At 36.5% G+C, this 57,671-nt stretch carries 51 protein-coding genes and 1 riboswitch (2 of these 52 running past the window's edge); of the genes, 33 read left to right on the top strand and 18 right to left on the bottom strand.

All coding sequences use genetic code 11. The features are described from left to right. The 11 genes from FW780_RS20365 to serS form a co-directional block, all read left to right on the top strand. Nucleotides 1-1,537, top strand: the 3' portion of a protein-coding gene (locus FW780_RS20365; protein ID WP_149835444.1) for a peptidylprolyl isomerase. It extends 617 nt beyond the left edge of the window; the window shows 1,537 of its 2,154 coding nt (coding positions 618-2,154); the start codon falls outside the window, past its left edge; its stop codon occupies nucleotides 1,535-1,537. A 129-nt stretch (nucleotides 1,538-1,666) separates the two neighbouring features. Continuing rightward, entirely contained in the window at nucleotides 1,667-2,617 is a 951-nt protein-coding gene (locus FW780_RS20370) for an MlaD family protein (RefSeq protein ID WP_149835445.1), read from the top strand. A gap of 8 nt (nucleotides 2,618-2,625) precedes the next feature. Next, nucleotides 2,626-3,963: a (Fe-S)-binding protein gene (locus FW780_RS20375; protein WP_149835446.1), complete on the top strand. Its 1,338-nt coding sequence runs from the start codon at nucleotides 2,626-2,628 to the stop codon at nucleotides 3,961-3,963. Between the two features lie 88 nt (nucleotides 3,964-4,051). Then, nucleotides 4,052-4,837, top strand: coding sequence for a (Fe-S)-binding protein (locus FW780_RS20380; protein ID WP_047381714.1), 786 nt, complete (start codon nucleotides 4,052-4,054; stop codon nucleotides 4,835-4,837). A 19-nt stretch (nucleotides 4,838-4,856) separates the two neighbouring features. Beyond that, a complete protein-coding gene (locus FW780_RS20385) occupies nucleotides 4,857-5,993 on the top strand; it encodes a hypothetical protein (protein WP_149835447.1) in 1,137 nt (378 codons plus the stop codon). A gap of 110 nt (nucleotides 5,994-6,103) precedes the next feature. Then, complete coding sequence (locus FW780_RS20390) at nucleotides 6,104-6,592, top strand: hypothetical protein (RefSeq protein ID WP_149835448.1); 489 nt, start codon at nucleotides 6,104-6,106, stop codon at nucleotides 6,590-6,592. Nucleotides 6,593-6,691: 99 nt separating this feature from the next. Beyond that, nucleotides 6,692-7,831 (top strand): glycosyltransferase, encoded by a 1,140-nt coding sequence (locus tag FW780_RS20395; RefSeq protein WP_149835449.1) that lies wholly within the window; start codon nucleotides 6,692-6,694, stop codon nucleotides 7,829-7,831. 5 nt (nucleotides 7,832-7,836) lie between these two features. Beyond that, a complete protein-coding gene (locus FW780_RS20400) occupies nucleotides 7,837-9,090 on the top strand; it encodes an oligosaccharide flippase family protein (protein ID WP_149835450.1) in 1,254 nt (417 codons plus the stop codon). A 66-nt stretch (nucleotides 9,091-9,156) separates the two neighbouring features. After that, the gene (asnB, locus tag FW780_RS20405) at nucleotides 9,157-11,055 is read left to right on the top strand and encodes an asparagine synthase (glutamine-hydrolyzing) (RefSeq protein ID WP_149835451.1); all 1,899 of its coding nucleotides are present in this window, start codon (nucleotides 9,157-9,159) and stop codon (nucleotides 11,053-11,055) included. 38 nt (nucleotides 11,056-11,093) lie between these two features. After that, on the top strand, nucleotides 11,094-11,612 hold the full coding sequence (locus FW780_RS20410) for a hypothetical protein (RefSeq protein WP_149835452.1): 519 nt from the start codon (nucleotides 11,094-11,096) through the stop codon (nucleotides 11,610-11,612). A 66-nt stretch (nucleotides 11,613-11,678) separates the two neighbouring features. Beyond that, nucleotides 11,679-12,947 carry a serine--tRNA ligase gene (gene serS / locus FW780_RS20415; protein WP_149835453.1) on the top strand — a complete coding sequence of 423 codons (1,269 nt, stop codon included), beginning with the start codon at nucleotides 11,679-11,681 and terminating at the stop codon, nucleotides 12,945-12,947. Nucleotides 12,948-13,003: 56 nt separating this feature from the next. Here serS and FW780_RS20420 read toward each other — a convergent pair whose 3' ends face one another. The 9 genes from FW780_RS20420 to FW780_RS20460 form a co-directional block, all read right to left on the bottom strand. Continuing rightward, nucleotides 13,004-13,741 carry a hypothetical protein gene (locus tag FW780_RS20420; protein ID WP_149835454.1) on the bottom strand — a complete coding sequence of 246 codons (738 nt, stop codon included), beginning with the start codon at nucleotides 13,739-13,741 and terminating at the stop codon, nucleotides 13,004-13,006. A gap of 18 nt (nucleotides 13,742-13,759) precedes the next feature. Further along, a complete protein-coding gene (locus FW780_RS20425) occupies nucleotides 13,760-14,485 on the bottom strand; it encodes a sulfite exporter TauE/SafE family protein (protein ID WP_149835455.1) in 726 nt (241 codons plus the stop codon). Next, nucleotides 14,476-14,928, bottom strand: a complete 453-nt coding sequence (locus tag FW780_RS20430) for a FixH family protein (RefSeq protein ID WP_149835456.1) — start codon at nucleotides 14,926-14,928, stop codon at nucleotides 14,476-14,478. The genes FW780_RS20425 and FW780_RS20430 overlap by 10 nt, the downstream gene beginning before the upstream one ends. A 10-nt stretch (nucleotides 14,929-14,938) precedes the next feature. Then, entirely contained in the window at nucleotides 14,939-16,393 is a 1,455-nt protein-coding gene (gene ccoG / locus FW780_RS20435) for a cytochrome c oxidase accessory protein CcoG (protein ID WP_149835457.1), read from the bottom strand. A 94-nt stretch (nucleotides 16,394-16,487) separates the two neighbouring features. Next, complete coding sequence (locus tag FW780_RS20440) at nucleotides 16,488-17,369, bottom strand: cbb3-type cytochrome c oxidase N-terminal domain-containing protein (protein ID WP_149835458.1); 882 nt, start codon at nucleotides 17,367-17,369, stop codon at nucleotides 16,488-16,490. 10 nt (nucleotides 17,370-17,379) lie between these two features. Then, the gene (locus FW780_RS20445) at nucleotides 17,380-17,580 is read right to left on the bottom strand and encodes a cbb3-type cytochrome oxidase subunit 3 (RefSeq protein WP_002983870.1); all 201 of its coding nucleotides are present in this window, start codon (nucleotides 17,578-17,580) and stop codon (nucleotides 17,380-17,382) included. A gap of 22 nt (nucleotides 17,581-17,602) precedes the next feature. Beyond that, complete coding sequence (ccoN, locus tag FW780_RS20450; RefSeq protein ID WP_149835459.1) at nucleotides 17,603-19,864, bottom strand: cytochrome-c oxidase, cbb3-type subunit I; 2,262 nt, start codon at nucleotides 19,862-19,864, stop codon at nucleotides 17,603-17,605. Nucleotides 19,865-19,885: 21 nt separating this feature from the next. Then, nucleotides 19,886-20,098, bottom strand: a complete 213-nt coding sequence (ccoS, locus tag FW780_RS20455; RefSeq protein WP_034692599.1) for a cbb3-type cytochrome oxidase assembly protein CcoS — start codon at nucleotides 20,096-20,098, stop codon at nucleotides 19,886-19,888. Between the two features lie 109 nt (nucleotides 20,099-20,207). After that, nucleotides 20,208-22,586, bottom strand: coding sequence for a heavy metal translocating P-type ATPase (locus FW780_RS20460; protein ID WP_149835460.1), 2,379 nt, complete (start codon nucleotides 22,584-22,586; stop codon nucleotides 20,208-20,210). Between the two features lie 88 nt (nucleotides 22,587-22,674). On the opposite strand from FW780_RS20460, the gene FW780_RS20465 reads away from it, so the two are divergent. The 12 genes from FW780_RS20465 to FW780_RS20520 all read left to right on the top strand — a co-directional run bounded on the left by FW780_RS20465 (nucleotide 22,675) and on the right by FW780_RS20520 (nucleotide 32,204). Continuing rightward, entirely contained in the window at nucleotides 22,675-23,388 is a 714-nt protein-coding gene (locus FW780_RS20465) for a Crp/Fnr family transcriptional regulator (RefSeq protein WP_034692595.1), read from the top strand. A 61-nt stretch (nucleotides 23,389-23,449) separates the two neighbouring features. Then, on the top strand, nucleotides 23,450-24,265 hold the full coding sequence (gene panB, locus FW780_RS20470) for a 3-methyl-2-oxobutanoate hydroxymethyltransferase (RefSeq protein WP_034692593.1): 816 nt from the start codon (nucleotides 23,450-23,452) through the stop codon (nucleotides 24,263-24,265). A 3-nt stretch (nucleotides 24,266-24,268) separates the two neighbouring features. Continuing rightward, nucleotides 24,269-24,583, top strand: a complete 315-nt coding sequence (locus FW780_RS20475) for a hypothetical protein (protein ID WP_047424697.1) — start codon at nucleotides 24,269-24,271, stop codon at nucleotides 24,581-24,583. A gap of 11 nt (nucleotides 24,584-24,594) precedes the next feature. Beyond that, nucleotides 24,595-25,272: an RluA family pseudouridine synthase gene (locus tag FW780_RS20480; protein ID WP_114821650.1), complete on the top strand. Its 678-nt coding sequence runs from the start codon at nucleotides 24,595-24,597 to the stop codon at nucleotides 25,270-25,272. A gap of 120 nt (nucleotides 25,273-25,392) precedes the next feature. Next, nucleotides 25,393-25,489: riboswitch (TPP riboswitch) on the top strand. Between the two features lie 57 nt (nucleotides 25,490-25,546). Continuing rightward, a complete protein-coding gene (gene thiS / locus FW780_RS20485) occupies nucleotides 25,547-25,753 on the top strand; it encodes a sulfur carrier protein ThiS (RefSeq protein ID WP_149835461.1) in 207 nt (68 codons plus the stop codon). Between the two features lie 24 nt (nucleotides 25,754-25,777). Then, entirely contained in the window at nucleotides 25,778-27,589 is a 1,812-nt protein-coding gene (gene thiC / locus FW780_RS20490; protein WP_149835462.1) for a phosphomethylpyrimidine synthase ThiC, read from the top strand. Continuing rightward, nucleotides 27,586-28,173: a thiamine phosphate synthase gene (locus FW780_RS20495; protein WP_149835463.1), complete on the top strand. Its 588-nt coding sequence runs from the start codon at nucleotides 27,586-27,588 to the stop codon at nucleotides 28,171-28,173. The genes thiC and FW780_RS20495 overlap by 4 nt, the downstream gene beginning before the upstream one ends. Next, complete coding sequence (locus FW780_RS20500; RefSeq protein WP_149835464.1) at nucleotides 28,149-28,889, top strand: hydroxymethylpyrimidine/phosphomethylpyrimidine kinase; 741 nt, start codon at nucleotides 28,149-28,151, stop codon at nucleotides 28,887-28,889. Before FW780_RS20495 ends, FW780_RS20500 begins: the two co-directional genes overlap by 25 nt. Before the next feature lies 1 nt (nucleotide 28,890). Beyond that, nucleotides 28,891-29,505: a thiamine phosphate synthase gene (locus tag FW780_RS20505; RefSeq protein ID WP_149835465.1), complete on the top strand. Its 615-nt coding sequence runs from the start codon at nucleotides 28,891-28,893 to the stop codon at nucleotides 29,503-29,505. After that, nucleotides 29,502-30,278 carry a thiazole synthase gene (locus tag FW780_RS20510; RefSeq protein ID WP_149835466.1) on the top strand — a complete coding sequence of 259 codons (777 nt, stop codon included), beginning with the start codon at nucleotides 29,502-29,504 and terminating at the stop codon, nucleotides 30,276-30,278. The genes FW780_RS20505 and FW780_RS20510 overlap by 4 nt, the downstream gene beginning before the upstream one ends. Before the next feature lie 9 nt (nucleotides 30,279-30,287). Further along, nucleotides 30,288-31,406, top strand: a complete 1,119-nt coding sequence (gene thiH / locus FW780_RS20515; RefSeq protein ID WP_149835467.1) for a 2-iminoacetate synthase ThiH — start codon at nucleotides 30,288-30,290, stop codon at nucleotides 31,404-31,406. A 90-nt stretch (nucleotides 31,407-31,496) separates the two neighbouring features. Continuing rightward, complete coding sequence (locus FW780_RS20520; protein ID WP_167510769.1) at nucleotides 31,497-32,204, top strand: HesA/MoeB/ThiF family protein; 708 nt, start codon at nucleotides 31,497-31,499, stop codon at nucleotides 32,202-32,204. A 105-nt stretch (nucleotides 32,205-32,309) separates the two neighbouring features. Here the strand turns inward: FW780_RS20520 and FW780_RS20525 are convergent, their stop codons facing one another. Together FW780_RS20525 and FW780_RS20530 are read right to left on the bottom strand one after the other, a co-directional pair. Further along, nucleotides 32,310-34,535: an outer membrane beta-barrel family protein gene (locus FW780_RS20525; protein WP_149835469.1), complete on the bottom strand. Its 2,226-nt coding sequence runs from the start codon at nucleotides 34,533-34,535 to the stop codon at nucleotides 32,310-32,312. Between the two features lie 207 nt (nucleotides 34,536-34,742). After that, the gene (locus FW780_RS20530) at nucleotides 34,743-36,866 is read right to left on the bottom strand and encodes an outer membrane beta-barrel family protein (RefSeq protein WP_149835470.1); all 2,124 of its coding nucleotides are present in this window, start codon (nucleotides 36,864-36,866) and stop codon (nucleotides 34,743-34,745) included. A gap of 191 nt (nucleotides 36,867-37,057) precedes the next feature. Between FW780_RS20530 and FW780_RS20535 the strand changes: the two genes are divergently transcribed. Together FW780_RS20535 and FW780_RS20540 are read left to right on the top strand one after the other, a co-directional pair. Then, nucleotides 37,058-38,077 carry a sensor histidine kinase gene (locus FW780_RS20535; RefSeq protein ID WP_149835471.1) on the top strand — a complete coding sequence of 340 codons (1,020 nt, stop codon included), beginning with the start codon at nucleotides 37,058-37,060 and terminating at the stop codon, nucleotides 38,075-38,077. After that, a complete protein-coding gene (locus FW780_RS20540) occupies nucleotides 38,070-38,747 on the top strand; it encodes a LytR/AlgR family response regulator transcription factor (RefSeq protein WP_149835472.1) in 678 nt (225 codons plus the stop codon). Before FW780_RS20535 ends, FW780_RS20540 begins: the two co-directional genes overlap by 8 nt. Nucleotides 38,748-38,801: 54 nt before the next feature. Here the strand turns inward: FW780_RS20540 and FW780_RS20545 are convergent, their stop codons facing one another. Continuing rightward, the gene (locus FW780_RS20545; protein WP_149835547.1) at nucleotides 38,802-41,069 is read right to left on the bottom strand and encodes an aconitate hydratase; all 2,268 of its coding nucleotides are present in this window, start codon (nucleotides 41,067-41,069) and stop codon (nucleotides 38,802-38,804) included. Between the two features lie 317 nt (nucleotides 41,070-41,386). Then, complete coding sequence (locus tag FW780_RS20550) at nucleotides 41,387-44,170, bottom strand: bifunctional aconitate hydratase 2/2-methylisocitrate dehydratase (protein ID WP_149835473.1); 2,784 nt, start codon at nucleotides 44,168-44,170, stop codon at nucleotides 41,387-41,389. A 352-nt stretch (nucleotides 44,171-44,522) separates the two neighbouring features. Between FW780_RS20550 and FW780_RS20555 the strand changes: the two genes are divergently transcribed. The 8 genes from FW780_RS20555 to FW780_RS20590 all read left to right on the top strand — a co-directional run bounded on the left by FW780_RS20555 (nucleotide 44,523) and on the right by FW780_RS20590 (nucleotide 53,960). Continuing rightward, complete coding sequence (locus tag FW780_RS20555) at nucleotides 44,523-45,227, top strand: WG repeat-containing protein (protein ID WP_241676957.1); 705 nt, start codon at nucleotides 44,523-44,525, stop codon at nucleotides 45,225-45,227. Nucleotides 45,228-45,526: 299 nt separating this feature from the next. Next, entirely contained in the window at nucleotides 45,527-47,644 is a 2,118-nt protein-coding gene (locus FW780_RS20560; protein WP_149835475.1) for a TonB-dependent receptor, read from the top strand. A 203-nt stretch (nucleotides 47,645-47,847) separates the two neighbouring features. Continuing rightward, nucleotides 47,848-48,600, top strand: coding sequence for a hypothetical protein (locus FW780_RS20565; protein WP_149835476.1), 753 nt, complete (start codon nucleotides 47,848-47,850; stop codon nucleotides 48,598-48,600). Continuing rightward, a complete protein-coding gene (locus tag FW780_RS20570; protein ID WP_047381641.1) occupies nucleotides 48,588-49,130 on the top strand; it encodes an acyl-CoA thioesterase in 543 nt (180 codons plus the stop codon). The genes FW780_RS20565 and FW780_RS20570 overlap by 13 nt, the downstream gene beginning before the upstream one ends. Before the next feature lie 181 nt (nucleotides 49,131-49,311). Further along, nucleotides 49,312-50,241, top strand: a complete 930-nt coding sequence (locus tag FW780_RS20575; protein ID WP_149835477.1) for a 2-hydroxyacid dehydrogenase — start codon at nucleotides 49,312-49,314, stop codon at nucleotides 50,239-50,241. A gap of 168 nt (nucleotides 50,242-50,409) precedes the next feature. Then, the gene (locus tag FW780_RS20580) at nucleotides 50,410-51,672 is read left to right on the top strand and encodes a serine hydrolase domain-containing protein (RefSeq protein ID WP_149835478.1); all 1,263 of its coding nucleotides are present in this window, start codon (nucleotides 50,410-50,412) and stop codon (nucleotides 51,670-51,672) included. Nucleotides 51,673-51,697: 25 nt separating this feature from the next. Next, the gene (locus tag FW780_RS20585; protein ID WP_149835479.1) at nucleotides 51,698-53,497 is read left to right on the top strand and encodes an Ig-like domain-containing protein; all 1,800 of its coding nucleotides are present in this window, start codon (nucleotides 51,698-51,700) and stop codon (nucleotides 53,495-53,497) included. A 4-nt stretch (nucleotides 53,498-53,501) separates the two neighbouring features. Continuing rightward, the gene (locus FW780_RS20590) at nucleotides 53,502-53,960 is read left to right on the top strand and encodes a heme-binding domain-containing protein (protein ID WP_149835480.1); all 459 of its coding nucleotides are present in this window, start codon (nucleotides 53,502-53,504) and stop codon (nucleotides 53,958-53,960) included. Nucleotides 53,961-54,065: 105 nt separating this feature from the next. Here the strand turns inward: FW780_RS20590 and FW780_RS20595 are convergent, their stop codons facing one another. The 5 genes from FW780_RS20595 to FW780_RS20615 all read right to left on the bottom strand — a co-directional run. Next, nucleotides 54,066-54,578, bottom strand: a complete 513-nt coding sequence (locus FW780_RS20595) for an NUDIX hydrolase (protein ID WP_149835481.1) — start codon at nucleotides 54,576-54,578, stop codon at nucleotides 54,066-54,068. Continuing rightward, nucleotides 54,575-55,489 (bottom strand): site-specific tyrosine recombinase XerD, encoded by a 915-nt coding sequence (xerD, locus tag FW780_RS20600; RefSeq protein WP_142718876.1) that lies wholly within the window; start codon nucleotides 55,487-55,489, stop codon nucleotides 54,575-54,577. The genes FW780_RS20595 and xerD overlap by 4 nt, the downstream gene beginning before the upstream one ends. Nucleotides 55,490-55,495: 6 nt before the next feature. After that, nucleotides 55,496-55,918, bottom strand: a complete 423-nt coding sequence (locus FW780_RS20605) for a deoxycytidylate deaminase (protein WP_034692520.1) — start codon at nucleotides 55,916-55,918, stop codon at nucleotides 55,496-55,498. Nucleotides 55,919-55,970: 52 nt separating this feature from the next. Then, nucleotides 55,971-56,738, bottom strand: coding sequence for an enoyl-CoA hydratase/isomerase family protein (locus FW780_RS20610; RefSeq protein ID WP_149835482.1), 768 nt, complete (start codon nucleotides 56,736-56,738; stop codon nucleotides 55,971-55,973). 105 nt (nucleotides 56,739-56,843) lie between these two features. Next, nucleotides 56,844-57,671, bottom strand: partial view of a catalase gene (locus FW780_RS20615; protein WP_149835483.1) — the 3' portion only. The gene runs 660 nt beyond the window's last position; the window shows 828 of its 1,488 coding nt (coding positions 661-1,488); the start codon falls outside the window, past its right edge; the stop codon is at nucleotides 56,844-56,846.

Genomic DNA, 57,671 nt, shown 5'->3' on the forward strand with positions numbered 1-57,671 from the left:
GTATCTTCAGAAAACAAAGATCAATGTTACCACACAGGATCTTGCAGACTACATCAAGCAGCACCCTGTAATGTTCAAAGCTGAACCAAGCAGAAATATCGGTGTCGTATATTTCCCATCAAAACCTAGTGCAGCAGACGATGCAGCAGCCTTGAAAGAAATTACAAAATTATATTCAGGAGGTACAGATGCAAGCGGAGGTACTGAAAACTTCCAGAATACGAAAAACGATTCTATGTTTGTAATGGCAAATTCTGATGCGCCATTCAACCCTCAGTATATGAGTCCTGCTCAATTGCCTCCAACGATCAAAGATCAGATTACTGCAGCTGCAGTAGGCCAGACTTTTGGTCCTTATAAAGAACAAGACGTTTATGTAGTTTCTAAACTTGTAGGTAAAAGAGCTTCAGATTCTACTTTATCAAGACATATCCTTATTGCATTCAAAGGAAGTCCTGCGGGTGAAGGAGTAACAAGAACTAAAGAACAGGCTAAGAAATTAGCAGACTCTATCGGTGCTATCGTAAAAGCAACTCCAGCTAAATTTACAGAATTCCTTAAGCTTTCCAGCGATCCGAATTCTGCAGCTCAGGGAGGTAGCTTAGGATGGACAACTCCGGAAACACCTTTTGTTCCTGAATTCCTTGCTTACCTTGCAAGCAATCCTAAAGGAGCTACAGGAGTAGTGGAAACACAATTCGGTTACCATATCATCAATATTGAAGATAAAAAATCAGGATCAATGGGGTATAAAGTTGCTAACCTTGTGAAAGCAATTAAACCTTCAGATGCTACTGAGGCTGAATCAGACAAAAAATCAAGAAAATTCATTCAGCAGGTTCAAGGAAAATCTTTCAACGATTTCGTGAATATTGCTAAAAAAGGAAATTACCAGTTCTCTAATCCAAAAGCAGCAAAAAGATTTGAAGGTCAGATTCAGGGCTTAGGTACTGAAAAAGATGCAGAAATCCTTACATGGGCTTTCGATAAGAAAAGATCTAAAGGAGATACTGAACTATTTACTGTAGATGGAACGGGTGATAAAATTGTAGTGTATCTAAACGGAAAACAAGATGCAGGTCTTGCTGATCCGGAATCTGTAAGAGAGCAAATCGAAGTTATTGTTAAAAATAAATTAGCTGCAAAACAAATTTCTGATAAGATTACAGCAGCAAAAGCTTCCAGCTTAGATCAGGTTGCTAAATTATTTGCAGCTCCAAAACAGTCTGCTCAGGTAAATCTATTGAACCCTTCAGTTGCTGGTGCTATGGAACCAAAAGTTGCCGGTGCAGCATTCGGTGTTGCAAAAGGTAAGCTTTCCAATCCAGTTGAAGGAGGAACAGGAGTTTATGTTTTGATCAAAAAATCAGAAACAATCAACAAACAGCCTGGAGATCTTAAGCAGTTCACAGAGTCTCTTACTCAGAGAAGTTCCGGAATGTTCGGGCAGGCTTGGATGAAGAGTCTTCAGGATAATGCAGATATTGAAGATTTTAGAATTGAAATCTGGGGTAAACTTGGAAATCAGCAACAATAAGAAATTCATTTCAATGATATAAAAAGCGACAATTTTTTTTGTCGCTTTTTTTTGTATTTAACGCAGAACAATATTGGAAAAGATTTATTTAAAATGTGTTATATTTGCTTATTAGAAAAAAATTAGCAAGTGAAGTTCAGTAAAGAATTAAAAGCTGGTGTGATCACACTTCTGGCTATTGTAGGCTTTGTGGTGTTGTTTCAGTTTATGAAAGGGAAAAGCCTTTTTACTACAGACAATATATTTTACGCAAAATATGATAATGTAGAAGGTCTGGCGCAGTCTGCGGCGGTTTCTATTAACGGTTTGAAAGTAGGGCAGGTGGACAAAATTATTCCTCTGACCTCAAAAGACGGTAAAATTAATTTTGTTGTAAAAATTACAGTTGATAACAAATTTGAATTTTCAAAAAATTCATCATTAGAAATCTTTGAACCAGGATTAATGTCCGGCAAAGAAATGAGAGTAAACCTTGTGTACGGAGGTCCGACTGCAAAAGACGGCGATACCCTGAAAGGTGCTTTCAAACTTGGGATGATGGGAAGTCTTTCTTCACAGGTAGGTCCAGTAAAAGATCAGCTGCAGGTAGTTCTACACAGAGTAGACTCTCTAATGGCCAATGCCAACCTTCTTGTTGATGCACAAAACAGAGCTGAAATAAAAGCTTTACTATCCAATCTTAACAAAACCGTAGGTGCATTGCAGGCTACAGCAGGAAGTGTAAACAACCTGGTAGGCCACAATGATCCTAAACTGCAGAAAGTACTGGACGATGCAAGCCTTACGATGCAGAGTGGAAAAGTGACGCTGGATAAATACGGAAATCTGGCTCAGAGCATTGATACTAAACAATTGAATGCAACGATCGCCAATTTGGATGCTACTGTAGGAAAACTGAATCAGGTGATTGGCGGGATAGACAAAGGTGAAGGAAGTTTAGGTAAACTTATGAAAGATGATCAGTTGTACAATAATCTGAATTCAGCTTCTTCCAATCTGAATACATTAATCGAAGATATGAAAGCGAACCCGAAAAGATATATCAACTTCTCGGTTTTCGGTAAAAATAATAAAGACTAATACACCTTATGCAGTACATCGATAACATTATTTTCCTGATTTTATTAGTGGCCGGATTTGGTTTGTTTGCCAAAAGCCTTCAAAAGATTTATAGAAATATCAGGTTGGGTCATGAAATCAATAGAAACGACAGAAAAGGAGAACGTTGGGAAACTATGGCTCGTGTAGCAATGGGACAGAGTAAAATGACGGCACGCCCTGTTGCAGGAGTTTTACACCTCTTTGTTTATGTAGGTTTTGTGATTATTAATATTGAATTAATAGAAATCGTTGTTGATGGAATATTTGGAACACATCGTTTCTTATCAAGCATTTTAGGACATACATTTTATAATTTCTTCACTGCAACATTAGAAGTTTTAGCACTTTTGGTAGTGATAGGGGTTGTCATTTTCTTTATTCGTAGAAATTTTTACGGAGTGAAAAGATTGACAATGAAAGAACTTTTCGGATGGCCGAAAAATGATGCAAACTGGATTTTGATCATTGAATTCGCTTTGATGATGGCTTTCTTTATGATGAATGCTTCAGATTTTATTTTACAGGCGAGAGGTGTTTTTCCTGAACATGGAAGCTTTCCGATTAGTGAAATGACATTTGTCCCGTTTCTTGAAATATTCAATTTTGATAGCGGATTTTTGATGTTCACAGAAAAAGGAGCATGGTGGTTCCATTTTGTAGGAATTCTTTTCTTCATGAACTATCTTTATTACTCAAAACACCTCCATATTATCCTTGCATTTCCAAGTACATGGTATGCAAATCTTGATAAAAAAGGAAAATTCAATAATCTTGATTCTGTAACAAAGGAGATCAAATTAATGATGGACCCTAATGCAGATCCTTATGCTGCACCGGCTGAAGGTGCTGAAGCTGATGTCCCTTCTAAATTTGGTGCTGAAGATATCTTTGACCTGAATCAGGTACAGCTGCTTAATGCTTATTCATGTACAGAATGTGGACGCTGTACTTCCGTTTGTCCGGCTAATATTACCGGTAAAAAACTTTCTCCGAGACTGATCCTGATGAAGACAAGAGACAGACTTGAAGAGGTAGGAAGAAACATTGATAAAAATGGAAAATTTGTTGATGACGGTAAAAAACTGCTGAACGATTATATCACAAAAGAAGAACTTTGGGCTTGTACAACATGTAACGCATGTACAGATGCTTGTCCGGTATTGCTTGATCCACTTTCCATTATTTTTGAAATGAGAAGATTCCTGGTGATGGAACAGTCTGCTGCTCCACAGGAACTGAATCTGATGATGACCAATGTGGAAAACAATGCAGCCCCTTGGCAGTATAATCAGGCAGACCGTCTGAACTGGGCATCGGAAAACTAGATAATTAATCAATTTGAAAATTTGAAATTGATACCATTCTACATCATTTCAAATTTCCAAATTCTCACATTTTCAAATTGAAAAAGAAATGGATTTCAATATAAAAACAATGGCAGAATATGCTGCCGAAGGAAAAGCCCCGGAAGTTTTATTTTGGGTTGGATGTGCGGGAAGCTTTGATGACCGTGCTAAAAAAATTACAAAAGCATTTTGCAAAATATTAAATAAAATAGGAGTAGAATTTGCCGTTTTGGGACAGGAAGAAAGCTGTACCGGAGACCCTGCAAAAAGAGCAGGAAACGAATTCGTTTTCCAGATGATGGCCCTTACGAATATTGAAGTGCTGAATGCTTACGAAGTAAAGAAAATTGTAACGGCCTGCCCACACTGTTTCAATACTTTGAAAAATGAATATCCAAGCTTAGGCGGACACTTTGATGTAGTACACCATACTCAGTTCCTTAAAACCTTAATGGAAGAAGGAAGACTGAAAATAGAAGGAGGAGCATTCAAAGGGAAAAAAATCACTTTCCATGATCCTTGTTATCTGGGACGTGCCAATGACGAATATGAAGCTCCAAGAATGCTGCTTGAGAAACTGGATGCAGAGCTTGTAGAAATGAAGCGTTGCAAGACCAACGGACTTTGTTGTGGAGCAGGAGGCGCACAGATGTTTAAAGAGCCTGAAAAAGGAAAAAAAGACATCAATATTGAAAGAACAGAAGAAGCTTTATCTTTTGAACCAAAGGTAATTGCTACGGGATGCCCTTTCTGTAATACCATGATGACGGATGGTGTAAAACACTTTAACAAAAATACTGAAGTTGCCGTAAAAGATATCGTTGAACTTCTTGCTGAAGCAGAAGATTTATAATTGTAATCTTATACAGGTTATGAAGGTAGAATGGAGACTCTCCTTTTTGTTTATCATTTCGATACTTGCTGTACTTACATTCTGGAATTACCAAAACAGAGTATATGACTGGGATATGCCGGGTTATTTGGGGTGTATGTACACGTCTGAGTTCCCCAATTCCCCAGATAAAGTTAGAATCATCACTTATGATGAAATAAAAAAAGAAGCTCCTGCAGAACATTATACAGACATCATCGGAATAAAGCAGTGGGATATTCCAAGGCAGTATTTCGTGAAAAATACACAATCTTTTACAGAACAATTACCCTATTTTCAAATCAAAGTAGGGTATATTCTTGTAATAACTCTTTTTTATAAGCTGGGACTTTCCTCTCCAATGGCCGTTCTGTTTACCAGTCTTATTTCTTACTTTTTTTCGGGATTATTATTATTTTATATTTTAAAACTCCTCTTTCCGAAGAAATACTGGCTTGCAATAGGGCTCACGGTTGCTGCTATGCTTTTGCCGCCAATGACGTATATGTCCAGAGTTTCCACACCGGATATGTTCATCTTTCAGTTTATTCTCATCTTTATCATTGGGTTAATTAAAAAATGGAGCAAATGGGGGATGTTTGTGCTTCTGTTTGCAATCACTTTTATACGCCCGGATTATATTACATTTACCCTGACGTATATTATTGCTGTTTTCTTCTTTTATTATTTTAGAGAAAAGAAGATTGATGTGTCCCTTATTGCGCAGGGTACAGTACTTTTAGTGATGTATCTGGCAATCATTAAATTTTACCATTATCCCGGCTGGAAAGATGTTTTTTACGATACTTTTATAGACAGAAGACCTATTATTTCCACGCATCCCATCGAAGTAAGCTTAAAAGATTATCTGAGTATTATTTATATCAAGATCATTTATTTTAAAAAAGTGACTTTCTCTGTAGCCATTATGATCGCAGTAATTTTTTGGCGTTCCAAAGATGCATGGGTAAGAATGATTTCAGTACTTTTCCTTGTGAATGTGTATATCAAATTCTTTTTCTTTCCGCAGTCAGCAGCATTGAGGTTTTTCTTTCCGTTTATTTTTCCGCTTTTCATTATGATGCTCTACGTACTGAGTAAAAAATACAATGATCTCAAACTCGAGAAAATTGCGTAATTTTGTCTTTAAATTGATAAGGATTTGAAATCACAATTACAATAATATTCTGTTCAGTAATTAGAACTGAAAGTGATTACACAGTTCCTTGAAAAATAAATACTTACATTATGAAAATCGAAGAATCTAATATTGTAGAAACCAACGACTACAGAGTCATTATATATCCGGCTTCAAGACCTTTTGAAACTAAAGAAGCAAAGGCGATTACCGAAAAGCTATTTGATTTCCTTGCTACATGGGCCGCTCATGGAAAACCACTGTCTTCTTCATTTAAAATTGAAAAGAATCAGTTTATTGTGGTGTGTGTAGATGAAGAAAAAGAAATGGCTTCGGGGTGCAGCATTGATGCTTTAGGAAAGGTAATGAGAGAAATTGATGAAGAATATCAATTGGGGCTTTTCGACAGAATGAAAGCTAGTTTTGTAGAAAATGGTGAAGTGAAGACTTTAAAACTGATTGACTTTAAAACAAAATTGAGAAACGGAGAACTTTCAGAAGATATCCAGGTTTTTGACTTCTCAAAAAACACCTACCTTGACTTTTTGAGCCACTTCCTTCTTCCTTTGGAAAAAAGCTGGGCGGCTTCTGTAAAATAAGCGCTATTAAGCTAGTACAGCTGAATAATCATAAAGTGAGAACCTGTTTCTCACTTTTTTGTTTTATAATGTATATTTGCATAGATTCGAGTAAGACTAATGCCCAAAGTACTTTTTTTAACGACATCCCACAGCTATAATGATGACCGTATTTTTTATCATCAGGCAAAGGCTCTTAGAGATAATGGGTATGAAGTAAAAATATGCAGTTTATATGCAAAGTATAAAGGCGTTATAGAAGGGATTGAAATAGAATCCTATGCCGTTCTGGAAGAAAGCATAGAAAAGAAAATGGAAACGTTTCGTAAGGTTTGTGACAATTTTCAGCCCGATACCATTATCTGTTCTGAACCTCTTGCTGTAGTGGCTTCAAAGAAATTTGTAAAAGAGCATAATGCAGGCTGTATCTATGATATTACAGAATGGTATCCTTCTATGTCAATGCTTGACGGGTATAAGTTTCCGGCTAAAATCTTTCAGGCCGTTAAGTTTTCTCTTATTCAGTGGTATGCCGGATTTTTAAGTACTCATCTCATTTTTGGTGAAACTACCAAAAAGTTTCCTTTAGCGTATTTTTTTTGCTTTAAAAAGCAGATGATTCTTCCTTACTATCCGGATCCTGTTTATATCCATAAAAATATAAAAAAGCCTGATCCTGATCCTGATACTATTACTCTTTGCTATACAGGTCAGATTTCTAAAGATAAAGGAATTGAAAATTTCTTTAATGCAATAGATAAGCTTCAACAAAAACTGCCCGAACTTCATATAAAGATTCTGATTATCGGGTCAACGGTACAGAAAAGTGATGAATTCTATTTTTCAACATTACTGAAGAAATATTCTTTTAATACTATTGAACTCAGGAAACCTACTACTTTTGAGAGGTTTACAGAAGCATTTGCAGAGGCAGATATATGTTTTGACCTTAGGGAAATCAATTTTGAAAATAATCATTCATTGCCGATAAAATTGTTTTACTTTATGGGAGTAGGAAAACCGGTTATCTATTCAAATTTGAAGGGAATCCGAAAACATATGGGCACACTTTCATTTGGCAGTCTGGTAGATCCGCAGAATGCTGAAGCCATTGCCGAAATTATTCTCAATTATATAAGAAACCCGAAGCTGTATCATTTACATGCTCTCAATGCACGGAAAGAATTTGAAGAAAAATATAATTGGGGAACGATAAAAAAATCTTTTATTGATTTTGTGAAAAGATCTATTGATAAATAATTGCTATGCAGCTTACTATTATTAAAACTTTTGTCTCACGTTTTCTTATTCTGATCCTGAGTTTCGGACTGGTGATCTATTCTACGAACATGTGGGGAAGCGAAGGAAAAGGAACCATATCTATTGTGGTGGCCAATGCTGCAGCAGTAAGTTTTTTCAGCAGTATCTTTTCAGGAAGCAGTGCTTCTTATTTTGCCTCAAGGTTTAAAATAGAAAAAGTCTTATTGTATGCCTATTTATGGTCTCTTATAACCGGACTTTTAATTCCCTTTCTATTCAGTTTGGCTTCTATTCAGAGTGAGTATCTTTTGTATCTTATCGGGATCTCTGTTTTTTCTTCACTGTTATCCACAAATATCAGTTTGTTTATTGGAACACAGGATATTAGAAAGTTTAATATTTATACTGTTTTACAACAGCTTATACATATTATCTTTATCGGAATATTGGTATATCTGTTCGGGAAAAAAGATGTTTCAGTATACTTTCTTGCCCAGATAGGGTGCCTTGCACTTCTTTTTCTCACAAGCTTTTTTCAGATCATAAAAAAATGCAATATTTCTGAAATATCATTTTGTAAGGAGGTGGGCAGAAATATGTTTGAATACGGCTGGAAAACTCAGTTGAGTGCTTTTGTCCAGTTTCTGAACTACAGACTTTCGTTTTATTTTCTTGAATATTTTGAAGGTATTGCAAGTGTAGGAATATTCTCCATCGGAGTTACTTTTTCCGAAGCTATATGGACGATTACCCGTAGTATTGCCGTGGTTTTATATTCAGATGTAGTGAACAGTAAAAGCAGGGAAGAATCTGTAGAGAAAACCAAGGATTCTTTAAAACTCACTTTTATTTTGATGATAGGTTTTGTACTGGGAATCATTATTATACCCGCTCAGGTTTACGAGATGATCTTCGGAAAAGAGTTCAGGGACACCAAAGAAATAATGCTTCTTTTATCTCCGGGAATTTTTGCTATTGCAGTAAGTGATATGGTAGGACATTACTTTTCAGGAATGAGAGATTTAAAGATTCTCAATATAAAATCTATTGTAGGACTGGTGGTTACGGTGGTATTTTCTTTCATTGCCATACCAAAATGGGGAATTTTAGGTGCTTGTATTGCCACTACATCATCCTATTTTGTTTCATCTTTCCTTTTATTCAGAAAATTTTACGCTTCTACTCCCTTTAGTTTGAAAGACTATATGGTCTCAAAAGAAGAATTACAGCTTTTAAAAGATAAATTTTTGAAGAAATAATTTATTCTCTTCACATACAGAAAACAAAGTCATTTTCCTATTTTTACAAATCTATTAAGTCATATTATGTGCGGAATCAGCGGTTATTATTCATTTCATAAAAGTATTTCCTCTACAAATATTCTGGAAATGAATCAGGTAATCAAACATCGCGGGCCGGATGATGAAGGATTCTGGCTGTATGATAACGAACACGGAATTTCTTTTTCAGGAAATGATTCTACCCCGAAAATTAAAGAACAGTTTCCGGTTTTACAGGAAAGAAGCTCTGATATTGCCTTGGGCTTCCGCAGACTATCCATTGTCGATCTTTCCGAAAAAGGGCATCAGCCTATGCTTTCAGAGAATGAACAGATTATTATTACTTTTAACGGGGAGATTTATAATTTTAAAAAATTAAGACAAGAGCTTGAGTCTTTAGGCCATTCTTTCCGAAGCAATTCCGATACTGAAGTTATCCTCAAGGGGTATCAGGAGTGGAGAAATTCAATCTTTGCTAAGCTGGACGGAATGTTTGCAATCTGTATTGTGGATCTTACCAGTAAAAAACTTACACTTGCAAGAGATAGAGTAGGGATGAAACCGCTCTTTTACTACCAAAGTGAAGAGGCATTGGTTTGGGCATCAGAAATAAAAGCGCTGTTGAAAAATGAATTTGTAAAGCCTGAAATCAACTGGAATGGTGTTTATACCAATTTTCTTTTTCAAACAACATTGGCTCCGCAAACCTGCTTTCAGGATATTTTATCGCTGGAACCAGCTTCTTTTATGACCATTGATTTATTGAATCAAAAAATGACCAAAGAAAAATTCTGGACACTGCCTTCACCGTCTGAGAAAAATGTTTCTGAAGAAGAAGCTGTAAGGAAAATCGATCAATTACTTTCTGAAAGTATATCCGAACAATTATATGCAGATGTTCCTGTAGCAGTGATGATGAGTGGTGGAATAGATTCTACGTTAATTGCTTCAAAATCAAAATCTTTCAACCCAAATATCAATACATACACGATATCTTATCCTTTTTCTGATGAAGAAGTAAAAAATGCATCTCTGGCTGCCAGACATTTTGGGGTTTCGCATGAAATAAAAGAAGTGAGTGATGATGAAGCGCTGGAACAGCTTAAAGAAAATATTCAGCATTTTGAAGAACCTTACAGCAGTTTTGAAGTACTGATTAATGCTGCAAAATATGCACATGATAAAGACTTTAAAGTGGTCTTAAGCGGAAATGGTGCCGATGAACTTTTTGCCGGTTATTCCCATACGCTGAAGCTAAACAGATGGCTGCTGATGAAGAATTTTAATTTTGTAAAACCTTTTATTTTCACAAAAGATAAATTTTCACAACGGGTAAAAAACTATTTCTCTCAGGATAATATGTTTGATTTTTTCAGACAAAGCCAGATCAGTATGATGCCTTTGGAAGTTAAAAATCTTTTACATCCTTCCGTTTTTAAAAATATTAATACTGATTTGTCCGGTTACCATGCCTCTGAATCAAAAAGCTATTCCGGATATTTTGAATATGACATGAAATATTCCCTGTCTTCCCATCATGTCTTCCGGGATGATCTGAGTGCGATGAAATATAGTGTAGAATTTCGCTATCCATACCTTAGCAACAGCCTGATCAATTATGTAGCTTCATTGCCTGAACATATTAGATTTAATGGAGTTCAGAATAAACCATTACTGCGTAAAACCGCTGAAAAACATCTTCCTGAATCAGTTTTGAATATGCCTAAGAAAGGATTTTCTTTTCCGGTTCATTACTTCATTAAAAATGAAAAAAGAATAAGAGATTTCATTGTTGAAAATCTTAATAGTTTAAAAAAGAGAAATTTCTTCAATGCTGCAGTCATTGATGAGTGGTGGAATCATCTGGAACATGAGTATGACTGGGTGAAAATATGGCAGCTGGTTACTTTTGAGCTGTGGTATCAGAAATATTTTGAAAAATAAAGAAGCAGCCTAAAGATTAATATTTTACCTTTGTATTTATGATGAAATATTTTTGGGGCATACTTGTTGTGGTTTTTGCATTGGTAAGTTGTAAAAGTGATGATGATTCTTTGCAGAGAATAGATCAGGTACTTAATGTCTATATGAAAAACAGTGCTGGTCAGGACCTTCTGAACAGTAAAAAAAACGGATCTTATACCGGCTTTTCCGTAAACGATATTTTTGGAACTAAAGATATTGCTCCGGTAAGTATTTCATTGAGAATGACAACAGATTCTCTGTTTTATATGGAATATCTGGCAGGGGCAAAAAGAAGAAGACTGGATTCTATTAGCCCAGATCAACCAGGTACAGGAACTTCTTACCATTCCAAAATGCAGATTACATATACAAAGAGTACTAATGCAAGTGATAATGTAATTGATACTTTAGAAATTCAATATCGTAACACACCAACGGTATTTCAGGTTTCAAAAGTTTTGTATAACAAAGTTCAGGTATTTTCAAAAGATGCTGATGCACCAACTTCGATAAATACCGTTACGATCACAAAATAATTTTTAAATTTGTACAATTGTTAGCTTATTATGAGCTAAACATCTAATATTTAACATCTAAATAAAATGTTACAAGTCAATTTTTTGCGCGACAATAAAGAACGCGTTTTAGAAGGTCTTAAGAAAAGACAATTCAAAAATCTTGAGTTGGTAGACGAGGCTATCGCTGCCGACGACGAAAGAAAAAGAATCCAGTTTGAACTAGATTCCCAACTATCCGAAATCAACAAAATTTCGAAAGAAATCGGGCTTTTGATGAAAGAGGGGAGAAAAGAAGAAGCGGAATCTGCAAAATCTAAAACAGCACAATACAAAGAGTCGAGTTCAGAATTGAAATCCCAGTTAGAAGTTAAGGAAGAAGATTTACTGAATATTCTGTACCAGCTTCCAAACATTCCAAATGAATTGGTAAAAAGCGGAGCTTCTGCTGATGATAATGAAATGATTTTCCAGTCTCATCCGGTAGAAGGTCTTGGTGAAGGAGCTATTCCTCACTGGGAACTGGCTAAGAAATATAACCTTATTGATTTTGAATTAGGGGTTAAAATTGCTGGAGCAGGTTTTCCGGTTTATTTAGGAAAAGGAGCAAGATTACAGAGAGCTTTGGTTCAGTATTTCTTAGATAAAAACGTAGAAAAAGGATATACAGAAGTAAATCCTCCTCACGTTGTGAATGAAGCATCCGGATTTGGAACCGGGCAGCTGCCTGACAAAGAAGGACAGATGTATTATATCAACGAAGATAAATTATATTTGATTCCTACAGCTGAAGTTCCTGTAACGAATCTTTACCGTGATGTATTGCTTGACGAGAAAGATCTTCCAATCAAAAATACGGCATTTTCTCAGTGCTATAGAAGAGAAGCGGGTAGCTATGGCGCTCACGTAAGAGGATTGAACCGTCTTCACCAATTTGAAAAAGTAGAAATCGTAAGAATTGAAAAACCTGAAAATTCTTATGCTGTTTTAGAAGAAATGGTAGAGCATATCAAAGAAATTCTTACAGATCTTGAACTTCCATTCAGAGTACTAAGACTTTGTGGTGGTGATACTGGTTTTGCGTCTGCTATGACATATGACTTTGAGGTATGGAGTGCAGCACAGGAAATGTGGCTTGAAGTAAGCTCCGTTTCTAATTTTGAGACATTCCAGGCGAACAGATTGAAATGCCGTTACAAAGGAGATGGCAAATCTCAATTGGTTCACACCCTGAACGGATCTGCAATGGCGCTACCAAGAATTATGGCAGCATTGCTTGAAAACAACCAGACAGAGGAAGGTATCAAGCTTCCTAAGAAAATCGCAGAATATGCCAGGTTTGATGTAATCAACTAAATTAATCAATTAATTTAGCATACAATAAAAACCCACCGGATCTCGGTGGGTTTGTTTTATTCTGTAACGATGATGATCTTTTTATCCGCGTTTTTGAGTTTTATATCCTTATCATAAATGGCTTTCAGATCATATTCTATTCTTATTGAGTGATCATCAATCTGTTTCAGCCAGTCATGTTTCCCGGAAATTGATTTAATAGGACTTTCAAATTTTATCGTAGTTCCTATGTTTTTGAAAAACATGATCATCATGCCGCCTATCTTTTCAGCTTCTTCCTTTGAACTTTTTGTCCTGATGGCTTCTTCAATACTTTTAAGATTAAAATTATCTGTATTGATCGTTAAGGCTTTTCCATCCCAATTATTGTAAATGTTCTGATCAAAAGGCAGCTTTTCAGTTTTTGTGAAATTTTTCAGCGCCTGATAATCTTCCGGGGCAAAATGCTCCATTTTAAAAGAAAACCCTGCCAGTTTTTGATCTTCTTTGGTTGACTTCATGAAGATCTTTTTCATAATTCTGATGGAATCCGGATTTTCCGTTTTTAGTTTTCCTTCCTGTTTGGCAAGATCGTACATACTTGTCCAGCTAGTTGGCAGTCTATCCATCTCTCCGAATTCTTTCTGCTTCAGTGAGTCTGGTGTCATGGCCATCATTTCTGTCATAAACTCTTTCGTATCAATATCAGTTATGGTAGTAGAAGCAGCATCTTTATGATAAATAATTTCAGAATTTACACTACAGGATTGTAATATAAAAAGGCTTATCAGAAATATGACAAAGGATTTCTTCATGGTTTATTTAAATACTAATTAATGGCAGTTAACAGCCCCGTTGGGATCTTTGATGATTGTCATTGCTTCTGCTTTTGGAGAAACATAAGGAATTCCCAGCTCAAGACCTCTTAGAATGAATAATCCTCCTAGAATAATCATAATGACTGGAACGGCTTTCAAAACCTTTACCCTGAATGCCTGATTCATGAGATTTCCGGCCAAAACAATGGCAAACATGAATGGAAGGGTTCCCAATCCAAATAAAGCCATATATAAAGCTCCCTGCCATATTCCTCCGCCGGCAAGACTTGCCGTAAGAGCCATGTAAACCATTCCGCAAGGTAAAAAGCCATTAAGAAGTCCTGTGGAAAATCTTGATCGGTAATCTGCTTTCTGAAGAAGTTTTCCTAGATTCATTTTTACACTATACAGAAATTTGGACAGGAAGGGAATTTTTGATGCAAAATCTTTTCCGCCAAAGGAAAATACAGCCATGATAATCAGCAGGATTCCTGCAGTGATCGTCAAATATTTCTGGAAGCCTGCCATTTCAAATCCTTGCCCAATAATCCCAAGAAGCGCACCTAAAAACGAATAGGTAAAAACTCTTCCGAATTGATAGGTAAGGTTCTGAAGATAGAAATTGGCTGCCTGTTTTTTGGTTAATCCCATCGACAAGGCAATAGGACCGCACATTCCGATACAATGAAAACCGGAAGCAAAGCCTAAAGCAATAGCCGATACAATAAGTCCTACTTCCATATCACATCATAATCCATTCTGTAGTCTGTTTTATCAGTTGTCCAACTCAGTCTTAGCGTATAATTACCCATTTTCAATACCTGTGAAGGTATGATGAAAGACTGGCTGGCATCAAGCTGTACAGATTTTTTGATATCTAAATTCTGGTCGTCGGTTCTGTTTAAAACAAATTTTACCGTAGTATTTGAGTTGTTATAATCTTTTGGAAAAGTAATTTTAATTCCTTTAGGATCCTGGCTGTAAACAGGTTTTACCGGTAATTCATCTGCTTTTTTCTTTGCATCAATGACATCCTGATATTTCAACTCCTCTTCATAATAATTATCCGTTACCATTTCAGAGTTTTTCTGTCCGTTTGGAAAGAGAAATAACATAGATAATATAAAAACTATGAATGCAAGTAATGCAATTACAACACCGTGTCCCCAACTAAAGTTCTTCATTTTTTTCTAATTAAAATTGCAGTTTGAATGGCCCTTCAAAATAAGTCTGATATGAATCAATCAGTTTTCCTTTCATATCGTAAACGCCAATAGTAATATTCTGTTTAGAAAGTTTCATTTCTTCTTCAGGAAAGCTGATATTAATAGTCCCTTTAGAGATTTTATCTCGGTCTACTTGTATCTTGCTTGATGCACTGTAAGTGATTTCACCATGTGCCGGAGCAATTACTTTGATAGTAACGATTTTTTTGTCATTGGTCTTATTAAGGAAAGTATAATTATAAGTATTGGTAATTTTACCTTCTTTTACAAAGAATGTACTTCCTGCAGGTTTAATGAATTTAGCCTCCATTTCACCACGGCTGTACAGTAGATATCCTAAGAATCCTACAAGAAGGAATAAGAATATGCTAAATCCTTTCATTCTTCCTGTAAACTTAAATTGAGTTTCTTTTTCAATTTCGTTTTCAGATGCATAGCGGATCAAACCTTTTGGAAGTCCTACTTTTTCCATTACTTCATCACAGGCATCTATACAGGCCGTACAGTTGATACATTCCAACTGTTGTCCGTCTCTGATATCAATTCCTGTAGGGCATACTACCACACACTGATGGCAGTCTATACAATCTCCTTTGCCAGCAGCTTTACGGTCTTCACCTTTTCTCCATTTTGATCTGTTTTCCCCTCTTTTGAAATCATAGAAAACGTTGATCGTATCTTTATCAATCAGTACCCCCTGAAGTCTTCCGTATGGGCATACTAATGTACAAACCTGCTCTCTGAACCATGCAAATACAAAGTAGAATGCAGCAGTAAGAAGAATCATTACGATAAAATTGGTAGGATGTGTAAATGGTCCTTCACCAATGATCTTAAATACCTCTTCATAGCCTACGATGTACATAAACATAAAGTGGGTGATCACCAATGAAATAATGATATAAACAGTCCATTTTAAGCTTCTTTTCCAGATCTTTTCACTGTTCCACTCCTGTCTGTCCAGCTTCATCTGCTTGTTTCTGTCACCTTCAATCAGATATTCTATTTTACGGAAGATAGATTCCATAAAAATTGTCTGAGGGCAAATCCACCCGCAGAAAATTCTTCCGAACGCAATCGTAAAAACAATAATGAAGATTAAAGATGCAATAGCACCTAAAGTGAGGATAAAAAAGTCTTGTGGATAGAAAGGCTGTCCAAAGATGAAAAATTCTCTGTCTATGACATTGAACAATAATAATGGATTGCCATTGATTTTGATGAATGGTAATGAGAAATAAATAATTAATAATAAATAGCTTACAATGTTTCTATAGTTGGTATATTTCCCTTTAGGCTTTCTTGGGAATACCCATCTTCTTTTTCCGGATTGCTCCATTGTCCCTATAGAATCTCTGTAAGTCTCAGGGTCCAGAACCTGTCCCTGTCCGCCGCGTACTTCTATTTCTTCTATGTCTGACATATGTAATAGGTTTTTAAAAAAGAAAAAACATAATTCGTTACTATTTTAATCTAATAACAAATTATGTTTTTTCATATGTTTCTAATTTTTTAAATTATTCTTTTTCCCAATGTGCTTCAGTTCCTTGAGGAGCTGCTCCTCCTTGAGCCTGAGTCACTGGTGGTTGCTCTTGATTGATGTGATATACATACGCTGCAATCTTCTCAATTTCTGCACCTGAAACTTCTCCGTTTTTACCGAACGCTCTCATCGCAGGGTTAGTAGGAGAACCATTCCAGTCCATATGGAATACGTTTTTGAATAACGTTTTCTCAGGCTGGTTGATCCAGTAGTTATCAGTAAGGTTTGGTCCGATACCTCCACTACCGTCTTCTTTGTGACAAGATGCACAGTTTGTTTTGAATAATTCTTTACCTTCTGCAATGTTATCAGCTGAATACTTAGCTGTTTCAATTGTTACAGGAGGTTGAGATTTTTGATATTCTTCAATACTCGCTAACTGCTCTTTATATTCTTTTTCATATTCGCTTAACGGGTGAGCGAAGTCTGTGAAAGAGTATGCAGCAATATATACAATACAAAAAGCGGTCCCAAAGTAGAATAAACCTACCCACCATTTTGGTAATTGGTTATCCAGCTCCATGATTCCATCGAAACCATGGTCAATAAGGATATCTTTTTCTTCAGAAGCAGATTGCTTTTTGAAAGCACTTTGATATAATCTTTTGAAAAAAGGTACTTTCTTTTCAGCTAAATAAGCTGCCTTCTCCTCCGGAGATAATTTCTTGAATTTGTTGTTCTCGATAAGGTCTCCAATAGCTCCATGAATATAAGCAAGGATACCAGCGATTACAACAGTTCCCCAGAAGTAAGGTGAAGAAAGGAACGCGTAGCTCTGTACAAATAAATAATAAAAAACTATTAAAAGTCCGATTATTATTAAGATGTTTATAACAACAGGTGTTCTTTGTTTCATAAAAAATAGTTTAATTTTTTAAATTAAAATCGTCATCTTCATCATCCCCAAGAGGTGCCTCTTCTTCTTCTTTGTAATATTTTTTAGGTCTGCTAAAAACATAGATTACCAAAGCGATGAAGAACAGCATAAAGAAAATCAGAGCCAGTGTCTGGTAGAAACCAGCATTTTCTGTATTGGATAATATATCTTTAAAGTTCTGAGGAATCATAGTATGAGCCTTTTAATGTTTTTTAGTTATTACTTGCTGTTTTGATTTCAGTTGTTTTGATATCTGTTCCTAATCTTTGAAGATAAGAAATAAGAGCTACAATTTCTTTTTTCTCTAATTCTCCCTGAGGTCTCTTAGCATAAGCCTGCTTAAGGTCATTTGCTTCAGAGAAGATATCTTTTACAATTTTTGCTGATTGGTTGTTTGCCCATTTATCTGCAGAGTCGATTTCAGCCTTAGTATAAGGTACATCGAATACATTCTTCATCAGCTTCATCTTATCTACCATCTTAGTTCTGTCTAAGTCAGTAGCAATTAACCAAGGGTAACGAGGCATGATAGAACCTGCAGAAGTAGATCTTGGGTTATACATGTGTTTGTAGTGCCAAGAACTTGGGTTTTTACCACCTTCTCTATGTAAATCCGGTCCAGTTCTCTTAGAACCCCATAGGAATGGTCTGTCGTATACGAATTCTCCAGCTTTGGAGTATTGTCCGTTTTTACCATTGAATCTTGTGATCTCATCTCTGAACGGTCTTACCATCTGAGAGTGACAAGCGTTACATCCTTCACGGATATAAATATCTCTACCTTCAAGTTCAAGCGGTGAATAAGGTTTTACCGCTGAAATCGTAGGTACACTTTTCTTAAGAGATAGTGTAGGGATGATTTCAATTGAACTACCAATAGATATAGTAATGAAAGATAAAATACCTAATAATACCGGAGTTCTTTCCAACCAAAGGTGAGTACCTTCTCCTTCTTTTCTGTTCTTACTGATGTTTGCTAATGCAGGAGCTTCAGCAGGAACTTCTTTCTGGAATGATCCTTTTCTTACCGTAGCAATTACGTTTACGATCATTAGGATAGAACCTGAGATATAGAATAAACCTCCTACGAATCTCATTTTGAAGTAAGGGATAATTGCAGTTACAGTATCCAACCAGTTTTTCCATAATAATGTTCCGTCCGGGTTGAATTGCTTCCACATTAATCCTTGTGTAAATCCTGAAATATACATTGGTACTGCATAGAAAATGATTCCTAAAGTACCTAACCAGAAGTGCCAGTTAGCTAATTTTACAGACCAAAGTTTTGTTCTCCACATAATTGGTACCAAATAATAGATAACCCCGAATGCCATGAAACCATTCCATCCAAGAGCCCCTAAGTGTACGTGACCGATAACCCAGTCTGTAAAGTGACCAATTTTGTTGATGTTTTTAGTTGCCAAAAGCGGTCCTTCAAACGTTGCCATACCATAACAAGTAACGGCTACTACAAAGAACTTAAGGATAGGATTTTCTCTTACTTTATCCCAAGCTCCTCTTAATGTAAGAAGACCATTTAACATTCCTCCCCAAGATGGTGCAATAAGCATGATAGAGAACCCTGTTCCTACCGCCTGAGCCCAAGCTGGAAGAGCTGTATACTGAAGGTGGTGAGGACCAGCCCAGATATATACGAAAATTAATGACCAGAAGTGAATAATAGACAGTTTATAAGAGAATACCGGTCTGTCTGCAGCCTTCGGAAGGAAGTAATACATTAAACCTAGAACCGGAGTCGTCAATACGAATGCAACCGCATTGTGTCCATACCACCACTGTACAATAGCATCTTTTACCCCTGCGTATGCTGAATAAGATTTCCAGCCTGTGAAAGATAAAGGTACTTCAAGGTTGTTGAAGATGTGAAGCATTGCTACCGCAATCCACGTACCAATGTAGAACCAAATCGCTACATAAAGGTGTCTCACTCTTCTCTTTGAAATAGTCAGGAACATATTGATACCAAAAATGATCCATGAGAATGCGATCAATATGTCGATCGGCCACTCGTGTTCAGCATATTCCTTAGAGGTATTGATCCCCATAAAGAATGTAACGAACGTAGCAACGATCATAAACTGCCAAGTCCAGAAATGTAACCAAGACAAAGTGTCACTGTACATTCTTGTTTTTAATAATCTCTGTAATGAGTAATAAATACCCGTGTAAACAATGTTACAAACGAATGCAAAGATTACGGTGTTGGTGTGCAGCATTCTGATTCTACCAAAACCAAATGCACCATGAGTGTTTATTAAACCTTGAATATTTCCTGATGCCAAACTTTTGATGGTTGTGTCATCCGTCCCGAAAAAGAATTCAGGTAATTCAGGGTAGAAAAGCATTAATGCCGCCGTAAGCCCGAACGTAAACCCTATAAGACCGAAAACTAAGGTCGCATAAAGGAACGCACGGACAATACTATTGTCATAACTAAACTTCTGTGTTTCCATATCAACTATTCACTATTTTTCTCAATTTTTATTATTTTCTCCTATTTCTTTCTCGTCCTTATTTTTGTCGCCAGTTTCATCATTTTCTTTGACTTTTTCATCATCAAAAAGGATTCTGACAGCCGGAGATTCATCATCTTCAAACTGTCCTTTTCGGGCATACACTATAAATACGACCAAGAAAATCGCAGCTAAAGAAACACTGCAGAGGATCATTAAATATAGAATATCCATTGGACAACAAAATTAACCTATTTTCGGGGTTCAAATTTAGTGAAAAATAATGACTTTCATCACGAAATACTGATTTCAGCTAATTTAAAATCAGTCTAAATAAGGGCTTTTAAGCCTGTTTTTTGAAATATTTACGGCCTAAAATCCAGGTTGAAAGTGTAGTAAAGGTAACCACTGTGATTGAACTGATTGGCATGATGATTGCAGCGAAGAGCGGATGCATATGCCCTGTAACAGCGTAACTTAAACCAACAATATTGTAGAGAAAACTGATTATAAATGTCATTTTCACAATAGTGATGGAACCTTTGCAAACGTTCAGATAATTGTCCAGTGTAACCACTTTATCGCCATTCATAATTACATCGGAGGAAGGTGTAAAACTGTTTGTATCATCAGCAATTGCAATTCCGACGTTGCTTTGTTTTAAAGCTCCTGCATCATTAAGGCCATCTCCAAGCATTGCAACTTTCATATGCTGATCCTGAAGGTTTTTAATATAATTCAGCTTATCTTCTGGATTCTGGTTAAAGGCCATTCCTTTGTAATTTGGAATAAGTTCTTTCAGCTGGCTTTCTTCTGAGGAATTGTCTCCACTCAGGATAAATATTTTGTAGCTGGTTAATTTTGTGAAAAGTTCTCTCAGCTTTGGACGGTATTCATTTTTAAAGATGAATTTACCTAAATATGCTCCATTTTTACTGATATAAACTGCTGTTTCCAGGTTTTTAGGTTCCTGATCATTATAACGGGCAGACCCAATTTTATAAAGATTTCCTCTCACTCTTGCTTCATATCCTTTTCCTGAAATTTCAACAAAATTTTCTACAGGGAAATAATCATCATTTACTTCCATGAATTCATATAATGATTTTGAAAGCGGGTGGTTGGAGTTCTTTAATAATGTTTTAATATTCAGGGAATCAAATTCGCTGATCTCTGGACCTTCGTACTTGATATTTGATTTTTTTCTGTGGGTAATAGTTCCTGTTTTGTCAAAAACAATCGTATCTAATTTAGCGATTTTTTCAATCGTTAAGGTGTCTTTTACATAGAATTTATTTCGGCCTAAAATCCTCATAATGTGTCCGAAAGTGAATGGTGCCGACAACGCAAGAGCGCAAGGACATGCAATGATCAGAATGGCTGAAATAACCTGGAACATCTTATTTAAATCAATAAAATACCAATAAGTTCCTGATACTAAAGCGATACCTAAAATAATGAACGTGAAATACTTACTAACGTTGTTTGTTAATGTGTCAAGTCCCGTTTCGTGTTTTTTAAATGCCTCTTTATTCCAAAGCTGAGTTAAATAACTTTGATCTACATTTTTAATCACTTCAAGCTCTAAAGAAGATCCAACCTGTTTTCCTCCGGCAAAAATTTTGTCACCTGGCTGTTTACTGATACTTTCACTTTCACCTGTAATAAAACTGTTGTCAATATTTCCTTCTCCATTGATCAAAATTCCGTCAACGGGGATAATTTCCTGATTTCTAACGAGAATTCTATCGCCTACTTTTATTTCAGAAAGTAAAATGTTGTCCTGTTTTCCCTCGAAATCAACTTTTGTTACAGCAATCGGATAGAAAGATTTATAATCTCTGTCGTAGGAAAGAGCATTGTAGGTCCTTTTCTGGAAAATTTTTCCGAGAAGCATGAAGAATAAAAGCCCACAAAGGGTGTCGAAATATCCTGGACCATAATCTGTTACCACTTCATAAATGCTTCTTCCGTATAGAACAAAAATCCCTAAGACAATTGGAACATCAATGTTGACGATCTTATTTTTTAAACCGTACCATGCAGATTTATAATAGTCTGAAGCGGAGTAGAATACAACGGGTGTCGCAAGAAGGAATATCAAAGTCCTGAACAATCCTTTATAATGTTCCATCCAATAATCTTCCCCTCCAATATATTCAGGAAAGGCGAGGAACATTCCGTTACCGAAAGCAAAGGCTGCAATGGCAAATTTTACTAATAAAGATTTGTCGAGATGATCTTCATTTTTATCAGCAGTTTCAAGGCTGATAACTGGTTTATACCCCAGATTGGTTAAAAATTTAGCGAGTTCGCTTAATTTCAGGTCGTTATGATTGAATGAGATCTGTAAGGTCTTTCTTGTAAAGTTTACCTGCGAATATTTGATATGGGTATTTAAAGTATGAAGACTTTCCAATAGCCAGATACATGAAGAGCAGTGAATTACCGGGATTTTGAATGTCACGAGACTTGTGTTTCCTTCAGAAAAATCTGTGATTTTTTCAAAAATTTCCGGTGTATCCAGGTAGTCAAATTGAGTAGAATTTTCATCATTCGGACGAATTCCCGCTCCTTTATTAAGCTCATAGAAATTGCTTAAATTATTTAAATTTAGAATTTCGTAAACAGACTTACATCCATTACAACAGAAAGTCTTTTCATCAAATAAAATTCTCTCTTTTTCTATCCCTTGACCACAATGAAAACAGTTCTCGCTCACCCCATAAAATATTGAACTACAAAATTATAACAAATTTTTTTGTTTATCGCGTTAAAAAGTTCTATTTTTGTGATAAATATCATATAAAATGCCGCAGGAACAACAGATAGCAATTGAAGAGAGGTTCGCCAGAGTTTTTAATGATAAATCATTTAAAGAAAGACTTTCTAGCGCAGATTTTGAAAAATACATTAATGGCAAAAAGAAACTGAGTTTTCAGAAACATGATACCATTTTCGAGGATGGCGAAACTCCAAAAGGAGTTTTTGTTCTGGAAAAAGGGGCTGCCAAACTTTCAAAATCAGGAGCGTTCGGGAAAGATCAAATTTTAAGATTTATCAAAGAAGGGGATATCATCGGCTATCGTTCTTTGCTTTGCGGGGAAAATTTCCAGGCCAAAGCAGAAGCAATGACAGATATTGAATGTGTTTTCCTACCCGCAGATATTTTCATGTATCTTCTGGAAGTAGATCCTCAACTGTCTTTCGTAATGCTTCAGAAAATTTCTTACGAATTAGGAGAATCTTCAAATACCATTACTTTCCTTGCCCAGAAAACGGTAAGAGAAAGACTGGCAGAAATACTGCTGCTTTTGGAACAGAAGCTGGGAGTAGATCCTGAAGGTTTTATCAAGATCTCATTAACAAGAGAAGAAATTGCCAATATCATTGGTACAGCTACAGAAAGTGCCATCCGTCTGATCTCAGAATTTAAACAGGATAGTCTGATTGAAGTAGACGGAAGAAATATCAAGATATTAAATCACGACAAACTCATGAAACTCGGTCACGTAGTTTTATAAATCATACAAAAACTTAAGTCGGCTCAAGGCCGACTTTTTAACTTTTAAAAATAGATAAATTATGTCTGTTCACTCTGAAATTAAAAAAGTTACGACTGAAACCTTGCGTAAAATGAAATTCGACAAGGAAAAAATAACAATGCTTACAGCTTATGATTTTACCACGGCAAAGATGGTAGATGCAGGCGGAGTAGATGCTATTTTGATTGGAGACTCTGCAGCGAATGTAATGGCTGGTTTTGAAACTACATTACCTATTACGCTGGATCAAATGATCTATCATGCTCAAAGTGTGGTAAGAGGAACCGACAGAGCTTTGGTGGTAGCAGATTTACCTTTCGGAACTTATCAGAGTAATCCTGAAAAAGCATTGGAGTCTGCGGTAAGAATGATGAAGGAAGGTGGAGCGCATGCTGTAAAAATTGAAGGCGGAAAAGAAATTTCCAAATCTATCAAGAAAATCATCAATGCCGGAATTCCGGTAATGGGACATTTGGGATTAACGCCACAGTCCATCTATAAATTCGGAACGTATAAAGTAAGAGCGAAAGAAGAGGCAGAAGCTGAAAAACTGATTGCTGATGCACAGCTTTTGGAAGAATTAGGCTGCTTCTCAATTGTGTTGGAAAAAATTCCTGCAGAATTGGCTAAAAAAGTTACAGAAAGCATTTCTATTCCTACTATCGGAATCGGAGCCGGAGCAGATTGTGACGGACAGGTTTTGGTATATCATGATATGGTAGGAATGAACAAAGGTTTTAGTCCAAAATTCTTAAGAAGGTATCTTGACCTTTATACAGAAATTACAGGAGCAGTGGCTCAATATGTAAAAGATGTTAAGAGTGTAGAGTTTCCAAACGAAAACGAAAGCTATTAACCCATGCAGAATCAACAATCTATTCAGGGAATATTGTCTATCGCAGCACTGATTTGTCTTGCTGTGGGATGGTTCAATTTATTTTCCCCGGAAATCAATCATTTACTTTCAAGAAAAGTCTTTTATGTTCTGATAGGGGCAAGCTTCTTTATTCAGGCTCCATTACTTACCAATAAAAACTTTGTGTACGCTATGTATGCTGCCGCTGCCATCTGCGTATTGGGAGCATTCATTCCGGAAGGTTCAAAACTATCTGCGGTAAAAACAGTAGGACTTCTGGCGGGAATTATCCTGTCTTTATCCAATAGAAGAAGATAGACTGAAGAAATATGAAGGAGCAGATTATATATGAAGACAACCATCTTCTGGTGATTAATAAAAAGGTGGGTCAGCTTGTACAGGGTGACAAAACCGGAGATGAATCACTATTAGAATCTATCAAGAATTTTATAAAAATAAGAGATGCTAAGCCGGGAAATGTTTTTCTCGGCTTGGTTCATCGTATAGACCGCCCTACATCAGGACTGGTAATCTATGCAAAAACGTCCAAAGCACTTTCTCGTCTGACACAAATGGTAAAAAACCGTGAAGTGAAAAAGACCTATTGGGCAGTTGTGGGCAAGGAAATGATTCCACAGTCTCAAAGATTGGTTCATTATTTAAAGAAAAACGAAAAGAATAATAAAGCCATTGTTTTTCCGAAAGCGACCGAAGGGGCAAAAGAAGCGATTCTGACTTATCATGTTATCAAAACATTAGATAATTATCTTCTTCTTGAAATTGATCTTGAAACCGGGAGACATCATCAGATAAGAGCGCAATTATCCAAAACAGGAGTTCCGATCAAAGGAGACCTGAAATATGGCGCACCTCGTTCCAATCCTGATGGAGGCATCAATCTTCATGCAAGAAAACTGGAGTTTATCCATCCGGTAACCAAAGAAAACATTGAAATCATAGCTCCCGTTCCGCAGAATGATGCAATCTGGAGAGCTTGTGAAGAATGATCAGGTAAAAGAATTAGAGCAGTCAAAGAAAAATATAAAAGTCCATTTCAATTTTGAGATGGACTTTTTCTTTAAAGCTATTTCAGATTTTGCCCATTCTAAAAAAATGTCTAACTTCGTCCCAAACTTTAGGGGTGTCTGTTACCAACAGACTGAGACTTTACCCTTTGAACCTGATCTGGATCATACCAGCGTAGGGAAAAGTAGATGACTTTTGCTGTACATTCTATTGTACAATAATGGCCATTCCTAAAGTATATTTAAAATATTAGGAATGGAACTTATAATCAACCACACCCGAAAAACATTTGATATACTTCCTGAAAATCTGGAAGCATTACTGGCTATGGAATTACCCGGAAAGAAAAAGGGAATTGCTGTAGCCCTCAACAACCGTATTATTCTGCTGTCAGCCTGGGCGGAAACCATCCTTAACAATAACGATTCAGTTTTAATCATTACTGCCACTCAGGGCGGTTAATTCTCATATTTAATACCAATACTTATGGCTCACTCCATTACATGTTCGCCATTTCCGAACTCAAAGAAAATTTATATTGAAGGAACAGTACACCCTATCAATGTAGCAATGCGTGAAATACAGCTTAGCCCCACCAAACTCACCAATGGAGGCTTTGAACATAATGCTCCGGTAACAATCTACGACACTTCGGGACCATATACCGATGAAAATGCGGTTATTGACATTCAGAAAGGACTTCCAAGAATCAGAGAACAATGGATTCTGGATAGAAATGATGTGAATATCCTGGACGGAATCACCTCTGAATACGGAAAAGCCCGTTTAGCAGACCCACGTCTTGATGAACTAAGGTTTTCTTACGATCATAAGCCTAAAGTTGCACAAGAAGGAAAAGAACTTACCCAGCTTTACTATGCAAAACAGGGAATGATCACTCCAGAAATGGAATATGTGGCGATCAGGGAAAATCAAAGAATAGAACAACTGGAATCAGTATCCAAAGAAATGGCTTTTCAGCATCCCGGACACAGTTTTGGAGCAAATACTCCCAAAAGCAAGATCACTCCGGAATTTGTAAGAGATGAAATTGCTGCCGGAAGAGCTATCATTCCTAATAATATCAACCATCCTGAAAGCGAACCGATGATTATCGGAAGGAATTTCCTTGTGAAAATCAATGCCAATATCGGGAACAGTGCTGTATCATCCAGTATTGAAGAAGAAGTAGAAAAAGCAGTATGGGCTTGCCGATGGGGAGCGGATACTATCATGGATCTTTCAACCGGGAAAAATATTCACGAAACAAGAGAATGGATTATCAGAAATAGTCCGGTGCCTATTGGTACTGTTCCCATTTATCAGGCATTGGAAAAAGTAAAAGGAGTTCCGGAAGATCTTACATGGGAAATTTTCAGAGATACCCTGATTGAACAGGCAGAACAAGGGGTTTCCTATTTCACGATCCACGCAGGTGTTTTGTTAAGATATATTCATTTAACGGCCAACCGAGTAACCGGAATTGTATCCAGAGGAGGGTCCATTATGGCAAAATGGTGTTTATTCCATCATAAAGAAAGTTTCTTATACACTCATTTTGAGGAGATCTGTGAGATCATGAAGAAGTATGACGTTGCTTTCTCTCTTGGAGATGGTCTTCGTCCCGGATCCATTGCAGATGCTAATGATGCGGCTCAGTTTGCAGAACTGGAAACTTTAGGTGAACTGACAAAAATTGCTTGGAAGCACAATGTACAGGTAATGATTGAAGGACCTGGACACGTTCCGATGCACATGATCAAAGAAAACATGGAAAAGCAGCTTGAAGAATGCCATGAAGCTCCATTTTATACCTTAGGCCCTTTGACTACAGATATTGCGCCGGGTTATGATCACATCACTTCCGGAATTGGGGCAGCAATGATAGGGTGGTTCGGATGTGCGATGCTTTGCTATGTAACTCCGAAAGAACATTTAGGACTTCCGAATAAAGAAGATGTAAAAGTTGGGGTAATTACCTATAAACTGGCAGCTCATGCGGCAGATTTAGCAAAAGGTCATCCGGGAGCGCAATACAGAGATAATGCATTGAGTAAAGCAAGATTTGAATTCAGATGGGAAGACCAGTTCAATCTTTCGTTAGATCCTGAGACAGCGAGAGCTTATCATGATGAAACATTACCGGCAGAAGGAGCAAAAATTGCTCATTTCTGTTCTATGTGCGGACCAAAATTCTGCTCAATGAAAATTACTCAGGAAATTCGTGAATCTGCAGAAAAAGGAATGTTTGATAAATCTCAGGAATTTATTGAAAAAGGAAAAGAAATTTATATATGATCCTCGTTATCACTCCTGAATTGATTGTTCCAAAGGAAACAGAAATCATTAATCAGATGTTTCAGGAAGGACTTGATTTGCTTCATATCCGAAAACCATGGGTCAGCAGGAATGAAATGATTGAGTGGATTAGCCAAATTGATGAAGTTTTTCATTCACAGCTGGTATTGCATACTCATTACGATCTTGGAAACGAATATCACATTTCAAGGTTTCATTTCAGAGAAATTGATCGGGAGGAAGGAAAATATAAATCTTTTTTAAAAGAAAATATAATTTCAACTTCAGTACATGATATCACAACCTACAATACTTTGAACAAAGAATGGGAATATGCTTTCATAAGCCCGTTCTTTCCAAGTATCTCCAAAAAAGGGTATGGAATAGATTCTACCATTAAAGAAGAAATAAACCATCGGAATAATCCGGATGTAAAACTAATTGCTCTTGGAGGAATTGATGAGGATAATATTCATGAAGTTTTTGAATCAGATGTTGATGGAGCCGCTTTATTAGGTGCCATTTGGGAAAGTGAAGAACCTTTAAAAGTATTCAAAAAATGCAGGAACGTCCTTATGTCATAAGTATTGCGGGCTTTGATCCGAGTGGTGGAGCAGGCTTGTTATCAGATAGTAAAACCTTTGAACATTTGAAAGTGATGGGACTGGGAGTCTGTACAGCATTGACATTGCAAACAGCTTCCCAATGTCTTAGTCTTGAATGGCGTCCTTTGGATGAAGTAATTGAAGCGATTCAGGTGTTGATGGAAAATTATCCCGTTTCAGCAGTGAAAATTGGAATTGTGAAGGATGCAGAATTTCTGGGTGAAATTATAAAAACGGTAAAGATGAGCAACCCTGAAGTAAAAATAGTTTGGGATCCTGTTTTGAAAAGCACTTCCGAATTCATTTTTTTTGATCTTGAAACCCTTTCTCAGTTAAAAACGGCTGTTAATAAACTTAGTTTAATAACTCCCAATTACAATGAGTACAATGTTTTAAAGGAACATCTTCTTTTGCCGGACACCAATAAATGCTCATTGCTGATCAAAGGAGGACATAGAGAAGATCATTTAGGAACGGATGTTTTAGTTGAAAATGAAACAGAAACTCTTTTACAGTCAAGTCGCTATCATGAAGAATATTTTCCTAAACATGGTTCGGGCTGTGTTTTATCATCAGCCATTACAGCAGAATTGGCAAGAGGTGAAAACATGGAAACAGCTTGCCGAAACGGGAAATTATACATTGAAAAATTTTTAAAAAGCAATCCCTCTTTGTTGGGAACGCATTCATCATAACATGGAAAAATTACAATACATATCACAGGGAAATACAATACAGGAACAGGAACTTCATATCCGGAAAGCCCTTGATAACGGAATCAAATGGGTGCAAGTAAGATGGAAAAATGCCCCTGAAAATGAATTAATCAATCTCTGTGAAATATCAAAACAGCTTTGTTCAGAATATCAGGCGGTGTGTATCATCAATGATCATGTACATCTGGTAAAAGAAATAGATGCCGATGGAGTTCATTTAGGATTAAATGACAGCTCTATTGAAAAAGCAAGATTGATTTTAGGCGAAAATAAAATTATTGGCGGAACAGCGAATACGCTCTCAGATGTAATTCAAAGAATCGAAGAATCTTGTGATTATATCGGTTTGGGCCCTTTAAGGTTTACCACAACCAAAGAAAAATTAAGCCCTGTTCTTGGATTTGAAGGGTATCAGGAAATCGTAAATGGATTAAGAGATCAATCAATTGACATTCCCAAAATATTTGCAATCGGGAGTGTTACTCTTGAAGATCTTTTGCCATTACAGACGATTGGACTTTACGGTGTTGCCGTATCTGGGTTGATTACTAAACAGCCATCCGTTATAAATGAATTTAAAAAAGTAATGATATGAACAATCAGAAATTAGAAATAGCAGGAAGAACCTTTGAATCAAGACTGTTTCTAGGAACAGGAAAGTTCGGAAGTCTGAAAGATATGGTACAGTCTGTCATCACATCAGAAACGGATATGGTGACTATGGCATTAAAAAGAATTGATGCCCAATCCGGTGAAGACGATCTGCTTGACTCCTTAAGAGAAACCAATGTTCATCTTCTGCCTAATACTTCCGGAGCCAGAACCGCCAAAGAAGCTGTATTGGCAGCACAATTGGCCAGAGAAGCACTGGAAACCAACTGGGTGAAGCTGGAAATTCATCCCGATCCGAAATATTTGTTGCCAGATCCTATTGAAACTTTATATGCCACTGAAGAACTTGCCAAACTGGGATTTGTTGTGATGCCTTACATTCATGCCGATCCTGTTCTGTGCAAACGTCTTGAAGATGCCGGTACAGCAGTCGTAATGCCGCTAGGGGCTCCCATCGGGACAAATAAAGGATTAAGAACCCAGGACTTTCTGGAAATAATCATCAGTCAGAGTAACGTTCCTGTAGTGGTAGATGCCGGAATCGGAGCGCCATCAGATGCTGCAAAGGCCATGGAAATGGGAGCAGATGCCGTTTTGGTTAACACCGCTATTGCTGTTGCAAGAAATCCGCTTAATATGGCTGTAGCTTTCAAAGAAGGAGTTATTGCCGGAAGAAGAGCTTTTGAATCAGGATTGGGAGCAATTGCGAATCACGCTGAGGCTTCAAGTCCGCTTACTTCATTTTTATTTGAATAAATCAGGATTATGAAAAGCTTTAAAGATGTTTTTGAAAACTACCAATGGGAGGAGGTAAAGAATAAGCTTGAAAAAGTAACACTGGCTGATGTAAGATCCAGCCTTCAGAAAAAGAATAAAACCCTTGATGATTTCCTGAATCTTCTGTCGCCAGCTGCTGCTCAGGAGCTGGAACTAATGGCAAGAATGACGCAGGCACTTACCCAAAAAAGATTTGGAAAAACCATTCAGCTTTACGCTCCGCTTTATCTCAGTAATGAATGTCAGAATATCTGTACCTATTGCGGATTCAGTCTTGATAATAATCTGAAAAGAAAAACACTTTCCGATGTAGAACTGATGATAGAAGCATCAGTACTGAAATCAATGGGTGTGAACCATGTATTGCTGGTAAGCGGTGAAGCCAATAAAATAGTAGGTGTTTCTTACTTTCAGAATGCGGTTCGTAAGTTAAAACCTCATTTTTCCAATATTTCAATTGAAGTTCAACCTTTAATGGAAGAGGAGTACAGATTGCTTCATGAAGAAGGAGTACACTCTGTGTTGGTATATCAGGAAACCTATCATCAGGATGTTTACAGAGAATATCATCCGAAAGGTAAAAAATCGAATTTTCATTTTCGTTTGGAGACTCCGGATAGAATAGGAAGAGCAGGAATTCATAAAATCGGACTGGGAGTTCTTCTTGGACTTGAAGATTGGAGAATCGACAGCTTTTTCAACGCGTTACACATAGATTATCTTCAGAAACAATACTGGAAAAGTAAGTTTTCGGTTTCCTTTCCGAGGCTAAGACCGGCTGAAGGAATTATTGATCCAAATTTTATTATGGAAGATAAAGACCTGCTTCAACTCATTTGTGCCTACAGAATCTGGAATGAAGATCTTGAAATTTCCATTTCTACCAGAGAAAATGAAGTCTTTAGAAATAATATAGTGTCATTGGGAGCTACAGCCATGAGTGCTGGTTCAAAGACAAATCCGGGTGGCTATGCCGTAGATAAAGAATCTCTGGAACAGTTTGAAACCAGTGACGAACGAAGTATGGATGACATCAGACTCATGATTAAAAAAGCAGGCTACGATCCTGTCATGAAAGATTGGGATTCTGTTTATAGTGGAATTTAAAATTTTTAAACCACTAAAAAATTTGAAGAGGCGAAGTTCAACTTAACTTTCCTTACCAACTTAAAGAATCTTAATGGTTCAAATATAATTATGAAAGAAGATCATTTTTCACGGTACAGCCGGCAGATATTTATCGAAGAAATTGGCTTGGAAGGGCAAAAGAAAATAATGGCTTCAAAAGTTCTTGTGATAGGTGCAGGAGGTTTGGGAAGTCCTATTATACAATATCTTGCTGCTGCAGGGGTAGGAACTTTGGGAATTGCAGATTTTGATGAGGTTGAACTTCATAACCTTAACCGGCAGATTATCCATACTGAAAGCAGTGTAGGATTATCCAAAGTGAAGAGTGCTGAAACATTTGTAGAAAACCTTAATCATCAGGTTACATTTACAGGACTCGAAGAAAAAATAAATGAAAATAATGCTGAAGAGATCATTTCTCAGTACGATATTATCGTTGATGGTTCAGACAACTTTTCAACAAGATATCTGGTGAATGATACCTGTGTAAAACTGAAAAAGACTTTGGTTTATGGCAGTATTTTAGGATTTTCAGGACAGGTTGTAGTATTTAATTATAACGGAAGTAAAAACCTCAGGGATATTTTTCCTGAACCACCTTTTGATGAAGATATGTCAGATTGTGACAGTCTTGGTGTATTAGGTGCTTTGCCTGGAATAATAGGCAGTATGATGGCTCTTCAGACCTTAAAAATCATTACAGATCTTCCAGTAAATTTAAATCAACTGACATTGGTAGATACGCTGGATTGGCGATTTCAAACGATAGATTTTTGATTTAAATACAAATCTCACGAATATTTTCACCGATAACACCACTTCAATATCAATAGAAAGAGGCAGTAAAAATGATTACTGCCTCTTTTATTTTATCTTAAAGAATTATTGTGCCTGCTGCATTACGCCTCCGTTATCTTCTTTTTTAGTGCTGTTTAGGATATTTGGATCTTCCTTAGCCAGCTTATTTCTGGTAGGAATCTTATAATTGATTGAGAATCCAAAGTTCCTTGTATCATATTTACTGCTGATCATTACCGGAGTTCCTGATGGAGGATTAGAACGTACCTGCATCATCTGTCCGTTGAAAATATCATTTGCAAAAACAGATAGCGTCAGACGGTTGTTCATAAATTTCTTCGTCAATGTAATATCAAGCGAGTTGTTGAACGGTTTCTCTGCCGTGAAGTAGAAATATCCTGCTTTTGGAGTCAGATAACTGTAATTGGCTGTCAGTTTGATGTCTTTAGGCAAAATAATCTGCGTCATGATATTGAAAATCCAGAAACCTTTATTGTTAAGATTGTCGATTTCATGTTTCTGATATCCTGCATATAAGTACATGAAATTAATTTTATCCGGATTAAAATTAAACTTCATAATTTCGCTCAAAGGTTTGCTAAAAACCATGAAAGGAACTGGTAGCCCAACATTAAAGTTGTGAATTCTCATATTTGAAATATTCACTTGTTCGTTGAAGAGTTTTCTTCCGTCTTTTCTGATAATCTGTGCTACCTGATTGCTTGCCGAACTTACGCTGTATCCGATAAACGCATAATCAAAAGCAGAAATTTTTATTTCATAATTATCAAAAATAGTAGGTTGTAGATTCGGGTTACCATTTACCTCTGTACTTGGTCCGGAGAACGTTACGTTATTCGGGTTCAGGGCAGAAATACTTGGCAGACTGATTTTTCTGTTGTAGTTTGCGGCAATATAAACCTGATTCATCATGTTATACTGTACGCTTGCATTGGGGAAAAACTTAAATTTATTGAAAGGAATCAAGTTAGCCTCTACAAGCTTTGCATCTTTATCAAAATATCTTGTTATCCCTGAAATATCATAGTTTTCAGCACGGGAACCCAATGTAAAATCAAACTTTTTCAACTTAGCTTGAAACTCCAGATAAGTAGAAGCCGTCTGTCTCTGATATTCAAGATTAGTCAAACCAAAACTTTCGGTATCATAATCCTGTTTTTCATATAACCCTCCAAAGCTTACCTTTCCGCCATCAAGAAGTTTGATAGGTTGAGCATAATCTACTTTAAAGTTGGCAATATTCATCACAGATTTATTATTCAGAATATCTTTTAAACCATTCGTAGGACTGTCAATTGGATGATTTGCAGGGGTTACAAATGTGCCGTCCTGAAAAAAGTTGTCCTGAGAGAACTTACTGTCAGACCTTGTGTAACCAAACTGGAAATCAAGTTTTTGAGACTTGTCAGCAAAGCGTTTTTGGTACGTAACAACAGCTTCCTGTCTCAAACTATTGGTGTGGGCTACATCCGAAGAAGTATAAAAAGCCTCTCTTAAATCTTTAGGATTATTCTCAAAAGGCAAATCCCCATGACCATTACTTAAAGTGTAATTATCATTATTATTGTGATAAATATCGTAGTTTAATAATAACCTGTCCTGTCCTAAATCAAAAGTCAATCCGGATTTTGCAAAATATCCACGCCCGTATCTGTCCGTATGACTTGTTAAAAGCTCGTCCTGCTGACCGTTCAGCATACTTTCACGGTAATTCTGACCCACATTCAGCTGCCATCCGAAATATTTATTTCTGGCATTTAAATTAACGGAGTTGGTTGTTCTGCTTCTATACTTGTCGTAATTTGTGAAAGAATAATTCCCTGAATAAGTAGCGGTTAAATATTTATTAGCGTTTTTGTTAGTAATGATATTCATGATTGCTCCTCCTGAAGTAGCCGGAAATTCAGCACCGGGCTGAGTGATCACTTCAATTCTTTCTACAGAATTGGCCGGCATCCCTTCCAGAAAGGAGTTTAATTCATTAGAAGTAATGTTTAAAGGTCTTCCGTTAAGATATACCTCCAGCATTTTTCCCTGATACATCATTCCTGCAATATCCGTAGATACAAGTCCCGGAAGTTTTTTTATTCCTTCAAGAACGTTTCCGTTATTCAGCTGAGGTTGCTCAGAAAAGTCAAAAATAGTACGGTCTGCCTTTTGTTCAACTGCTTTTTTAGTTTTGGTGATAACTACTCCTTCAATTTGCTTTTCCTGAGGTTTATTATTTTTTTCCTGAGAAAAAACAAAAACAGAGCTTAATAAGGATAAAGCGAAAATCGTTTTTTTCATAATGTTTTTTACTGATATCCGGTTAGACGTTAAAAAATAAATTTTGTTACAGATATCACAATAATTTTATTTACTTCAATAAAGAAAATTCAATAAATAATATTCTTCTGAGTAAGGGGCTGTATGGCATTTCCTGTAATTGTAAAAATCTGTCTTTCTTATTAATTTTTGTGTCATCGGGATTGGAATAATCAGAATGAAAATTGTTTATTGCGCGCGGTTTTTTTCTTCAAAATTCACAGCTCTGTTATTCGATTTTACTTTTTGGTTTCCAAAATTATACGTAATACTGAGTGTCATTCTTCTGGCATCCCAATAGTTATTGAATGACTGCGTATTATCCGTAAAATACATATCAGCCTTAAGTCCTGACTGCCTGAAAATATCACTCACCGAAAGATTGATTTGCAGTGCTTTTTCGGCAAAGCTCATCTTCACTCCTGCATCCAGACTTGCTCTGTTTTTCACAGAAAAATATCCGTCGCGGGAAGGCAGGTTGTTCCAGTAGTTGACAAATAACATCAATGTTTTAGCCTTATTCAGCTGGAACGTATTGTTGAGAGAATAATAGAATGACTGTCCGTTTTTAGGAACCAGATTAAACCGTGTAATCTGAGTTTCATTATAACTGAATGAAGTTGAAATAGTACTTTCCCATATTTTGAAGAAAGTATCTGTGTAATTCAAATTGATCCCGTAAATATCCTGATTGTAATAATTTTCAAATGTGCTTGTAAGGTCAATTCCGTTCAGAAAGGAGATTTGGTCAAAATTATTTGTTGTTCTCTGGTAATAAAAATTGCCGGAAAATTTATTTTTAAAGATATAATTAAGTTCAATATTGTGATTGAAAGAGGGCTGAAGACTGGGATTTCCTGAATAATAGGTATTAGGATTAGAATACCATCGGAACGGGTCTAAAGCCCGGAAATAGGGACGGTTGATTCTTCGGGAATAATTAATGCTGAACTGATTATCCTGATTGGCTTTATAAGATAGATAAGCTGTAGGGAAAAACTTTCCGTAATTATTCTCGGATTTTGACTGTGTAGTAGGGGAGAAACCGCTGGTTTGTGAATATTCATAACGTAATCCTGCTTTTACAGACCATTTTTCACCCAGATCTTTACTGGCACTGATATAAGCAGCATAATTCTTTTCATTATAATCAAAAAGATTGCTCTTTGCAGGATCTATGATATAATTTCCATTATTAAGATTAAAATATCCAATATCAGAGTTATTAGAAAACTGACTGTATTTTGCTCCGGTTTCCAACTGAATTTTTTTGAAATTTAAAGTTAAATCTGCCTGCCCTGAATAGATTTTATAGTCTACACCAGAAAGATTTCTTACCGTTTGCATTGAATTGTCAGTAATATTTCTCGTAGTAAAATTAACCTCTGTATCAGGAAGGTTTCCATAGTAATTAGCACCCAGACTTAGCTTATGTTCTCCAAATTTCTGATCAAAATATAGATTAAGCATTTGGGTTGTAAAAGCAGAACGGTGCTTTGAATCTGTATCCGTTTGCAAAGTAGAAGTATTGTTGGTAAAATAATTTTGCGTTGCGTGAATATCCATATTAGAATGTCCCTTAGAAATATCATATACCAATCCGATACTGGAATTTTTAGTGAGAGAATAATCAAAATTAGCATTCAGACCAAGTCCGTCACTCATATCCTTTCTCTCATTCCTGCTTATAGAAGAATTCTCACCTATTATCTTATAATTTTCTACTGATCTTTTATCTCCGTCATAACCCTGGATTTTTACCGAAGCTTTCATCTTTTCATTCTGGTAATTTATTCCTGTTACCGTGCTGAATGCGGCATATGTTTTTTGAGTATAATTTGTATTCAGATAACCGCTCCATCCGAGATTCTGATTCTTTTTAAGAACAATATTGATAATCCCACTATTTCCCTGAGCTTCATATTTGGCAGGCGGAGTGGTGATTACTTCAATTTTCAGTATATTTTCAGAGCGAAGGTTTCTCAGATAATTGATCAGTTCAGCTCCGGAAAGATTGAGCATCCGGTCATTAACCATCACAGAAACTCCATTTTTTCCGACAATGGAAAGAAGACCTTTATTTTCATCTACCTGTAATAAAGGGGTTCCCGCCAAGACTTCAGTTCCTGAACTTCCCTGTGAAAGCATAGAATTCTGAACATTATAAACAAGACGATCCACTTTACGCTCTACCAGAACTTTTTTGCCGTTCACCGTAACTGCTTCAATTTTGTTGACATTGACGGTATCTTTAGTTTGTGCTGTCGCAAAAGAATAAACCAAAGTCGCTATAAATAAAATATGTTTTTTCATAAGATGTAAATGACAGACTAAATGATGATTGTGTTAAGATTTCTCAGACAAAAGTATTGGAAGAGCTTTTGAAAGGAAAGAGCGTTTAGATGAAGGGCATCATTATGCATATCAAAAAAGTTTCATCGGAAAAAAACAGGTTTTTATCGAATGTGTTGATGAATTATCCCGATAGAGATTTATATTTGATTATGAATAAAAAGCAAATTATCTGGCTTCAAATTATTTATTGGGGATTCAATTTTTTTGGAACCGTCATTACACCTAATTTTTTTATACCAGAGGCTAACCGTCCTGAATTGCATATTCTGAGAATTACCTATTTTATTGTAAAAATTACCACATTCTATATTTCTTATCTGGTTATATTTCCAAAGGTTTTTAAACTTGAAAAACTGTATTCGGCGGTCTTCGTTTTCATTCTGACACTTGTATGTTTTGCCAGCATGAGGTACGCTTTGGAAGAAATGATTCTGCCTTCTACTCTCGGATTCCGGAATTACGATGAAAAAACCGGACTTCTTTACTATTTTTTCGATAATATATACAACAGTTCTCTGACTACTTTTATCGCGGGTATTCTCTGGATACTGGAGAAATATGGCGTTGCTGAAAATGATAAAAAACAACTTCTGATAGAAAAGAAACAGGCGGAACTTCAGGCATTGAAAACCCAGATTAATCCTCATTTTATTTTTAATTCATTAAATAATATCTATTCCCTCGTATATCAGAAATCAGATAAAGCGCTACCTGCGATTGAAGAACTTGGACAATTGCTGCGATACAGCACAAAAGACCTTGAAAAAGACTCAATTTCGTTGGATAAAGAAATTGGATATATTGACAGTCTTATTGCTTTGGAGAAACTTAGAATCAGAAATCCTGAATTATTGCTTATAAAAAAAGATATTCAGTATCCTCATCTTAAAATTTCACCAATGCTGCTGGTTCCTTTTGTTGAGAATGCATTCAAACATGGAGATTTTCGTGATAAAGGTTTTGAAATGAGAATCTCAGATCATGGTAAGGTGCTGCATTTTTATCTTTTAAATTTTAAAGCACCGAAAATGAAAGATACCGTGTCAGGAATAGGAATTCAGAATGTAAAAAAAAGACTGGAAATTCTTTATCCTAAACATCAGCTTGAGATCAAAGATTCAGAAACGGAATTTATTGTAGATTTAAAAATTGATTTACGGGATGAATAAGATAAAATGTATTATCGTTGATGACGAACCGCTTGCTATCTCTCTTCTGGAACATTATGTAGAGAAAATTCCTTTTCTTGAACTGGTTTTCTCTACAGAAAATCCCATTCTGGCTTTAGAATATCTGCAAAAAAATGATTCAGACCTTATCTTTCTGGATATTCAGATGCCGGAGCTTACGGGAATCAATTTTATGAAGATTATAGGTGCCAATCAAAAATATATTTTAACAACAGCTTATTCGGAATATGCATTGGAAGGTTATGAACACAATATTGTGGATTATCTTCTGAAGCCAATTTCCTTTGAAAGGTTTCAAAAGAGTGTATTAAAAGCTCAGGAACGTTTTTCTTTCCTACAGGAAGAAAATACCCATTTCTTTGTGAAATCCTCGGGACAAAGGCATCGTATTGCCTTTAATGAAATCCTGTATATTGAAAGTATTAAAGATTATGTCAATATCCGGACGGAAAATGATGAGTTTATCGTTTTGGATACTCTTAAATCTATGGAAAATCAGCTTTCTGAAAAATTTGTAAGGGTTCATAAATCTTTCATTGTCAATTTGGATAAGATTAAAAGTATCGGTGCAAAAAAAATTGTTCTTCCTGAATCTGAAATTCCTGTCGGAGAAAGCTATAGAACAAATCTTCTGGATAGACTGAAATAAAAAAGACGACTTCTATTGAAGCCGCCTTTATAGTAATTAATCTAACAATTAATTTTATTTTTCCTGTTGTTTGATCAGGTTTAGAGCAGAACCAGCCTTAAACCAATCAATTTGCTGATCGTTGTAAGTATGGTTGGCCATAATGATATCTTTAGTTCCGTCAGCATGAACGAATTCTAAAGTCAGTTGTTTTCCTGGAGCAAACTGATCTAGATCTAAGAAATTAACCGTGTCATCTTCCTGTATTTTGTCATAATCAGCCTCATTAGCGAAAGTGATTCCAAGCATTCCTTGTTTCTTAAGGTTGGTCTCGTGAATTCTCGCGAATGATTTTACCAATACAGCTTTCACCCCAAGGTGTCTAGGCTCCATTGCAGCGTGTTCTCTTGAAGAGCCTTCACCGTAGTTCTGGTCTCCTACAACGATTGTTGGAACACCAGCAGCTTTATAAGCTCTTTGTACAGCCGGAACTTCACCGTATTCACCGGTTAATTCGTTTTTAACTTTATTGGTTTCCATGTTGTAAGCATTCACCGCCCCAATCAACATATTATTTGAAATATTGTCTAGGTGACCTCTGTATTTCAACCATGGTCCGGCCATAGAAATGTGGTCAGTAGTACATTTTCCGAAAGCTTTGATCAATACTTTAGCTCCTTCAATGTTTTTACCATCCCAAGCCGGGAATTCTTCTAACAACTGGAGTCTGTCTGAAGTTGGGCTTACATTCACAACAACGCTGGAACCATCTTCTGATGGAGCCTGATATCCGTTATCATCTACAGCAAAACCTTTTTCAGGAAGTTCAAAACCTTTAGGCTCATCAAGTTTTACCTGTTCACCAGCCTGATTCGTTAAAGTATCTGTAATCGGGTTAAAATCTAATCTTCCGGAGATAGCAACAGCAGCTACCATTTCAGGAGAAGCTACAAATGCGTGGGTATTTGGGTTACCATCAGCTCTTTTTGCAAAGTTTCTGTTGAATGAGTGAATAATAGAGTTTTTCTCTCCTTTTTCAGCTCCTTCTCTGTCCCATTGTCCAATACATGGTCCGCAAGCGTTGGTAAAGATTCTGGCGTTTTCAAATTTTCTGAAAGAATCTAAGAAACCATCTCTTTCCGCAGTGAATTTCACCTGTTCAGAACCTGGGTTGATTCCTAAAATAGCTTTAGGTTTTACTCCTTTTGCCACAGCATCTTCTACGATAGAAGCTGCTCTTGATAAATCTTCATATGAAGAGTTGGTACAAGAACCAATAAGGGCCCACTCAACTTCTAAAGGCCATCCATTAGCCTCAGCTTTAGCTCTGAATTCTGCAACCGGAGTCGCTAAATCCGGAGTGAAAGGTCCGTTTAGGTGAGGAGTAAGTTCAGAAAGGTTGATTTCTATTAATTGGTCGAAATATTGTTCAGGGTTTGCGTATACTTCGGCATCACCGGTTAAATGTTCAGCAATTTGATCAGCAGCATCTACTACATCCTGTCTTCCGGTAGCAGAAAGATATCTTCTCATAGAATCATCATATCCGAAAGTAGAAGTGGTAGCTCCAATTTCAGCACCCATGTTACAGATAGTCCCTTTACCGGTAGCGGAAAGAGATTCTGCCCCTTCACCGAAATATTCTACGATGCATCCGGTACCTCCTTTTACGGTAAGGATTCCTGCTACTTTTAAGATAACATCTTTTGCAGAGGTCCATCCATTCATTTTACCGGTTAATTTCACCCCGATAAGTTTTGGCATTTTAAGCTCCCAGGCCATTCCTGCCATAACGTCTACTGCATCAGCACCTCCTACACCAATGGCTACCATTCCCAGTCCTCCTGCATTTACGGTGTGTGAATCTGTACCAATCATCATACCTCCAGGGAAGGCATAATTTTCCAATACTACCTGGTGGATGATACCTGCTCCCGGCTTCCAGAATCCAATTCCGTATTTATCACATACTGAACTAAGGAAGTTGAATACCTCAGAGTTTTTGTTAATACCTTCCTGTAAATCTTTATCAGCACCTACTTTCGCCTGAATCAGGTGATCTGCGTGAGCTGTGGAAGGAACAGCAACTTTAGATTTTCCTGCCTGCATAAACTGTAAAAGTGCCATCTGTGCTGTGGCATCCTGCATTGCTACTCGGTCTGGTGCGAAGTCTACATAAGAGTTTCCTCTTTCATAAGCTTGTGTAGCATTTCCTTCCCAAAGGTGGGTGTAAAGGATTTTTTCTGAAAGGGTAAGAGGTTTTCCCACAATTTGTCTCGCCGCAGCAATTCTCTCAGGGTAACGCTCATACACCTTTTTGATCATATCAATATCAAAAGTCATATCGTATTTTAGTTTTGTTCTTTTTCCATTTAATGCTTCTTTCTCTGATGTCTGAAAAAGAAAAATCACTATTAATGCATCAAAAAACGTTCCTATAATCCATAAACAGGGCGTTTTTGATTGTAAAATCAATAGATTTTATAAGTTTCAATTTAAGAAAAAATAGAATTTATTTCCCGGATTTTATCGAAAAAAAAACGTAACTATCTTAAAATAGAAACGTTCTAAACAAAAAATGGAAGATTTTAGTCCCTTAGGATGTAAAATCTTCCAATTATATAATTTTCAATAGTCTTACGACTTATTTATGAATTCTCTTAGTGAGCGCTTGTACTTGTTAATTCTTTAATTGAAGGTACAAAAGTTGTAAGATCAATGCCTTCAACCGCTGCTTTGTATTCATCAATGTTAGGAATTCTTCCAATGATCGCAGAAAGAACAACAACCGGAGTTGAAGCAAGTAGAGATTCTCCTTTTTTACGTTCAGAATCTTCAACTACTCTTCCTTGGAAAAGACGTGTGGAAGTTGCCAATACTGTATCTCCTTTAGCTGCTTTTTCCTGGTTACCCATACAAAGGTTACATCCAGGACGCTCAAGATACATTACATTTTTGTATTCAACACGGGCTTCTCCTTTTGGAGCATTATCATCAAATTCAAAAGCTGAATATTTTTCTAATAATTCCCAGTCTCCTTCTGCCTTCAGTTCGTCAATGATGTTATAAGTAGGTGCTGCTATTACAAGAGGAGCGCTAAATTCTACCTTCCCTTGTTGTTTTTCAATGTTTCTAAGCATTTGAGAAACAATCTTAAGGTCTCCTTTGTGAACCATACAAGATCCTACGAAACCAAGATCTACTTTTTTCTCTCCTCCATAATAAGAAAGATCTCTGATGGTATCGTGAGTATATCTCTTAGATACATCATCGTTGTTTACATCCGGGTCTGCAATCATTGGTTCTACGATTACATCAAGATCAACAACTACTTCAGCATAATATTTTGCGTTTGCATCCGGAGTTAAAGCTGGTTTTTCACCAGATCTGATCTCTGCAATTCTCTTATTAGCTTTATTGATTAATCCTTGAAGAACCTGATTGTGGTTATCCATACCTTTATCAATCATGATCTGGATTCTGCCTTTTGCAATTTCCAGTGATTCGATCAAAGTATTGTCTTCAGAAATATTGATAGAAGCTTTTGCCTTCATCTCAGCGGTCCAGTCTGTAAAGGTAAATGCCTGGTCAGCAGGAAGTGTTCCGATGTGAACCTCAATGATTCTACCCTGGAATACGTTTTCTCCTCCAAACTGCTTCAACATCTGAGCCTGTGTTGCATGAACTACATCACGGAAATCCATGTGTTCTTTCATGTTTCCTTTGAAGGTTACTTTTACAGATTCAGGAATTGGCATAGAAGCTTCACCGGTAGCTAATGCAAGAGCCACAGTTCCTGAGTCAGCTCCGAAAGCTACCCCTTTAGACATTCTTGTGTGAGAGTCACCACCAATAATGATAGCCCATTCATCTACAGTGATGTCGTTAAGAACCTTATGGATTACGTCAGTCATTGCGTGGTATTCACCTTTCGGATCACGAGCCGTAATAAGACCGAACTCGTTCATGAATTTCATTAGTTTAGGAATGTTAGCCTGAGCTTTTTTATCCCAAACTGAAGCGGTGTGACATCCTGATTGGTATGCACCGTCAACGATTGGAGAAATTACTGTAGCCGCCATAGATTCAAGTTCCTGAGAAGTCATAAGACCTGTCGTATCCTGAGATCCAACGATATTTACTTCTACACGAACGTCTGAACCTGCGTGTAATACTTTTCCGGGAGTGGTTCCAACAGCATTTCTGTTGAATATCTTTTCTACCGCAGTAAGGCCTTGTCCTTCGTGAGAAATTTCTTTTGATGGAGCAAAAACAGCAGGTGCTTCAATTCCTAAAAGCTGAGCTGCAAATGTCTGTAATTTTTTACCAAATACGATAGCGTAAGATCCGCCCGCTTTGATAAATTCCATCTTTTGTGGAGTGAAAGATTTAGTAAGGTCAATAAGTTCTTTATCGCCGTTATATAATTTCTTCTCTTTTGTATTAATTGTTAAAACAGTTCCTGTTGCTACTGAATATGCTTCTTCAAGAACGATGTCGCCATTTTCATTACGAATTGGATTACCGTTTTCGTCAACTTTCTTTACCCAGTTTTTAAGGTCAACACCAATACCTCCGGTAACGTCTACTGTTGTAAGGAAAATCGGAGAAATACCGTTTGTTCCTCCTACAATTGGAGCAATATTTACGAATGGTACATACGGGCTGGCTTGTTTACCTGTCCAAAGAGCAACGTTATTCACCCCTGACATTCTTGATGATCCTACACCCATTGTTCCTTTTTCAGCGATAAGCATAACGCTTGCATCAGGATGTTGTGCCTGTAAAGCTTTAATTTCTTCCTGAGCTTCAGGAGTGATCATGCATTTACCGTGAAGTTCACGGTCTGATCTTGAATGGGCCTGGTTACCCGGAGAAAGTAAATCTGTTGAGATATCTCCTTCACCAGCAATGAATGTTACTACTTTAATTTCTTCAGCAACTTCCGGAAGTTTTGTGAAAAACTCAGCTTTTGCATAGCTTTCAAGGATTTCTTTTGCAATTTCGTTACCGCTGTTGAATGCATCTTTCAGACGGTTAGTATCTGCCTCATAAAGGAAAACCTGTGTTTTAAGAACGGCTGCTGCTTCTTTAGCAATAGCTGCGTCGTTACCTAAAGCAAGGTCCAGCAATACTTCAATAGAAGGCCCGCCTTTCATATGAGATAATAATTCAAAGGCAAATGCCGGGGAAATTTCTTCTACTACGGATTCACCCAGAATAATTTCTTTTAAAAATTTTGCTTTCACTCCCGCTGCACTTGTAGTTCCGGGTAGCGTGTTGTAAATGAAAAATTTAAGAGAATCCGATCGGTCAGCATTACCTGAATCTTTAATCTGTGTAATGATTTCGCTTAGTAATTCAGCACCATCAATTGGCTTTGGATGAAGCCCTTGGGTTTTTCTTTCTTCAATCTCTTTGATGTAATCCTTATAAATATTCATAATAGAAGGTCTTTCAACATTAAAGGTAGGCCTGCCTCTTCTTTACCGGTCTGTAAAATACAGTTAATGACATTTTGAGTTCTCGCATTTTGATGCAACATTAACCGAATAAAGTCAGCATAATCTACACTTTCTTAAAAGTTTTTTAAAATTATCAAACAATTCAAAATGTTCCCAAAATTACGAATTTTTAATATTTTATAGAAACGAAATTATTTAGATTCTTTATAAATATGAATTTTATAATATCTATTTTTGGTCATATTTTTGTAGACATATGGCGAATATGAAAAATATCCTTAATGTTTTATGCATTTTTACTTCGGTTTTCATTTTTTCACAGACTAAATCTGTGAAGAAAATAACTTTGAAAAAAGGCGTGAAAACTGCGGTTAAGAAAGGGCCGGCAAGCAATAAGCCTAATCCTGATTTAGTAGTAATCAATAAAGATCTTCCGGTTTTGATCCCTAAGAAAAAAGGTGATAAGTTTGGGTATGTTAATCAGAATGGGAAATTTATTATTCAGCCGGAATATCACATTGCCGTATTTTTTTACGAAGACTGTAACCTGCTGAATTCTCCTAATGAAAAAGTTAGAAAATTTGGAACAAAAGAATATGCTACAGTAGAAAAAGACATGATCTCTTACCGGGTAGATCAGTCCGGGAAGAGAGTATACCAGTTCAAAGAAGCCGATTTTGGAAAATGCATATTTGAAGAATATAAACAACAGTTATTTCAAGCCTATATTCTCAATGGTTTTTATGGAATTATTGAAAAATCAAAATTTGTAAATGCAGCTGATTACAGACAATACCAGATCTATCCTCAATATCAGTACCTGTTTATTCTGGAAGGAGACGATGTGGCCAACCCCATGATTGTTGCCTCCAATAATGATAAATTTGGAGTAATTGATGTTAATAATAAAATCATTATTCCGTTTGAATATTCCAATATTAAAAGGAATTTCAGCTGGAAACTGGGTAAGATGTTTGAAGTAACAAAAGATGGCGCAAATTACTATTATATTGACTCAAACAATAAAACTTACTAGATAATTATAAATGATGAATGATGAATGATGAATGATGAATGATTTATTTGATAACTCCTATTTTTCATTCTACTTTTTTCTATATCGCACCTCGAAACCCCGCAACTCGCACCGCGAATCTTAATTCATATATTTTTTGTAATTTTGCGGCTGAAATAAAGGGGTGCTTTAACAGGCTGAGATTATACCCAATGAACCTGGAACAGGTAATGCTGTTTAGGGATGCGTCTTCATAAGGCGCTTATTGTATAATATCTTATCGATCCCCTTTTATTCATTAAATGTCAAAGATTTATAGAATGAAAGGATTATTTTTTTTAGGGCTTAGCGTAGGCTCTGTGGCCTTTATCCAGGCTCAGAATAAGGATTCTCTGAAGATCAGGGAAATTGAAGCCGTCAACTTTACCAAAAGACTGCCGGTAGCGAAGGAAATCATTAATGTACAGAAAGATTTAGACGGAAAAAATTTAGGACAGGATCTTCCTATTCTTTTAAAAAACCAAACTTCTATTATTTCTACTTCAGATGCAGGAAATGGAGTAGGATATACCGGTTTTAGGATTCGTGGGGTTTCAGGAAGTGGGATAAATGTAATGATGAATGGTGTTCCGTACAACGATTCTGAAAGTCAAGGGACTTTTTTTGTGAATGTTCCGGATTTAACAAGCTCTGCGTCTCAGATTGTGATTCAAAGAGGAGTGGGAACTTCCAATAATGGTGTTTCTGCTTTCGGGGCAAGTATGAATGTTATTTCTAAAGATCCTGAAGAAAAATTTTATTTTAAAACAGATGACAGCTACGGTTCATTCAATACCTATAAATATTCAGCAGAAATAGGTTCTGGAAAGTTCTGGAAAAACCGTCTTTCCGTAATGGGAAGATATACTCATATTCATTCTGACGGATATATTGACAGAGCTTCATCAAATTTACATTCTTATAATTTCACTGCTTTATTTGAAGAAGGAAATACGAAACTACGTTTAATGGCTTTTGGTGGAAAAGAGAAAACGTACCAGGCATGGAACGGGATTGATCGTAAAACATGGGAAACTGATCCTAAATTTAATGTTTCAGGAGCCATTTATGATGCTAATTGGGAAAATATCGTAAGTTTTTATGACAATGAAACGGATAATTACAGACAGAATCATTATCAGTTGCTTTGGGAACAAAAATTCAGTGACCGATGGAATCTGGAAACAACTTTTCATTATACCAAAGGAAAAGGATATTACGAAAACTACAAGCAGGGAGATCCTTTTTCCAGATACAATTTACCTGATTTGACGGAAGGAGGGCAGACTATAAAATATTCAGATTTTATCAGAAAAAAATGGCTGAATAATGATTTTTACGGAGTTGTTTCAACACTTTACGGAAAGTTTGAAAACTTAGATCTGAACGTTGGTGTTGTAGCCAATCAATATTACGGAAGACACTACGGAAATGTTACCGGAGTATTTTTTCCTCAGATTGATGAAAGTGAATATTACAGAAGCCGTTCGATAAAGAATGAAGTATCCGGATTTGCAAAAGCCTTATTCAGAGTAGATAATTTTGAATTTTTTGGTGATTTACAGCTTAGAAAAATCAACTACAATACCAAAATTCTGATGGCAGGTGATGGTGAAGGGGCTGATTTAAGTAAAAACTGGCTCTTCTTTAATCCAAAAGCCGGGGTGAATTACCGAATTGAGGGAGGAAAAGTATTTTTGTCATACGCCCATGCCCACCGCGAACCGAACAGAGATGATTTGATGGCCAATAACGATGTGAAAGCTGAAAAACTTCACGACATTGAAGCTGGTTTTGAAAAACAGTTCGGGATTGTGTCGTTTACTGCAAATGTTTATTATATGTACTACGTTAATCAATTGGTTTTAAACGGAGAACTTAATAATGTAGGAGCATTCATCAGAACCAATTCCGGGAAAAGCTACAGAAGAGGAGTGGAGCTTGGTGCTTTGGCAAAATTATCTAAACAATGGGAGGTTTCAGGAAATGTAACCTTAAGCCAAAGCAGAAATCAGGATTTCAATATTCAGAATGGAGATGTTCCCAAAAGTCTTGGAAATACACAGATCTCATTCTCTCCGAATGTGATTGCCAATTTAGGTCTGAAATTCAGCCCTACAAAAAACTTTCAGTTTGTTTTAATGAATCAATATGTCGGGAAACAGTATCTGGACAATACGGAAGATGCAAACCTGCAGCTTAAAGATTATTTCCTGACAGATTTCAACGCTCAGTATCAATTTAAAATTGCCAATAATGAAATTGCATTAAAATTATTGGTGAATAATCTCTTCAATAAAAAATACGTCAACAACGGCTCTGTGTATGAAGGACAACCCTATTATTTTTCACAGGCTGGAACCAATTTCATGTTTGGAGTAAGCTGGAAGATTCAGTAATGAGAAGTTTGGGAAACAAATAAGTGAATTTGAAAATTTGAACTTTTACTCATTTCATTATAATTGTTGAGCTTAAAAAAAGAAGTTTAAATATCCGTATTCCTATTTTGATACAGAATAATCAAAAGACTGTTTCGGCAGTCTTTTTTTATATAGGTTAAATATCTTAAAAAGTCATGAAAAAGTTATAAATTTGCTGCCAAATGAATATTTCAGCATACATTTTAGAATACTTAAAACAATTTGGAACTGCCACGGTTCCAGGCTTTGGGGTGTTTTCACTGAAAAATTCTAAGGCAATTATCAATTCCGAAAACGGGAGCATCTTACCTCCAGCCAGTCAGATTGAATTTACAATAGACTACGAAGTACAGGCTGAAGATCTTACTGCTTTTATTGCAGGACAGAAACAGATGTCTTTGGAGGCTTCAAGAAGTGATCTGAAGATCCAGACCGATTTTTGGAAGAAGAAACTTCAGGCCGAACAGGTTCTTGAAATTCAAAACCTTGGAACAGTCTTCATTGAAGAAGGACATACCTATTTCAAAGGGAAAAGAATAGAATCAGGGCGTCCGGACTTTTATGGCCTGGAAGAGATCAGATTTTCAGATATCAATAACGGAGAAAAAGTAACCCCTTCAGTTAACCGTGAAAAAGATTTTAAATTCAGAAAGACGATTCTCTGGACTTTCCTTTTGATTATTCCGGTTTTGGGGATTTTATATCTGGCTTTTACCCAGCAGGAACTTCTTTTCGGTAAAAAGTCTTTCAATAAGGTTTCCGTACAGACTTCTACCCATAGAATTGTAAAAGATACCATTAAGGTGATGGTACATACTCCGGAAACATCCGTTTCAGATTCTTTGAAAAAAGATTCATTAGCAAAACCTGTCGGAAAAGGAGTAAAACCAACTCCGGCCGTTCCAAACAACACTAAGAATAGATGGCAAAAATAAAAAAAGCGTCAGAATCTCTGACTATTATGACCAATATCGTTCTTCCGAACGAAACGAACTCTTTAAGAAATCTTTTTGGTGGTGAGCTTTTGGCAAAAATGGACCGTTGTGCGTCTATTTCTGCAGCAAGACACTGCGAGAGAAGAGTAGTAACAGCTTCTGTAAACCATGTATCTTTCAATCACCCGATTCCAGAAGGCGGAGTTGTGGTATTGGAATCTAAAGTTTCCAGAGCATTTTCTACTTCCATGGAAGTATATGTGGATGTGTGGTTGGATGACCCGATCAATCAGAAGAAAATTCATACCAATGCAGGTATTTATACTTTCGTTGCAGTAGATGAATTCAATCGTCCGATTCCTATCCCGGAAATGGTTCCGGAAACAGAAGAAGAGAAAGAGAGATTTGCAGCAGCATTCCGTAGAAAAGAACTTTCATTAATCCTTTCCGGAAGAATGAAACCTTTGGAATCCGTAGAACTCAAAAAGTTATTCCAAGAGCCACAGGAGTCTAAGAAAGACAAGAAATAGTATTTATTACTTTATCAATAAAAATGCTTTTAAACTTTGCTGAGTGCTAACGCCTTTGCGAGCTTAAAAGCATTTGTTTTTTAATCTTATATTCTAGTAAAATAAATTTCATCATTCAGAAATAATCATTATTAATTACTCAATCTCTGAATTTATTAATTTCTAAATTTTAAATAAAAAAATGAAAATACTTCTTTTAGATAAAAATCACCCTCTTATTACTGAACAGCTTTTGGCTCAGAATTTTATATTGGAAGAGGATTTTACATCGTCTTATGATGAGGTTTGTGATAAAATTGGAAATTATGACGGTATTATCATCAGAAGCCGCATTCCTTTAGACAAAAATTTTCTGGAGAAAGGTAAGAACCTGAAGTTTATCGCAAGAGTAGGTGCCGGAATGGAAAACATAGATATTCCTGTTGCCGAAAAACTAGGAATTCAACTGATCAATTCTCCTGAAGGAAACAGAGACTCTGTAGCAGAACATGTGGTAGGAATGCTGCTTGTAATTATGAACAGACTCTTTATTGCATCTCAGGAAGTGAAAAACGGAATTTGGAAGCGCGAAGAAAACAGAGGAGATGAATTGTTAGGAAAAACAGTAGGATTGATCGGGTATGGAAATATGGGGAAAGCTACTGCTAAAAGGCTTTCAGGATTCGGATGTAAAGTGATCTTCCATGATATACTTCCTGACCTTTCGGATGAATATGCTACACAGGTTTCATTGGAAGAGTTGAAACAGTCTGCGGAGGTTTTAAGCCTGCATATTCCTTTGACTTCAGAAACGCATTATCTTATTGATGAAACGTTCATCGCAGAAATGAAAAACGACTTCTATTTTGTCAATACGGCAAGAGGAAAAAATGTAAAAACTAAATATTTAGTAGAAGCATTAAAGTCTGGGAAGGTAAAAGGTACTTGTCTGGATGTTTTAGAATACGAAAAATCTTCTTTCGAGCATATTGAAACAGAAAATGAAGATTTAAAATACCTTCTGGAGTCAGAGAAAGCGATCGTCACGCCTCACATTGCTGGCTGGACACATCAGAGTAAAGAAAAACTGGCTCAGTTTATTGTAGATAAAATTGTCGCTTCACATTGTTAGACAAAGAAAAATAAAAGATAAAAGGCGGGTTTGTAAAAAAATGAATTCGCCTTTTTGCTGTTTTACATTTTAGTTTTCCTTTCATTTGTGTTAAATAATTCATAATATCCCTTTCATATTTATTATTTATTTTTGAGTTTTATTAAATTGCCGCTCATTTTGAATCTCATGACGAAGCGTAATTTTGTACTTATCCTAACTGTTCTTTTATCAATATTTTCCTGTAAGAAAAAGTCTGAAGCCAAAGAAGTTTCAGCTGAAAATACAACCAACCTTCCTAACTACGGAAACGTAGATATGGGAGATATTTTCACGAAAGGCGATGGACAGCTTTTGAACAGACAGACGACGGTAAGTTATATAGACCAGTACTACAAAAAAATATGGGAAGGAGGTGATCTTAGCGGCGGAATTCTGGTTGCTAAAGGAGATGAAATTCTTTACGAAAACTACAGAGGCTTCGGAAGAGAAGGCAATCAGATGCCAATTGATAAAAATACCCCTTTGCATGTAGCTTCGGTTTCTAAAACATTAACGGCAATGGCGATGATGAAGCTGATTGAAGCAGGAAAAATAAAACTTACAGATCATCTTACCCAGTTTTTCCCGGGATTTCCATATCCCAATGTTACCGTTCAGACCTTATTGGATCAAAGAAGCGGCCTTCCGAAATACGAATATTTTATTACCAAAATACAGCCTGCACCGGCAGAGCTTTCCAAACAATTTATTACCAATCAGGATGTATTGAATATGATTATTAAATACAAACCGGATCTGGCAAGAGATACCGATACAGGATTTATGTACTGTAATACCAACTTTGCTTTATTGGCTTTATTGGTTGAGAAAGTAACAAAAACTCCTTTTCCGCAGGCGATGAAAGAAATGGTTTTCACTCCGTTGAAAATGAACAACACCTATATCTTCCAGGAAAAAGATATTCCCACAGCTTCACAGTCTTTCTATTATGGGGGGAATAAATTGTATCCTTTAGACAGACTGGATCTTATTTACGGTGATAAAAATGTGTACACTACCCCAAGAGATCTGTACAACTTCTCAAAAGCAATGTTTTCAAAAAACTTCCTGAAACCGGAACTGATGGAAATGGTTTTTGCTCCTTACAGCAATGAAAAGGCAGGAATGAATAATTATGGATTAGGATTCAGGATGAAAATTTTTGATAATGGTGAAAAACTGACGTATCACAACGGATGGTGGCATGGAACAAATTCTGTATTTGCCCACCTTTTAAAATCTAAAGTTACCATTGTAGCCATTGGAAACAAATATTCAAACAAAGTATATACAGCCCTTGCATTATCCGGATTATTTGAGGATTTCCCTTTACAGAAAGAGAAATTGCATACTGTTATGCATGACAATAAAGATACTTTAAATTCCGGACAGGAAGTTTTTGGAGAATAATGTTTATTTTTGCTTAAACATTTTCATGAAAAGGTTTCTTTTATTATTTGTTATCTGTTTTCTTGTACATTCATGTGCAAGAGTGGGATCTCCTGTTGGAGGGCCTAAGGATACTTTAGCACCAAGGTTTTTAAGTTCAAACATTGATACAACAAGAATTAATGTTAAAAAAGATATTCACGAGCTTCGTCTGGATTTTGATGAATATGTGACATTGAAGGACATCAATAAAAACCTGATTATTTCACCTCCTATTAAAGGAATAACGAGGATTCTTCCTTCCAATATAGCCAATAAGTTTGTATTGATCCAATGGACTGATACTCTTCAGGCCAATACCACTTATAATTTCAATTTCGGAAATTCTATTGTAGATAATAACGAGTCGAATATATTGAGGTATTTCAATTTTGCGTTTTCTACAGGAGACAAGCTTGATGATCTTTATATCAGTGGTGAGGTAAAAGATGCGATGGACATCAAAAAGAAAACAGGAACAACAACCGAAAATAAACTTGTGGTTGGATTGTATCAAGTAAAAGATACGATGGATTATAAGAAAAAACCTTACTATATCACCAAGGTAGATGAAGACGGATATTATGAACTGAATTATCTGACCCCCGGAAAATATAAAATTATTGCTTTTGAGGATGAGAACGGGAACTCTATGTATGATCCGGGAAAAGAAAAAGTAGGTTTCCAGAAAGATCCTGTACAAGTTGAAAAATCAATTTCAGGGCTGAATTTAAAAGTATATCCTTCCAAAAAAGCTGTGAAATATGTGGAAATGAAAGAAATTGCAGGAGGAGCTTTGATGTCATTTGAAGGACACCCTGAGGAAGTAAAAGTTCAGTCACTGAATGAAAAAATAAAGGATATTAAAATAACGCACAATCCAAAATCCGACTCTGTCAGAATCTGGTTTGATGCAGTAAAAGATGATGTAGGCCAGACAGCAAATGAAAAGCTCGTGTTTACTCATGATAAAGGTCCGAAGAAAGATAGTGCATACAGCGTTTCTTTATTTTACAGATATAATAAGAAGAATGCAATGGACATTGTTAGCGATAACGACGGAACTTCAATTGCTCCAAAAGCCGATTTAAAGCTTGCATCAAACTATATCGTTGATAAAATTGACCCTTCAAAATGGACATTAAAAATCAAAGGTGATAGTTTAACAACTCTACCATTCACTGCTAAAATTTCAGAAACAAATCCTTATCAGATTCATGTTCAGTCAGATTTTGTGATGGGAAAAAGCTATGAGCTTACTGTTCCTAAGGAAACGGTATCTTCATTCTATGCGAAAAACAGTCAGTCCAAGAGATTCGACTTTGATGTTGCTAAAGCAGACCAGTTTGGAAGCGTTGAATTTTCTATTTCAAACGCTCCGGAAGCAAATTACTGGATTCAACTGATAGATTCTTCAGACAAAGTTGCCTATCAGAAATACATAAAGGGAGACAAAGTAAAATTTGATATATTGAGACCTGCGGAATATATTGTAAGAATTCTGGTAGATAATAACGGAAATAAATACTGGGATGAAGCAGATTTCGCTAATGATATATTCGCTGAAGACGCATATATCTTCCATAAAAAGGTGGTGGTAAGAGGATTGTGGGAAACAAGAGAAGACTGGGATCTGAAGGATACCAGAACACTTGACAGCCCGAAATCAACGTCAGGAACTACTGCACCAGCGTCAACTTCTATTCCGGTATCAGAAACTCCGCAGTCTGTAACACCTACGACAACGAAGCAACCGTTGAAAAAGGAATTTAAATCCGGTAATGCTGTTTTAACTCCGGCAAAGTAAAAAGATGAAAATGGCTAAGAAAATAGTATTCTGGACATTGGTGGCTTTTGCCCTGATTCAGTTTTTTCCTATCGACAGAACCAATAAACCTATTGATTCTGCTGTGAACTTCGTTGAGGCAAGGAAAACACCCGAAAAAATCAGAACACTGCTTAAAAATGCATGTTATGACTGCCATTCCAATGAAACAGTTTACCCGAAATATGCTTTTATCGCACCTGTATCATGGTCTGTAAAGAGCCATGTGAATGAAGGGAGAGAGCATCTTAACTTTTCGACCTGGGGAACTTATAACAAGGATTTAAAGGAGAATATGATTACTAAATCTATTCAGACCATCCAAAGCAAGACAATGCCAATGCCGGGTTATATTGTTTATCATAAAGAAGCAAACCTTTCAGAAGCAGAAAGAGCATTGCTGGTTCAGTATTTTGAAGAAATGCTGAAGACGAAGACTTATTAATTTCTACCATAAAAAACTCCCGCAGATTTTATAAACTCTACAAACTGTTAAAAAACAATTGTCTGCCGAACTTATAAAATCTGCGGGAGAATATTTTTACAAAAATTATTTCTTTAAATAGCTCTCAAAGAATCTCTTCTGAGAATCAAAAGCAATATCTTCAAGGTTCAGTTCCTGCAAAGGAATCCATACTGCTTCTGAGATCTCTGAGAGTTCAAGATTTACCTCAAACTTTTCCGAAACGTTATACTCATAAAATAGATCGATTGTATTGTAATCAATTTCTTTGTATTGATAGATGTTGGGAAGACTGGTAAGGTATTTCAGATTAGAAATATTGATATCAAGCTGAAGTTCTTCAAAAAGTTCTCTTTTACAGGTTTCCTCTGCACTTTCCTTAGGGTCAACGAATCCTCCGGCAAGATCAAGTTTTCCTTTTTTAGGATCTCTGTTTCTTCGGGTAAGGTAAATTTCGTTACCACATCTAATGACAACCGCTACGGCGCCTGCCACATTGTTATACAAAGTAAAACCACATTCCGGACAGCTCCATTTCTTTTCACCATCCCAGTGTAAGGACTCTTTGCCACAGCTTGGGCAATATTTCAATAGTTTCATTGAGCAATATTAATATTTCTCGGGTGATAACTCAAAATAACATCCCTTAATTCTTCTGTTTTCAGATGCGTATAGATTTCCGTTGTTGTAATACTGGAATGTCCCAGCATTTCCTGAATATAACGAAGATCTGCTCCGTTCTGCAGTAAATGTGTGGCAAATGAATGTCTGAAGGTGTGTGGAGATATTTTTTTGTTAACCCCTGCTTTATCTGTAAGTTCTTTAATGATAAGAAATACGATCACTCTGGACATAGATGTCCCACGGCTGTTCAAAAACAGAGTGTCTTCATATTTTTTATTGATTTTACCTTTAGAACGTACCTCTTTGATATAACTTTCCAGCAAATCTGCGGTATAATCAGCTAAAGGAACAAAACGGGTTTTGTTTCCTTTTCCGTGTACCTTGATATATTGCTCTTTAAAGTTGATATTGGAGATCTTCAGATCAATCAGTTCAGAAACACGAAGTCCGCATCCATATAGTACCTCTATGATGCAGTGGTTTCTTTTTCCAAGATCTGTATTGACCTCAATAGCAGCGATAATTTTGTTGATATCAGGCAGGCTTAGGGTATCAGGTAGGTATAATCCCAGTTTAGGGCCTTCAAGTAACGCAGCAGGGTTGTCTTCACGATATTCATCCTCAAGCAGAAATTTGAAAAAGGCTTTGATGGAAGATATCCATCTTGCCTGTGATCTCTCACTGAATTTCTGTTTAGAAAGATTGAAAATGTATTCCTGCAGGTTTTCGTAACCGATAGAATCTGGACCGACGTTTGCCAGATCTTCTTTTGCATAATCTTTTAATTTCTTAATGTCCCGAACGTAGGCGTCGAGAGTGTTTTCTGAAAAATTTCTTTCGAAACGAAGAAATATTTCAAAATCTTTGATCTTTTCATCCCAAGTCATTTGTGCTTATTTTTTTAGTTCACAGTCCGATATTTGTTCTATTTCAATGTTATGGTTCCTCAGGAACGATATTCCATCGTCATCTGAATACTCATTAATATACACCAGTCTCGTAATTCCTGCCTGTAAAATTAGCTTGCTGCATTCTTTACAGGGAGACAGCGTCAGATATAACGTTGCCCCTTTTGCAGATTGAGTAGAAGCGGCCAGCTTTAATATAGCGTTGGCTTCAGCATGCAATACGTACCAGTGTGTTTTCCCCTCTCCATCTTCACAGCAGTTTTCAAATCCCGAAGGAGTTCCGTTGTAACCATCTGAAATAATCATCCTATCTTTTACGATAAGAGCTCCCACCTGTTTTCTCTTACAGTAGGAGAGTTTTGCCCATTCCTGAGCCATTTTTAGATAAGCTTTATCAAACTTATTCATACCGCAGCATTGTTTTTTTCGAAATAATTTGGATTAAAATCTTGTAGAAAGATTAGAAGTTCGGCTTTCTCTTCTCTAGAAACGCAGAAACTCCCTCTTTCTTATCTTCCATTTCAAAAAGTTCCCCGAAATATTTAATTTCAGTTTCAAAACCTTTCTCCGTGTCAGATAAATTCACGGCATTTATAGCCTTAGAGATTGCCATTGGTGAATTGTGGGCAATCGTGTTTGCTAATTCTTTCGTTTTGGTTAATAATTCTTCAATAGGATATACTTCATTTACCAGGCCGATCTCTTTTGCTTTCTGAGCAGGGATCATTTTGGCAGAGAAGATCATTTCGTTGGCAATACCTTTTCCTACAAGCTTTGGAAGCCTTTGAGTTCCGCCGTATCCTGGGATTAATCCAAGAGTTACTTCAGGAAGCCCAAGTCTGGCGTTTTCCGATGCATATCTGATATGGCATGCCATGGCAAGCTCTAAACCTCCACCCAATGCAAAACCGTTTACGGCTGCAATGACAGGTTTAGACATATTTTCAATTTTATTGAACAATGTATTTTGTCCGTTTCTTGCAAGTTCTTCTGCTTTTTCCTGTCCGAATTCGCTGAATTCCTTGATGTCAGCACCGGCTACAAACGATTTTTCTCCACTTCCTGTAAGGATAATTACCCTGCATGAATTGTCAGCTTTAAGCTCGTCCAGTGCGGTACTGATTTCCTGAATCGTTTTTGCATTTAAAGCATTTAAACTTTCAGGTCTGTTTATGGTAATGATAGATAATTTATCTTCTTTTTTTAATAATATGTTCTCGTAACTCATTTTTCCACTTTAAAATATCATCCTTTGCAAATTATGAATTTTTTACAAAAAAAAGGAAAAAATATTATTTTTTTTTCCTTTTTTTTAATTTATCATTCAACATGATTATTTGGAATGATTCATCATATTTGCATCAATATTGACGTTTAGCTGAGAAGCCACTTTCATGCCAAGCTCAATGTTGGCACGGAAAAAATGACATAATTGTCGGTTGATAATCTCATCTTTTTTAGGCCCGCTGATGCCTTTCATGCTTCCAATGATGTTCTGAATCAGACGATCTCTGTCTTCTGCATTCATTGCTTTTGAATACAAGAGCCCTGGCTGAGTGTAATGATCGCTGTCATTATCATTCCTGTTATAACTGGCTACATGGGCGCTGTCTAATTCATACTCAAAGCTTTTGTAGTCAGAATCCGCTTTGATATCATCGAAACTGTTCGGATGGTAATTTGGTTTGTCCTGATATTGGCTTGAATCTGCCATATAACCGTCTCTCTGGTAATTGTTGACAGCAAAAGGACATCTGTTCACCTCAAGTTGATGGGCGTTGACACCCACTCTGTAACGGTGTGCATCAGGATAAGAGAATAGTCTTCCCTGCAGCATTTTGTCAGGTGAGAAACTTATTCCGTTAATCAGGCTGCTTGGAGAAAAAGTAGATTGTTCCACATGAGCGAAATAGTTAACAGGAACTTCATTAAGCTCCATTTCTCCTACCTCAATCAATGGGAAGTCATCATGGAACCATACCTTTGTTACATCAAAAGGATTCCATCTGAAATCTTTTGCCTGCTCCTCAGTCATGACCTGAATATACATCGTCCATTTCGGAAAGTCTCCGTTTTCAATAGCATTGCAAAGGTCTTCCTGTGCAAAATCCGGGTTTTCGCCGGCCATTTTTACAGCTTCTTCATCAGTAAAGTTTTTCAC

Source organism: Chryseobacterium sediminis, assembly GCF_008386505.1.
Taxonomy (GTDB): Bacteria; Bacteroidota; Bacteroidia; order Flavobacteriales; family Weeksellaceae; genus Chryseobacterium; species Chryseobacterium sediminis.

Coding starts and splice junctions, on each gene's coding strand:
- FW780_RS20375 (WP_149835446.1), top strand. CDS start 2,626: ATGCAGTACATCGATAACATTATTTTCCTGATTTTATTAGTGGCCGGA.
- FW780_RS20380 (WP_047381714.1), top strand. CDS start 4,052: ATGGATTTCAATATAAAAACAATGGCAGAATATGCTGCCGAAGGAAAA.
- FW780_RS20385 (WP_149835447.1), top strand. CDS start 4,857: ATGAAGGTAGAATGGAGACTCTCCTTTTTGTTTATCATTTCGATACTT.
- FW780_RS20390 (WP_149835448.1), top strand. CDS start 6,104: ATGAAAATCGAAGAATCTAATATTGTAGAAACCAACGACTACAGAGTC.
- FW780_RS20395 (WP_149835449.1), top strand. CDS start 6,692: ATGCCCAAAGTACTTTTTTTAACGACATCCCACAGCTATAATGATGAC.
- FW780_RS20400 (WP_149835450.1), top strand. CDS start 7,837: ATGCAGCTTACTATTATTAAAACTTTTGTCTCACGTTTTCTTATTCTG.
- asnB (WP_149835451.1), top strand. CDS start 9,157: ATGTGCGGAATCAGCGGTTATTATTCATTTCATAAAAGTATTTCCTCT.
- FW780_RS20410 (WP_149835452.1), top strand. CDS start 11,094: ATGATGAAATATTTTTGGGGCATACTTGTTGTGGTTTTTGCATTGGTA.
- serS (WP_149835453.1), top strand. CDS start 11,679: ATGTTACAAGTCAATTTTTTGCGCGACAATAAAGAACGCGTTTTAGAA.
- FW780_RS20420 (WP_149835454.1), bottom strand. CDS start 13,741: ATGAAGAAATCCTTTGTCATATTTCTGATAAGCCTTTTTATATTACAA.
- FW780_RS20425 (WP_149835455.1), bottom strand. CDS start 14,485: ATGGAAGTAGGACTTATTGTATCGGCTATTGCTTTAGGCTTTGCTTCC.
- FW780_RS20430 (WP_149835456.1), bottom strand. CDS start 14,928: ATGAAGAACTTTAGTTGGGGACACGGTGTTGTAATTGCATTACTTGCA.
- ccoG (WP_149835457.1), bottom strand. CDS start 16,393: ATGTCAGACATAGAAGAAATAGAAGTACGCGGCGGACAGGGACAGGTT.
- FW780_RS20440 (WP_149835458.1), bottom strand. CDS start 17,369: ATGAAACAAAGAACACCTGTTGTTATAAACATCTTAATAATAATCGGA.
- FW780_RS20445 (WP_002983870.1), bottom strand. CDS start 17,580: ATGATTCCTCAGAACTTTAAAGATATATTATCCAATACAGAAAATGCT.
- ccoN (WP_149835459.1), bottom strand. CDS start 19,864: ATGGAAACACAGAAGTTTAGTTATGACAATAGTATTGTCCGTGCGTTC.
- ccoS (WP_034692599.1), bottom strand. CDS start 20,098: ATGGATATTCTATATTTAATGATCCTCTGCAGTGTTTCTTTAGCTGCG.
- FW780_RS20465 (WP_034692595.1), top strand. CDS start 22,675: ATGCCGCAGGAACAACAGATAGCAATTGAAGAGAGGTTCGCCAGAGTT.
- panB (WP_034692593.1), top strand. CDS start 23,450: ATGTCTGTTCACTCTGAAATTAAAAAAGTTACGACTGAAACCTTGCGT.
- FW780_RS20475 (WP_047424697.1), top strand. CDS start 24,269: ATGCAGAATCAACAATCTATTCAGGGAATATTGTCTATCGCAGCACTG.
- FW780_RS20480 (WP_114821650.1), top strand. CDS start 24,595: ATGAAGGAGCAGATTATATATGAAGACAACCATCTTCTGGTGATTAAT.
- thiS (WP_149835461.1), top strand. CDS start 25,547: ATGGAACTTATAATCAACCACACCCGAAAAACATTTGATATACTTCCT.
- thiC (WP_149835462.1), top strand. CDS start 25,778: ATGGCTCACTCCATTACATGTTCGCCATTTCCGAACTCAAAGAAAATT.
- FW780_RS20495 (WP_149835463.1), top strand. CDS start 27,586: ATGATCCTCGTTATCACTCCTGAATTGATTGTTCCAAAGGAAACAGAA.
- FW780_RS20500 (WP_149835464.1), top strand. CDS start 28,149: ATGCAGGAACGTCCTTATGTCATAAGTATTGCGGGCTTTGATCCGAGT.
- FW780_RS20505 (WP_149835465.1), top strand. CDS start 28,891: ATGGAAAAATTACAATACATATCACAGGGAAATACAATACAGGAACAG.
- FW780_RS20510 (WP_149835466.1), top strand. CDS start 29,502: ATGAACAATCAGAAATTAGAAATAGCAGGAAGAACCTTTGAATCAAGA.
- thiH (WP_149835467.1), top strand. CDS start 30,288: ATGAAAAGCTTTAAAGATGTTTTTGAAAACTACCAATGGGAGGAGGTA.
- FW780_RS20520 (WP_167510769.1), top strand. CDS start 31,497: ATGAAAGAAGATCATTTTTCACGGTACAGCCGGCAGATATTTATCGAA.
- FW780_RS20525 (WP_149835469.1), bottom strand. CDS start 34,535: ATGAAAAAAACGATTTTCGCTTTATCCTTATTAAGCTCTGTTTTTGTT.
- FW780_RS20530 (WP_149835470.1), bottom strand. CDS start 36,866: ATGAAAAAACATATTTTATTTATAGCGACTTTGGTTTATTCTTTTGCG.
- FW780_RS20535 (WP_149835471.1), top strand. CDS start 37,058: ATGAATAAAAAGCAAATTATCTGGCTTCAAATTATTTATTGGGGATTC.
- FW780_RS20540 (WP_149835472.1), top strand. CDS start 38,070: ATGAATAAGATAAAATGTATTATCGTTGATGACGAACCGCTTGCTATC.
- FW780_RS20545 (WP_149835547.1), bottom strand. CDS start 41,069: ATGACTTTTGATATTGATATGATCAAAAAGGTGTATGAGCGTTACCCT.
- FW780_RS20550 (WP_149835473.1), bottom strand. CDS start 44,170: ATGAATATTTATAAGGATTACATCAAAGAGATTGAAGAAAGAAAAACC.
- FW780_RS20560 (WP_149835475.1), top strand. CDS start 45,527: ATGAAAGGATTATTTTTTTTAGGGCTTAGCGTAGGCTCTGTGGCCTTT.
- FW780_RS20565 (WP_149835476.1), top strand. CDS start 47,848: ATGAATATTTCAGCATACATTTTAGAATACTTAAAACAATTTGGAACT.
- FW780_RS20570 (WP_047381641.1), top strand. CDS start 48,588: ATGGCAAAAATAAAAAAAGCGTCAGAATCTCTGACTATTATGACCAAT.
- FW780_RS20575 (WP_149835477.1), top strand. CDS start 49,312: ATGAAAATACTTCTTTTAGATAAAAATCACCCTCTTATTACTGAACAG.
- FW780_RS20580 (WP_149835478.1), top strand. CDS start 50,410: ATGACGAAGCGTAATTTTGTACTTATCCTAACTGTTCTTTTATCAATA.
- FW780_RS20585 (WP_149835479.1), top strand. CDS start 51,698: ATGAAAAGGTTTCTTTTATTATTTGTTATCTGTTTTCTTGTACATTCA.
- FW780_RS20590 (WP_149835480.1), top strand. CDS start 53,502: ATGAAAATGGCTAAGAAAATAGTATTCTGGACATTGGTGGCTTTTGCC.
- FW780_RS20595 (WP_149835481.1), bottom strand. CDS start 54,578: ATGAAACTATTGAAATATTGCCCAAGCTGTGGCAAAGAGTCCTTACAC.
- xerD (WP_142718876.1), bottom strand. CDS start 55,489: ATGACTTGGGATGAAAAGATCAAAGATTTTGAAATATTTCTTCGTTTC.
- FW780_RS20605 (WP_034692520.1), bottom strand. CDS start 55,918: ATGAATAAGTTTGATAAAGCTTATCTAAAAATGGCTCAGGAATGGGCA.
- FW780_RS20610 (WP_149835482.1), bottom strand. CDS start 56,738: ATGAGTTACGAGAACATATTATTAAAAAAAGAAGATAAATTATCTATC.